The 57,671-nt window shown below is 66.8% G+C and carries 43 protein-coding genes (2 of these 43 cut by a window edge); 18 read left to right on the top strand and 25 right to left on the bottom strand.

The features are described from left to right. The 5 genes from ACFTSF_RS33145 to ACFTSF_RS33125 form a co-directional block, all read right to left on the bottom strand. Positions 1-161 carry the start of a DsbA family protein gene (locus ACFTSF_RS33145; protein ID WP_380158508.1) on the bottom strand. 490 nt of this gene lie to the left of the window's left edge, so 161 of the gene's 651 nt are visible here — the first part of the coding sequence; it begins with the start codon at positions 159-161; the stop codon falls past the left edge of the window. Positions 162-227: 66 nt separating this feature from the next. Continuing rightward, positions 228-569, bottom strand: a complete 342-nt coding sequence (locus tag ACFTSF_RS33140) for a hypothetical protein (RefSeq protein WP_380158507.1) — start codon at positions 567-569, stop codon at positions 228-230. Positions 570-580: 11 nt separating this feature from the next. Continuing rightward, the gene (locus tag ACFTSF_RS33135; protein WP_380158505.1) at positions 581-1,942 is read right to left on the bottom strand and encodes an amino acid permease; all 1,362 of its coding nucleotides are present in this window, start codon (positions 1,940-1,942) and stop codon (positions 581-583) included. A 59-nt stretch (positions 1,943-2,001) separates the two neighbouring features. Further along, complete coding sequence (locus ACFTSF_RS33130; protein ID WP_380158503.1) at positions 2,002-4,785, bottom strand: hypothetical protein; 2,784 nt, start codon at positions 4,783-4,785, stop codon at positions 2,002-2,004. Positions 4,786-4,849: 64 nt separating this feature from the next. Continuing rightward, positions 4,850-6,220 (bottom strand): FAD-dependent oxidoreductase, encoded by a 1,371-nt coding sequence (locus ACFTSF_RS33125; protein WP_380158501.1) that lies wholly within the window; start codon positions 6,218-6,220, stop codon positions 4,850-4,852. Positions 6,221-6,333: 113 nt separating this feature from the next. Between ACFTSF_RS33125 and ACFTSF_RS33120 the strand changes: the two genes are divergently transcribed. Further along, on the top strand, positions 6,334-7,446 hold the full coding sequence (locus tag ACFTSF_RS33120) for a hypothetical protein (RefSeq protein WP_380158500.1): 1,113 nt from the start codon (positions 6,334-6,336) through the stop codon (positions 7,444-7,446). Between the two features lie 42 nt (positions 7,447-7,488). Continuing rightward, the gene (locus ACFTSF_RS33115) at positions 7,489-8,007 is read left to right on the top strand and encodes a DUF6328 family protein (protein WP_380158498.1); all 519 of its coding nucleotides are present in this window, start codon (positions 7,489-7,491) and stop codon (positions 8,005-8,007) included. On the opposite strand, the gene ACFTSF_RS33110 is transcribed toward ACFTSF_RS33115, so the two are convergent. Beyond that, on the bottom strand, positions 7,969-9,630 hold the full coding sequence (locus tag ACFTSF_RS33110; protein ID WP_380158496.1) for an alpha-amylase family protein: 1,662 nt from the start codon (positions 9,628-9,630) through the stop codon (positions 7,969-7,971). The two genes, ACFTSF_RS33115 and ACFTSF_RS33110, sit on opposite strands and share 39 nt — an antisense overlap. On the opposite strand from ACFTSF_RS33110, the gene ACFTSF_RS33105 reads away from it, so the two are divergent. Next, positions 9,629-10,684 carry an SDR family oxidoreductase gene (locus ACFTSF_RS33105; protein ID WP_380158494.1) on the top strand — a complete coding sequence of 352 codons (1,056 nt, stop codon included), beginning with the start codon at positions 9,629-9,631 and terminating at the stop codon, positions 10,682-10,684. The genes ACFTSF_RS33110 and ACFTSF_RS33105 overlap by 2 nt on opposite strands. Before the next feature lie 3 nt (positions 10,685-10,687). Here the strand turns inward: ACFTSF_RS33105 and ACFTSF_RS33100 are convergent, their stop codons facing one another. The 6 genes from ACFTSF_RS33100 to ACFTSF_RS33075 all read right to left on the bottom strand — a co-directional run bounded on the left by ACFTSF_RS33100 (position 10,688) and on the right by ACFTSF_RS33075 (position 21,134). Continuing rightward, positions 10,688-14,020 carry a sugar-binding protein gene (locus tag ACFTSF_RS33100; protein WP_380158492.1) on the bottom strand — a complete coding sequence of 1,111 codons (3,333 nt, stop codon included), beginning with the start codon at positions 14,018-14,020 and terminating at the stop codon, positions 10,688-10,690. Positions 14,021-14,103: 83 nt separating this feature from the next. Next, the gene (locus ACFTSF_RS33095; protein WP_380158490.1) at positions 14,104-16,116 is read right to left on the bottom strand and encodes a glycoside hydrolase family 36 protein; all 2,013 of its coding nucleotides are present in this window, start codon (positions 16,114-16,116) and stop codon (positions 14,104-14,106) included. Beyond that, positions 16,116-17,546: an alpha-L-fucosidase gene (locus tag ACFTSF_RS33090; protein WP_380158488.1), complete on the bottom strand. Its 1,431-nt coding sequence runs from the start codon at positions 17,544-17,546 to the stop codon at positions 16,116-16,118. Before ACFTSF_RS33090 ends, ACFTSF_RS33095 begins: the two co-directional genes overlap by 1 nt. Positions 17,547-17,570: 24 nt before the next feature. After that, entirely contained in the window at positions 17,571-19,262 is a 1,692-nt protein-coding gene (locus tag ACFTSF_RS33085) for an ABC transporter substrate-binding protein (protein WP_380158487.1), read from the bottom strand. A 34-nt stretch (positions 19,263-19,296) separates the two neighbouring features. Then, positions 19,297-20,190: a carbohydrate ABC transporter permease gene (locus tag ACFTSF_RS33080; RefSeq protein WP_380158485.1), complete on the bottom strand. Its 894-nt coding sequence runs from the start codon at positions 20,188-20,190 to the stop codon at positions 19,297-19,299. Next, the gene (locus ACFTSF_RS33075) at positions 20,187-21,134 is read right to left on the bottom strand and encodes an ABC transporter permease (protein ID WP_380158483.1); all 948 of its coding nucleotides are present in this window, start codon (positions 21,132-21,134) and stop codon (positions 20,187-20,189) included. The genes ACFTSF_RS33080 and ACFTSF_RS33075 overlap by 4 nt, the downstream gene beginning before the upstream one ends. Positions 21,135-21,239: 105 nt before the next feature. On the opposite strand from ACFTSF_RS33075, the gene ACFTSF_RS33070 reads away from it, so the two are divergent. The 4 genes from ACFTSF_RS33070 (at position 21,240) to ACFTSF_RS33055 (ending at position 26,498) form a co-directional block, all read left to right on the top strand. Beyond that, positions 21,240-22,538, top strand: coding sequence for an L-fuconate dehydratase (locus ACFTSF_RS33070; RefSeq protein WP_380158481.1), 1,299 nt, complete (start codon positions 21,240-21,242; stop codon positions 22,536-22,538). Beyond that, positions 22,535-23,257: a FadR/GntR family transcriptional regulator gene (locus ACFTSF_RS33065; RefSeq protein WP_344165777.1), complete on the top strand. Its 723-nt coding sequence runs from the start codon at positions 22,535-22,537 to the stop codon at positions 23,255-23,257. Before ACFTSF_RS33070 ends, ACFTSF_RS33065 begins: the two co-directional genes overlap by 4 nt. Positions 23,258-23,278: 21 nt before the next feature. Next, a complete protein-coding gene (locus ACFTSF_RS33060; RefSeq protein ID WP_380158479.1) occupies positions 23,279-24,745 on the top strand; it encodes a hypothetical protein in 1,467 nt (488 codons plus the stop codon). 220 nt (positions 24,746-24,965) lie between these two features. Continuing rightward, a complete protein-coding gene (locus ACFTSF_RS33055; protein ID WP_380158477.1) occupies positions 24,966-26,498 on the top strand; it encodes a DUF222 domain-containing protein in 1,533 nt (510 codons plus the stop codon). Between the two features lie 1,334 nt (positions 26,499-27,832). On the opposite strand, the gene ACFTSF_RS33050 is transcribed toward ACFTSF_RS33055, so the two are convergent. The 4 genes from ACFTSF_RS33050 to hisD form a co-directional block, all read right to left on the bottom strand. Continuing rightward, entirely contained in the window at positions 27,833-30,127 is a 2,295-nt protein-coding gene (locus ACFTSF_RS33050) for an FG-GAP-like repeat-containing protein (protein WP_380158475.1), read from the bottom strand. Between the two features lie 14 nt (positions 30,128-30,141). Then, the gene (locus ACFTSF_RS33045; protein ID WP_380158473.1) at positions 30,142-32,589 is read right to left on the bottom strand and encodes a hypothetical protein; all 2,448 of its coding nucleotides are present in this window, start codon (positions 32,587-32,589) and stop codon (positions 30,142-30,144) included. A gap of 13 nt (positions 32,590-32,602) precedes the next feature. Continuing rightward, complete coding sequence (locus ACFTSF_RS33040; protein WP_380158471.1) at positions 32,603-34,387, bottom strand: glycoside hydrolase family 43 protein; 1,785 nt, start codon at positions 34,385-34,387, stop codon at positions 32,603-32,605. A gap of 84 nt (positions 34,388-34,471) precedes the next feature. Further along, a complete protein-coding gene (gene hisD / locus ACFTSF_RS33035; protein WP_380158469.1) occupies positions 34,472-35,731 on the bottom strand; it encodes a histidinol dehydrogenase in 1,260 nt (419 codons plus the stop codon). A gap of 93 nt (positions 35,732-35,824) precedes the next feature. Between hisD and ACFTSF_RS33030 the strand changes: the two genes are divergently transcribed. The 6 genes from ACFTSF_RS33030 (at position 35,825) to ACFTSF_RS33005 (ending at position 43,732) form a co-directional block, all read left to right on the top strand. Further along, positions 35,825-36,250, top strand: a complete 426-nt coding sequence (locus ACFTSF_RS33030) for a RidA family protein (protein ID WP_380158467.1) — start codon at positions 35,825-35,827, stop codon at positions 36,248-36,250. Between the two features lie 98 nt (positions 36,251-36,348). Then, on the top strand, positions 36,349-37,686 hold the full coding sequence (locus tag ACFTSF_RS33025; protein ID WP_380158465.1) for an ABC transporter substrate-binding protein: 1,338 nt from the start codon (positions 36,349-36,351) through the stop codon (positions 37,684-37,686). 1 nt (position 37,687) lies between these two features. Next, a complete protein-coding gene (locus ACFTSF_RS33020; RefSeq protein ID WP_380158463.1) occupies positions 37,688-38,566 on the top strand; it encodes a carbohydrate ABC transporter permease in 879 nt (292 codons plus the stop codon). Further along, positions 38,550-39,410 carry a carbohydrate ABC transporter permease gene (locus ACFTSF_RS33015; protein WP_380158461.1) on the top strand — a complete coding sequence of 287 codons (861 nt, stop codon included), beginning with the start codon at positions 38,550-38,552 and terminating at the stop codon, positions 39,408-39,410. Before ACFTSF_RS33020 ends, ACFTSF_RS33015 begins: the two co-directional genes overlap by 17 nt. Positions 39,411-39,446: 36 nt before the next feature. Beyond that, positions 39,447-41,900: a hypothetical protein gene (locus ACFTSF_RS33010; protein ID WP_380158459.1), complete on the top strand. Its 2,454-nt coding sequence runs from the start codon at positions 39,447-39,449 to the stop codon at positions 41,898-41,900. An 8-nt stretch (positions 41,901-41,908) separates the two neighbouring features. Next, a complete protein-coding gene (locus tag ACFTSF_RS33005) occupies positions 41,909-43,732 on the top strand; it encodes an FG-GAP repeat domain-containing protein (protein ID WP_380158457.1) in 1,824 nt (607 codons plus the stop codon). A 7-nt stretch (positions 43,733-43,739) separates the two neighbouring features. Here ACFTSF_RS33005 and ACFTSF_RS33000 read toward each other — a convergent pair whose 3' ends face one another. Further along, positions 43,740-44,624 (bottom strand): family 16 glycosylhydrolase, encoded by an 885-nt coding sequence (locus ACFTSF_RS33000; RefSeq protein WP_380158455.1) that lies wholly within the window; start codon positions 44,622-44,624, stop codon positions 43,740-43,742. A gap of 159 nt (positions 44,625-44,783) precedes the next feature. Here ACFTSF_RS33000 and ACFTSF_RS32995 point away from each other — a divergent pair, with 159 nt between their 5' ends. Together ACFTSF_RS32995 and ACFTSF_RS32990 are read left to right on the top strand one after the other, a co-directional pair. Beyond that, positions 44,784-45,470 (top strand): NAD-dependent epimerase/dehydratase family protein, encoded by a 687-nt coding sequence (locus ACFTSF_RS32995; protein WP_380158453.1) that lies wholly within the window; start codon positions 44,784-44,786, stop codon positions 45,468-45,470. Further along, entirely contained in the window at positions 45,470-45,988 is a 519-nt protein-coding gene (locus ACFTSF_RS32990) for a GNAT family N-acetyltransferase (RefSeq protein WP_380158451.1), read from the top strand. The genes ACFTSF_RS32995 and ACFTSF_RS32990 overlap by 1 nt, the downstream gene beginning before the upstream one ends. A 5-nt stretch (positions 45,989-45,993) precedes the next feature. On the opposite strand, the gene ACFTSF_RS32985 is transcribed toward ACFTSF_RS32990, so the two are convergent. From ACFTSF_RS32985 to ACFTSF_RS32960, 6 genes are all read right to left on the bottom strand, one after another. Then, positions 45,994-46,668: a PIG-L deacetylase family protein gene (locus ACFTSF_RS32985; RefSeq protein WP_380158449.1), complete on the bottom strand. Its 675-nt coding sequence runs from the start codon at positions 46,666-46,668 to the stop codon at positions 45,994-45,996. After that, on the bottom strand, positions 46,665-47,486 hold the full coding sequence (locus tag ACFTSF_RS32980) for a carbohydrate ABC transporter permease (RefSeq protein WP_344160166.1): 822 nt from the start codon (positions 47,484-47,486) through the stop codon (positions 46,665-46,667). Before ACFTSF_RS32980 ends, ACFTSF_RS32985 begins: the two co-directional genes overlap by 4 nt. Continuing rightward, positions 47,483-48,400 (bottom strand): carbohydrate ABC transporter permease, encoded by a 918-nt coding sequence (locus tag ACFTSF_RS32975; RefSeq protein ID WP_380158447.1) that lies wholly within the window; start codon positions 48,398-48,400, stop codon positions 47,483-47,485. Before ACFTSF_RS32975 ends, ACFTSF_RS32980 begins: the two co-directional genes overlap by 4 nt. Positions 48,401-48,531: 131 nt before the next feature. Continuing rightward, complete coding sequence (locus tag ACFTSF_RS32970) at positions 48,532-49,680, bottom strand: ABC transporter substrate-binding protein (protein ID WP_380158445.1); 1,149 nt, start codon at positions 49,678-49,680, stop codon at positions 48,532-48,534. Further along, positions 49,677-51,326: a hypothetical protein gene (locus ACFTSF_RS32965; RefSeq protein ID WP_380158443.1), complete on the bottom strand. Its 1,650-nt coding sequence runs from the start codon at positions 51,324-51,326 to the stop codon at positions 49,677-49,679. The genes ACFTSF_RS32970 and ACFTSF_RS32965 overlap by 4 nt, the downstream gene beginning before the upstream one ends. A gap of 90 nt (positions 51,327-51,416) precedes the next feature. Continuing rightward, positions 51,417-52,433 carry a LacI family DNA-binding transcriptional regulator gene (locus tag ACFTSF_RS32960; RefSeq protein ID WP_380158441.1) on the bottom strand — a complete coding sequence of 339 codons (1,017 nt, stop codon included), beginning with the start codon at positions 52,431-52,433 and terminating at the stop codon, positions 51,417-51,419. Positions 52,434-52,554: 121 nt separating this feature from the next. On the opposite strand from ACFTSF_RS32960, the gene ACFTSF_RS32955 reads away from it, so the two are divergent. Continuing rightward, on the top strand, positions 52,555-53,682 hold the full coding sequence (locus tag ACFTSF_RS32955; RefSeq protein ID WP_380158440.1) for a mandelate racemase/muconate lactonizing enzyme family protein: 1,128 nt from the start codon (positions 52,555-52,557) through the stop codon (positions 53,680-53,682). A 65-nt stretch (positions 53,683-53,747) separates the two neighbouring features. On the opposite strand, the gene ACFTSF_RS32950 is transcribed toward ACFTSF_RS32955, so the two are convergent. Then, positions 53,748-55,412: a collagen binding domain-containing protein gene (locus ACFTSF_RS32950; protein WP_380158438.1), complete on the bottom strand. Its 1,665-nt coding sequence runs from the start codon at positions 55,410-55,412 to the stop codon at positions 53,748-53,750. A gap of 152 nt (positions 55,413-55,564) precedes the next feature. Then, positions 55,565-55,723: a hypothetical protein gene (locus ACFTSF_RS32945; RefSeq protein ID WP_380158437.1), complete on the bottom strand. Its 159-nt coding sequence runs from the start codon at positions 55,721-55,723 to the stop codon at positions 55,565-55,567. Positions 55,724-55,755: 32 nt separating this feature from the next. Between ACFTSF_RS32945 and ACFTSF_RS32940 the strand changes: the two genes are divergently transcribed. After that, the gene (locus tag ACFTSF_RS32940) at positions 55,756-56,787 is read left to right on the top strand and encodes a LacI family DNA-binding transcriptional regulator (protein ID WP_380158436.1); all 1,032 of its coding nucleotides are present in this window, start codon (positions 55,756-55,758) and stop codon (positions 56,785-56,787) included. Between the two features lie 218 nt (positions 56,788-57,005). After that, positions 57,006-57,671, top strand: the 5' portion of a protein-coding gene (locus ACFTSF_RS32935) for an ABC transporter permease subunit (RefSeq protein WP_380158435.1). 291 nt of this gene lie beyond the right edge of the window; only the first 666 of its 957 coding nucleotides appear in the window; it begins with the start codon at positions 57,006-57,008; its stop codon lies beyond the right edge, outside the window.

The raw sequence follows: 57,671 nt of genomic DNA, 5'->3' as shown, positions 1-57,671 counted from the left end.
GTACCGAGTTTGTGGCTGTCGGCGCGCACGAGCCGGTCGTTCGTGACGTTGGGTGGTTGGGCTTCGGAACCGCCGGAGTTGGCTGCCAGCAGTACGCCGACCGCGACGGCGAAGGCCGCGACGATACCGACCGAGATTCGGGCAGGGGTGGATAGCTTCATCTACTGCAACCTCGCTTGAGCTGATCTGATCTGGGATGGGCTGAGCGCGCATTGCGTCAGCGCAGATCAGGTCCTCAGCACACAGAGCTGGGTCAGGCGAGGCGTGGTCCAGTGAGCGGGAATCGCGAGCGGCGTCACGCCGCCGCGGACAGCGGCACGCAGCAGGTCGCCGAACCGCTGCCGCCGACGCAGCACCAGCCACGCCGACAACAGCAGCACCGAACCCACCAAAAGAGCGCTGCACGGAGCCGGGTGATCGTGACCGACCGGGTCCGCGGTCTTCGGTGCCACGGTCATCGCAGCCGTCAGCGTCGACGGACTAGCCGCGGTCTCCGCCGTGAACGAGTGCAGTACGAACACGCCAAGCAGCGCCCCAAGAACCATGAGGAAGCGCAGCAGCCTGTTCATCACCCGACAGCCTAGCCAACGGGCACACGTGTGCGTCTGGTCGACAGTACGGCGACAATGAGGACGGCGACCGCGATCACAGCAGTGGCCGCGATGTTGAGTCGCTGCCCCGACTGAGTCGCCATGTAGAGGAGCATCGCGGGGATCACCACGATCACCGCCCACGTCAGGTACGGATAGAACCACATCCGCACGGGCATCGGCGTACCGGAGTCCTCGAGTTTGGCGCGCAGCCGCAACTGGGAGACCGCGATCACGAGATACACCAGCAGGGCAACGGCTCCCGAGGTGGCGAGCAGTACGCCGAAGACGTCGTCCGGGAACAGGTAGTTGCAGATGACCGCCAGGAACCCGACGGCGGTCGAAGCCAGTACGGCGATCCGCGGCACGCCTCGATGCGTGGTCTGCGTGACGATCGCCGGCGCCTGACCGCGCTTGCCGAGCGAGTAGATCATCCGCGATGCGGTGTAGAGCGCCGAGTTCAGGCAACTCGCCACCGCGACCAGCACGACCAGATCCACGATCACCTTGGCCCCCGGAACGCCAAGCGCCTCCAACGCGACCTGGTACGAACCATCGGTCGCCAGCCGCGGCTCGTTCCACGGCACGATCACCACCACCAGCAGGATCGAGGCCAGGTAGAAGATGCCGATCCGCCAGATCACCGACCGGGTCGCCTGCCCGATCTTCTCGTCCGGGTGATCCGACTCGGCCGCCGCGATCGTCACGATCTCGGTCCCCATGAAGCTGAACATCGTCACCAGTACCGCGGCCACCACCGCCCCGAACCCGTTCGGCAGGAATCCCCCGGTGTCCCACAAATGAGACACGCCGCTCCGGGTGTCCCCGAAGAACCCCAGCACCGCCAGCACCCCGACGATGATGAACCCGACGATCGCAATCACCTTCAGCAACGCGAACCAGAACTCGAACTCACCGTAGTTCGCCACACTGAACAGGTTCGTCACGGTCAGCACCAACGTCACCGCCAGCGCCCACACCCATTGCGGCGCCCCCGTCCAGCTCTCCAGAATCGTCGCCGCCGCCGTCGCCTCGACCGGAATCACCAGCACCCAGAACCACCAGTACAACCACCCCACCGTGAACCCGGCCCACGGCCCGATCGCCCGATCGGCGTACGTCGAGAACGACCCCGTATCAGGGTTGGCGGCCGCCATCTCCCCGAGCATCCGCATCACCAGTACGACGAGCGCCCCGGCGAACGCATAAGCGATCAACACCCCCGGCCCCGCCTGCGTGATCGCCGTCCCCGACCCGACGAACAGCCCAGCGCCGATCACCCCCGCGATGCTGACCATCGTCACATGACGGCTCTTCAGCCCCGCCGAAAGATCGTTGCCCGCGCCCGCCATTCGACCTCCTCCGAGAAAAGGGCACCGTACTAGACCGCACAGTGCCCCTCCCGAAACGTCTAGCCACGCAGTACGGCGACCCCGTCGATCACGACCGGGCTGGCGCTGACCGCGACCAGCTTGATCTCACCAGCCCGGTACGGCGTCACCGGCAACGTGGTGATCGTCTGCTTGGCGGTCGTGGCGGCGAGCGAGACCCGGCCGACCTTCACGCCTGCGTGGTAGACGTCCACACTCCCCTGGCCAGGCCCGTTGAAGGTCACCAGAGCGACCCGCACGCCTGCTTCACCCGCCTTCGTCAGGCTCGCACCAGTCGACTTCAGTGTCGTCACGGTTCCCTTGTAGGCGGTCGAGTTCGCGGTCCGGGTGAAGGTGCCGGCTGCGGTCAGCGCGCGGTCGTCCTGTGGCGCCATCGCACAGTTCGGCACCGACCACGCGGATTCGTTGCCTGCGGCATCGCGGGCGCGCACCATGTAGCACCGCTCCACGCCAGGGACCGGAGTCCACGTCACCGAGGTCGACGTCATCCCCTGCCAACCGGCCGGGTACTGCCACGGCCCCGCCGCCCGGCCGACCGGCGCGTCTCGCAGAGCCACGTCGTACGACGAGACCGCGCCGCTGCTGTCGGTGAACCCGTACTCGAACTTCCCGCTAGCCGCCAGCAGCACCGGCCCGCCGGCCGACGCGCTCGCGAGCTTGGGCGCCGTCCCGTCGTACTCGGAACAGAACGACTGACTCCACGCGCTCTCGTTGCCCGCGTGGTCCCGCGCCCGCACCTGGAAGCACGTGTCAGAACCACGCGGCCCACTGTGCAGCACCGCGCTCATCTGCCTGTTCAGGTTCGGCCAGGCAACCACCCAGTCCCCGTACGGCGCGGTCGGCGTCGGCCGTTCCTGGTACCGAACGTCGAACTGGGCAACCCCACTGGCCGGGGCCGCGTCCGCGAACGCCCAGCGGAAGGTGACGCCTTGGTCGGTCCGGACTCGCGGACCGGCGTCACCCGTGGTCAGCGCGGGCGCAGTCTGGTCGGCGTCGAAGTTGGGCTGCGCCGGCACCCAGTCGAGGGTCGCGATCCGCGGCTGCAGGTTGATGTCCTTGTAGATGAACCGCTGCGTGTCGGCGTCGTCGGGCGCAAACGCCGTCCGTGGCCAGAAGAACCCGGCGACCGGGCCGTAGCGGCGCTCCGGCAGGGTCAGCGTGTTGAGATCGGTCACCTTCAGCTCGGTGGCACTCGGAGCGCGCTGAACGAGGAAGTTGAAGCCCAGCTTCCAGTTCTGCTCCAGGGTCAGCGTCCGGACCGGAATCACGCCCTGCGCGTCGACGATCCGGTCCGGTCCCGAGCAATCGACGACGACCCACCGTCCGGCCGCCTCGATGCGCCGGGTCGTGCCACAGCCGGTCCCGGCCGGCACCTGGTGGGCGAAGCCGCCGGAGATCGCTTCCAGGTTCCCGTTCGCGTCGGGTCCGCGCCAGATCGTCGTACCGGACAAGCCGACCGAGTCGTCGAAGGTGCCGATCCGCTGCCGCGTCTGGACGTCGTACACGTTGACTGCCGAGCTGCCGGGGCTGGCAGCCGCCGCCAGCTTGCCGCCGCGGCCGAGGCGCCCCTCCCAGTTTCCGATCTCGAACTCACCCTGGCTGTCGACGACGACGGCCTTGATGGTGCTGTCCGCGGTACGGCGGTAGGTCAGCATCGCGTCGGCCGACAACCGGCCGAAGTAGTGGGTGTCGCTCTTGACCGGCAGTCTGGTCCAGGTGCTGCCTAGGTCGGTGGTCTGGTCCAGCGGCCGATCGGAGGCGTCGTCAACACCGTCCTGGGGCGGCCTGGCCATGGCGGTGACCACCCGGTCGCCGGCCAGCATCACGTCGTCCGACTGGCCGCGGAACGGCGGAGTCTCGGTGACAGTCCGCAGTACGCCGTCCGCGCCGACGCTCGCAACCTGGGACTGTGCGGTGACGAGCACCCGGCCGTTGCCCTGGTCCTCGACGTCGTGGACGCCGGTGACGAGATTCCTGGTCACGGTCCCGGTCTCGACGTCGACCTTGGCCAGCTCCTTCGTGTCGGCGACCCGCACCGCCACGTCGTCACCGAGCGGGACCAACGGCTGCTTGAACGGTACGACGACTGTGCCGTCGCCCGAACCGCTGCGGTTCTTCCAGGCCAGCGTGGTCGACGAGTCCGTCGACGCGGTCTGCCAGATCACCCGGCCGGGCATGAGCTGGGCCCACGTCGGCTGCTCAGTGACCGTTGCCACCTGGCTCGCCGTACCGGTTGCCACGTCGAGCACGAACAGGCCGGTCGCGGTGCCGAGCAGCAACGCGGCGTCGGTCCGGTCGAGAACCTGGGCATCGCTCTGCACACCGGTGACGGGTGTCTCCTCGCCTGCATAGGTGCGCAGCGCGAAGTCGCTTCCTCGCGCCAGCAGCGCGCCACCCGGGTAGACGTTGCGGATCTCGGTGCCGGTCGGTGCGTCGATCAACTGCACCTCTTCGGTACCAAGCTTCCGGGGCGCAACCCGGGTCGCGTCCCACTCCAGCGCGTAGTCGCCGACGATCTCCGGCGAGCGCTCGATCTGGATGTTCAGCCGCCGGTACTCGCCCTGCGCGCTGCCGTCCGCCGTACTGCGGATGGTCCACGGTGCGGGTGTGCGATCAGTGGGGAAGCCGTAGTCGGTCAAGTAGTACTTGCCGGTGGCCGCGAGGATCTGCAGTGGCGGATCGGCCTCGAGTCGCGGGCCGAGCAGAGTCCCCTCGGCAACCGGCGGATCGGCAGCCATCGCAGGGCTCGTGGTGAGCACGGTGAACAAGCAGGCGGCAGCGACCGCCCCAGCGCGAAACTTCATGGGACCCCTCCCGGTTTTCCGGCCTACGCCGGATGTGCGGGGTCATCGTAGGGCACCGAGAGGGCTATCCGGCTGCGGCGACAGCTCGTTCCAGCAAGGCCGGGTCGGCGAGGGTTGCGGGGTGGGCGTCCATGGCGGTGACTGCGGCGAAGACTTCGGTGACGCCGGGGTCGGTGAGGGTGGCCTGGATGATCTGGTTCAGGGCCCAGCGTTGGCGTTCGACCTCGGCGGGGGCCTGGGTACCGGTGATGGCGTCGTGGCGGGCGGCGTCGGCGCCGGCGGAGAGGGTCCAGGCGGCGTCGGTGATGACTTTCTGGTGGGCGAAGAAGTCGGTCGCCGGGGTGGTGAGGTCGGGGTCGGTGGTCAGGTATTCGGACAGGCAGGAGGCGTGGAGTGCGGCCGAGCTGATGCCTTGGCCGTAGATCGGGTTGAAGGACGCGACGGCGTCGCCGACGGCGACCAGGCCGGCCGGGAAGTGGGTGAGGCCGGTGAAGTCGCGGTGCCGGCTGTCGGCCTGATGGTAGGTCTCGAGGCCGCGGGTCAGCTCGCCGGTCGTCGCCTTCTGGAAGATCGGGGGCAGGTCGCGGCAGGCCGAACGGAAGGCTTCGACGGAACGCGCGGCGGGATTGTCCTCGTACGTCATCATCATCACCTGCCACTGGTCGTCCTCGATGACGCAAGCGCTGGCGACGGTGAGATCGGCCGGCATCGTGCGGGGCGCGAACAGGCCGAGGACGCAAGCCTGCTCGATGCTGTCGGCGCTCTCGGTCCGCTCGAAATGTGCTGTCACGTAATGGATACCGGTCGGCATCCGCACCAGGACCGGGCGCTGATAACCGGCCTCCTCGACCCAGGTCGACAGCCTGGATGCTCGCCCCATCGCGTCCACGACGAAGTCCGCGGACACCTGGGCGCTACCGAGCTGCACCCCGTCGACGCGACCGTCGTCGGTGTAGCTCAGGCCCGTCGCCAGACCGGGGAGTACGGATACGTTGGGGAGCGCGAGCACCCGGTCGCGGATCCGCGCCTCGAGGAACGGGCGGCTGCCCAGCAACAACTTGGCGTCGCCGCCCTGTGCCCGCGGCCGACCGTCGTAGTACACGGTCTGCTGTTCGATCGGGGCTAGATGACCGCCCAGCGCCTGAGCCTCGTCGACCACTCCGGGCAGCCAGCGTTCGAGCTGCTTCAACCCGCCCGGTAGCAAGGCGTGCCCGTGCCGATCCTGCGGTACGCCGGCCCGCGACTGCCCGGACGGTTCGAGCTCATCGCGTTCGATGATCACCACGGAACGCGCGTGATCGGCGAGCACCCGGGCGGCCAGGAGACCGGCGATGCTTCCGCCGAGAACGCAGGCGGTGTCGAACAATCGCGGCGTACGGGCAGGTAGCTCGGTCCGGATCAGCCGGTTGAAGGTCTCCACGGACGGGTCGATCACCAGAACCCCCTAGTCGGTGTGCTCACCGCAATTCTTCGTGGCGCTGCGCCGGAAGTCGTGCCCTTTGAACCCAATCTCCGGGCAGTCTCGAACGGGCGGTTAGGGTGGTGCCCGTGTCAGTCAGGAGCGCGATAGCCGGGAACGGCCGGCTGGCTGTCGGGCTGGCTGCCATCGCCGTACTGGCGGTTGCCGGTGGTGCTTTCGTGGCCAATCGTGGGCCCGCTGTGTCGTCGGCCACCGCTCCCCAGCCGCTCGTCGAGACACCTACGGCGACGGGTCCGACGCGGAAAATCGACCTCGCCGATCTGCCGGCCGGGCGGACTCCGCAGGTGGCCTATGTCAGCGGGCGGGTGATCAAGGGCGGCCTCGGTTCGGACATCACCGTCCCGGGCCGGCAGGACATCATTCGCGCGGCCCGGTTCGAGGGGGATGCGCTGGTGATCCTCGACGTCGGTACCGGGGCCACCGAGCTCGTGCGGGTCAGCGGCAGTGAAGGAATCGTGCCAGGGAGCAAGGTCCCGGGGGTTGCGAGCCTGGTGGTGTCGGTCGGCGAGGACACGGTCGCGTACGGAACTGCTCGCACGAACGCCGATCACACTCGCCGGCAGGGCAACACGCTCTATTGGCGGAACGAGTCCGGCGAGCAGCAGCAACTAGAACGTCCCGACGACTGGTTCTCCGACGTCCTGGCCGTGGCCGGCCCGGTCGTCTACTTCGCCGCCGGCACCGATCGCGACGATCCGGCCGCGACGCTGAACGCCTGGCAGACCGAGTCCGGCCAGGTCGAGGAACTGGGCTCCTTCACGTCTCCGTCCGGGGTGGATTTCCAGGGCACGAGTGGGGTGGACCAGATCTCGGGGGCCGCCCAGACCTTCTGCTCCGCGGTCCGGAACCTTGCCGACGGCAAGCAGATCTGGCGGACCTGTGAGTACTCGCTGAACGGATTCACCCCGGACGGCGAGACAATCTTCGCGACCCCGGACTTCCGCGCCGAGGGCAGCGATCCCTCTACGACCGCGCTCGACAGCCGGACCGGCGCCGTACGGCGGCAGTGGACCGGACCGCGGTTCGTCGGTACCACAGCCGAGGACGACAATCACCTGCTGATGGTCGTGAAGACGGGCGAGAACACCCCGAACGCGATCATCCGCTGCAGCATCGATTCCGGCGCGTGCGAGGTGGCGACGCCGATGACCGCCGAACCACTCCTGCTGCCCACCTCGTAACAGCAGGCTTCACGCGGGCGGCGGACGGGTACCGGAACCGCTATGAGCCGCCATTCCGCCAGCTACAAGCGTGACGACGAAGACTCCGGTGAGCGCCTCGACCGGCAATGGAACGAGTTGCTCCAGGAGTTGCGTCTCGCGCAGACCGGAACGCAGATCCTGTTCGCGTTCCTGCTGAGCATCGGATTCCAGAGCCAGTTCCAGGCGGCCGACCAGTTCACCCACCACGTGTACGCCGCCACGCTGATCGCCTCTGCTTTGGCGGTCGCATTGTTCCTTGCCCCGGTGTCGTTCCACCGGATCGTGCACCGCCAGGGGCTCCGCGATCAGCTGGTCACGATCACCGATCGGCTCACGCAGTTCGGGCTCGCATTCCTGGTCGTCGCGATGGCGGGTGGCGTGCTGCTCGCCCTCGACGTCGTCCTGTCCCGACCGGTTGCCCTCGGCATCGTGGGCGGGATCCTGGTTTGGTTCGTGGTCTTCTGGTGGCTGATCCCGCTTCTTGTGCGCAGCAACTCAGATTCAGAGGAGGTAGCGGTCTCCCGGTCGGACGATTCGTAGCCAGCGGGCGGCGTACGGTTCGAGTTCCAGCTCCAGAGTTCCGTCGCCGTTGACCTTGGTGCTCCCGTCTCGGAGCAGGTCGACGGCGGTACCTGCGTCGACCTGGAGCTTGACCTGGACGGCTTCCGCGCCGAAGTTGTGGGCGGTGATGAGGACACCGTTCTCGTGCTCGGAGCGATGCGCGAACACGGTCGGCGACTCGTGCTCGAGGATCGTGCACTCGCCCCACGACAGCTCCGGGCACTCGCGATAACGCCGTACCAGCAGCTTGATCCAGTTCAGCAACGAATCCGGGTCACGGCGTTGCGCGGCGACATTGACGTGCTTCGGGCCGAACTCCCCCTCGGTGAGCGGAGCCGCGAGATGTTCTGGGTCAGCCGTGGAGAATCCGCCGTTCGGACCGTCTGTCCACTGCATCGGGGAGCGGACCGCGGCGCGGCCCTCGATGGACAGGTTCTCGCCCATACCGATCTCTTCGCCATAGAAGAGCACCGGTGTGCCGGGCAGTGAGAACAGCAGGCTGTAGACCATCTTCAAGCGGGCCTGGTCGTTGCCCAGCATCGGCGGCAGCCGTCGGCGCAGACCGCGGCCGTACAGCTGCATGTCCTGGTCCGGCCCGAACGCGTCGAACACCTCCTGCCGTTCGGCGTCGGTCAACTTGTCCAGCGTCAGCTCGTCGTGGTTGCGCACGAACGTGCCCCACTGCCCCTGTTCTGCAGCCGGCGGACGTTCCCGTAGCGCTTCCACCAGCGAGGCCGGGTCGTTGCGGGCCAGCGACAGATACAGCCGCTGCATCCCGATGAAGTCGAAACACATCGTGAGTTCGTCGCCGTCCTCGTCACCGAAGAAGCGCCGTACGTCGGGATACTTCAGATTGACCTCGCCGAGCAGCATCGACTGCGGATGCCGCCGGTCCAGGAACGCGCGCAGATCCCGCAGGTAGTCATGCGGATCGGGCAGACTGCCCGCGTCGACGGCACCGGTCGTGTCCAGCAGGAACGGTACGGCGTCCACCCGGAAACCGGAGATCCCGAGCTCCGACCAGAAGCCGATCACGCGTTGGATCTCCGCCCGCACATCGGCATTCGCGATGTCGAGATCCGGCTGATGCTTGTAGAACTGATGCAGGTAGTACTGACCGGCCTCATCGTCGTACTCCCACAGGCTCGTCTCCTGATCAGGGAACACGATGCCCTCATGCTGGTTCGCCGGCGGCTCGTCGCGCCAGACATACCAACCCCGGTACGGCGATTCCCGCGACGCGCGCGCACTCTGGAACCACGGGTGTTGGTCCGAGGTGTGGTTGACGACCAGGTCGACGATCACCCGGATCCCGCGGTCGCGGGCCAGCGTGATGAGCTCGACCAGATCGCCGTGCGTGCCCAGCCGGGGATCGACGCCGTAGAAGTCGGTGATGTCGTACCCGTCGTCGCGATCCGGCGTCGGATAGAACGGCATCAGCCACAGACACGTCACACCCAGATCGGCCAGGTGATCGATCCGTTGACCGACACCGCCCAGATCACCCGATCCGTCACCGTCAGTGTCGAAGTACGTCTCGACATCCAGGCAATAGATCACCGCGTTCTTCCACCACACATCAGCCGTCTCCGTCAGTCGCATGGAGTCCGGGTGCCCTGGCCGCTCCCGGCGTACACCTGGGTACCGGTCCGCCATGACCCAGGTTGTAGTAGTGACAGGAGCCAGCGCAGGTATCGGCCGAGCGAGTGCGATCGCGTTCGCGCGACGCGGTGCGAAGGTGGCGCTGCTCGCGCGCGGCGAGGAAGGTTTGCGAGCAGCAGCACGTGACGTCGAAGCCGCCGGCGGTACGGCGTTGCCGATCGCGGTCGATGTCGCCGAGTACGACGAAGTCGAGGCGGCCGCGGCTCGGATCGAGAACGAATTGGGGCCGATCGACGTCTGGGTCAATGTCGCGTTCACGACCGTGTTCGCGCCGTTCACCGAGATCGAACCGCGCGAGTTCAAACGTGCGACTGAAGTTTCGTACCTCGGCTATGTCTACGGAACCCGGGCCGCGCTCGACCGGATGAAACCACGCGACCGCGGCACGATCGTCCAGGTCGGCTCGGCGCTGGCCTACCGCGGCATTCCGCTGCAATCGGCGTACTGCGGAGCCAAGCACGCGATCCAAGGGTTCCACGACTCACTGCGCTCGGAACTCCTGCACGACAAGGCGAATGTGCACGTCACGATGGTACAGATGCCGGCCGTGAACACTCCCCAGTTCTCCTGGGTCCTGTCCCGCCTGCCCCACCACCCGCAGCCCGTTCCCCCGATCTTCCAGCCCGAGGTCGCCGCGGACGCCGTACTGTTCGCCGCCGATCATCCCCGCCGCCGCGAGTACTGGATCGGTGGTCCGACCATGGCCACGCTGATCGCCAACAAGTTCGCGCCCGGCATCCTCGATCACTATCTGGGTCGCACCGGCTACAAGTCGCAGCAGACCGACCAACTGACCAAGCCCGACGCCGAAAACCTCTGGCACCCCGCAGACACCGACCGCGACTTCGGCTCCCACGGCGCCTTCGACGACCGGGCCACCACCCGCAGTTACGAGTTCTGGAGCTCCCGCCACCGCAACACCCTCGCAGCCGCGGCCGCCACCGCAGTGACGGCCGCCGGCGTACTGCTCATCCGCGCGACCCGCAGGTCGTAGTGCTCAGTTCGTCAACGTGATGGTTACTGTCTGAGTACCGCGGGGCAGTTTGATGGTTCCGGCTGGTTGATTGATGACCGCGCCTCGGACCGAGACGTTGGCAATGTTGTTGCGCAGCGTCGGGAGTTCGAGGCTGTACGTCGTGGGTGGGCCGGTGAAGCGGATGGTCACGCGCTTGCCGACTGTCGTGAGTTGGTAGCCGACGCGGGTGCCGTTGCGGGCGGGGTAGCGGTCGAGGGCGATCTTCTGGTGGTCGCGGATCCACTCGGTGGGGACACCGCGGCCGATGATGATCGTGCCGTCGGACTTCTCGGCGATCAGTGAATCGAAGAGGACCTTTGTGGCGGTGGATTGACCCCACATGTGCTGGTTCGAGCCGCCGCCACCGCGGGCGTGGTCGATGTCCCACGGCGAGTCCGCGCTCGGGTAGTCGACACCTTCCCACCAGCCGAACGGACCGCTCATCGCCTTGTCGATCATGAACTGGTAGGCCTTGATCCCGAGGTCGCGGTACTGCTCGCCGCGCAGAGCCGCGCTCCCGTAGCCGGCGTTGTAGGCGCTGGAGAAGTAGCCGTGCGGGTAGCCGCCGAAGTTGTAGATCGTGTCCGAGACGTCCTTGCGGCGCTCGAAACCGCGCGTGTAAGTGGCATCGATCTTGTCGAACATCGTGCCGGTCTGCTCCGCGCCGAACAGGTAGCCGTCCCAGGCCCAGCGTCCGAACAGGAACATGGAGGCCCAGTTCGCGTCGCGGGGATCACTTCGCGGCCCGGTTTCGTTCGGTTCGACCATCGAGATCGGCAGATAGTCCAGGTTGTGCTCGCGCATCGTCTGCTCGATTCTGGCCGTTGCCACGCGCAACAGATCGTCGTACTCCGCCTTCGCCCACGCGGCCTCCGCGGACTCGCCGAGTGCGGTGGCGAGATACCGGTACGTCGTGAGTCCGGTCAGCGCGGACCAGTTGTCGATCGTCCAGTAGCCGAGCGAGTCGATCGCGAAGGTCTGCTTGATGATGCCCTTGCCGCCGTCGATCCGGTCGGTCTCGATCGTGTGGGTGTTCTTCTTGATGGTCTCGAACCGGCTCCGGATGAACTCCTTGTCACCGGTCCGCTGCAGGTACACGGCGTACGGCCAGCTGTACTTCCACTTCGCGTCGTCGTACTGCAGCTGAGCCGGCAGCGTCGACAGGTAGTCCCGCGCATAGGTGAAGTCGCCGATCGTCAGCAGCGTCGCCACGATGCCGATCGTGTCGTGGTCGAACATCTCGTCGTACCCGTTCTCGCCGACGTGCAGTTCCTTCGCGCCGTTGATGTCGTCCCGGATGATCAACGTGTAGATGTAACCGGCCTTGTACGCGTTGATCAGCCGCTTGTCCGGCAGATCCGTGATGTCGGCGATCGCGGCCAGGCGAGTGTTCCAGTACTGCCGCATATGCGCGTAGTGCTTGTTGAACCCACCCAACCCCTGCAACTGCGCCGAAGTCGGCCACTCATACGTACCGCCGAACCGATCAGCAGCGATGGCATAGTCCCGTACGACGGTCTGCCCGGCCCCGACCGTGGTCGCGGCCGTGGTCAACGGGGTGAGCGCGGTTGACACCCGCGGCAGCCGCGCTTCGGTGCTGGTGTTGTTCGTCACCGTCATCCGCGAGTAGGCGACCTCGAACCGGTTGCCGCCGACAACGACCAGGTCGGCGAAGTTCTCGATCTTGATCGCGAGACCGTCCTTCGCGTACTCGCTGATGAAGGCCGGCAGGTACCCCTCGGCGTTGGTCCACTTGATCTTGCCCGGGATGTCCGGAACGCCGAAGGTGACCATCAGGTTGCCGCGGCTGCGCAACCGGTAGCTGCCGTCGATGAACGCGATCGGTGCGTTGAGGTCGCCTTCCCAGCCGAACGAAGAGGTCAGCCCCGGGTTCGTCACACTCGTGTACTCCGCGCTCGCCGCAGACGACACCGCCTCGTCGAACGCAGCCTTCAGCGACAGGTACGCGATCCTGAGGTCACCACCGCCGGCCAGCGCGTCCCGAGCCGACGCGATCTCGCGATCGAGTTGCTGCGTCGCAGGGTCGCTCGCCGCGGTCACGTCGGTCGCCGCGATCTGCGTGAGCAGATTCTCCGCGAGCCGCCGGTAGCCATCGGCCGACGTATCAGCCACGGTCACCCCGGCCAGCGTCACGTTGCCGGAGTCGTGGGACTTTCGCAGGATCTGCGCGCTGACCCGGGCCGAGTCGCCGGCCGCAAGCGGGAGCTCGAACAGCCTGGTGACCGGCGCGTCAGTGCTGACCAAATCGGTACTCACGGCGGCCGGCGTACTGCTGCCGTTGAGGAAGACCGAGATCTTCGCCGTCGCGCGCCAAGCCCCGGAGACGAAGCGCACGGTCCGCGCGCTCGCGGCCGCCGGGATCGTCAGGTCGTAGCCGTAGGGACCGGTCAGGTCGGCGTTCACCGGAGCACCGTCGGCGAAGAAGATGCCGCCCTGCCGCGTCCCCGGCTGAGTCTTCGTCGGCACGCCGTCCGTCCACGAGTACGTCACCGGATTGTCGTTCTGCGCGCCGATGGCGGCACCGGCCTGCTTGTTCGCGGCTGTCAGACTCCCGACGGTACGCCGATTGGTCGTCGAACCGTCGAGGTGCATCCAGTCGGTGGTGCCCTCGGCGGTCAGGTTCATCGTGGGCGGCGGCGCGGTCGCGGCGAAGGAACCCTCACGCGACAGAGCAGCCGCGGATAGCGACAGGTTGCCGCTCGGATTGAGCTTCTCCGTGAGGTTGCCCGTGACAACGATCCCCTCCCCCGGGCGGATCGTCACGCTGTAACGCTTCACGGCCGCAGTCCCGTCCGCAGCGACCTTGATCGGATACGCGCCACGACCATCAGTCGCTGCGACAGTGACCGTTCCGCGCGCCTGCCAAGCCCCGGCGACGAACACCAGCCGCCGCAGCGAATCCGACGCCGGCACCGTGATGCGATAACCGCCCTGCTGGAAGACACCGCCGGTCGTGACGCCCGGCGTCGACGCCGTACTGGTTCCGTCGGACCACGAGAAGCTGAGCGGGCTGTCGGCGAGCGTGTCCGTTCCGCTGCCAAGACTCTCGACCGAGATCGCGGGCGAGACGCCGGCCTTGCGCTCGGTACCGCCGCCAGTCACGTGCACCCAGTCGAGATCGCCGTACGACGTCAGGTCCATCAGACCCGCCGTACCGCTACCCGCGGTCAGGCTCGACACGTTCACGACGAACGGACCCGCCGCCGGAGCCGGAGCGGCCGGCGACGACGTCACGGTGGACGTCACGAGCACACCGGCAACGAGCGCCGCCAACAGCCTCACGTGGCTCTTCATCGACGCCCTCCAGCAAATATGAACGTTAAAATTGGGTGCCGTGAACGCTACTGAGCGAACGTCCCGGCCGTCAAGAGCCCGATTCAGCTGAGCCGCAGCACCCGTGCGGAGGGTTCGGATGCGTTGGCGGTGATGGTCAGCGAGTCCTCGTCCCAGCGGTAGGTCCAGTCGCCGAGCTCAGCGGGAAAGTGCGGCTCGACGGCTGAACGGGCGAGCGGCAGCGTGACGGTCGCCGGGCCGGCTCCGCGATGCCAGACCGTGAGGTACGAGACCGTCGGACCGGTCAGACACAGGGCGACCCACTCGTCGTCCCACTTGGGCAAACCAAGCGGCCAGGACGGCACCAGCGTTTCCAGATCCTCGAGTACGACGCGATGCGCGGCGAGCGCGGATCGCACCAAGTCGAGTTCGTCCGGGGTCATCCGGTTGAGGTGACCGGCGAGGTAGAGCCGCCCGGGGATGCCGTTGACGAGCGCGAAGGTGAACTCCTCCCGAGTAGTTCCGGTGATCGGATAGGCCCAGTGGCCGGCCTGTTCCGGCAGTACGGCGGCCGGAGCGGCTGCGGTGATCGATGCGTAGAGCAACGGATGTTCCTGGTCCGACGTGGACTGTAGGTGCAGTCGAGACAGGATCGCGTAGTCCATCCGCATCGCTCCGGATGCGCAGTTCTCGATCAGCAGATCGGGGTGCCGGGCCTGCAGATCGTCAAGCCAGCTGAGCAGAGCCCGATTGTGCTCGAGCAGTCCGTGACCCAGCGACGTACCGTCCTTGTCCGTCCCCGGACCGGTCACCGTGTTGTTGTCGAACTTGAAGAATCCCAGGCCGAACTCGCTGATCAAGCGATCGACGGTGAAATCCAGATGCTTGCGAGCAGCCGCGCTGCGCAGGTCGAGCAGGTAGCGGCCGGACTCGGCGACCCGCACACCGCGGCGAGTGAGGAAGGCTTCGTCAGGTAGCTCCTCAGCGATCGGCGAGCGGACGCCGATCACCTCGGGCTCGAGCCAAAGCCCGGGGACCATGCCACGTGCGTGAATCCGGTCGATCACCTCGCCGAGCCCGTTCGGGAAGCGATTGGTCGACGGTTGCCAGGCGCCAACGGTGTTCCACCAGTCGCCGTCGGCATACCAGCCGGCGTCGATGCAGAAGTAATCCGCTCCGACATCCGCCGCCGCGTCGATCAGCGGCAACAGCTTGTCGGTCGTCGGGTCACCCACGAGGGTGTTCATGAAGTCGTTGAAGACAACGGGCATCCGCGCGTCGATGGGCCGCCGTTGGCGCACGGCTCGACGCTGGCGAGTGAGGGCGGCGAAGGCGCTGTCACGATCCGCCCCGGCCACGAGTGAGACCGGCACGGTGCTGAACGGCTGGTCGGCGGTGAGTTCGGCACTCCACTGGTGTTCCTGATCGGTCGGCCCGCTCAGCACGAGATAGCCGCCGTACCGGCACTCCCCCAGTTCGTAATGCCACCCGCCGTTGTGCTCGATCTGCCAGCCGAGAGCAGACGGCGTACCCGACTGAACGAGCACACCCACCGGCAGTCGCTCGCCGGACGACCACGAACCGGTGCTGGTGACAGCGTGCCGACTCCTGGCGACATGGCGATGCTCGTCCCGGACGATATCCGCCAGGGACTCGGAACGCAGCGATCGCGCCGACCACCGGCTCTCCGCCATCCAACTGTTCGCGGCCGAGTACAGCTCGGCATCGATCGACGCCAGACCGACAACCAGCGAAGACAGAAAGGTCAACTCCAACCTGCGGTCTCCGACCATTGAGGCCTCGGTCCAGGCCCGTACGCCGGCTCCCGCTTCGAACACGCTGGTGACCCGCAGACCCGACTCGGGGTCCTCCTGAACGATGCGCAACACCCGACCGCTGTCCTCGTGACTGACGTAGCGCAATTGACGCCCGAGGATCGTGTCGATGTGCCGGCTGCTGCTCGACGAATGCCCATGGCCGACAGCCGTCACCTCGACCAACGACGGACCAGCAGGCAGGTCGTCGGCCGACGATCCCGCTGGTACGGCGGTCGCTCGGACCGGACCGTCGTCGAGAACGAACCGCAGCGTCAGGTCGGGCGTATTCCAGCTCAGCATCAGTTGATCCGCAGCGCAAGGCAGTTGGCAACGGCAACCGGCGGGGCTTCGGGCAGCCGGACCACGAGGATTCCGTGGCTCTGCTCGAACGGGACCGGGCCGTGACCAAGGAGCCGGACCTCGGTGACCGTTTCGTGGTCCGCGAGCGAACGGATCACGCTGCGCCCGTCCTCGGGCCAAGCCAACTGGAAGGCGTAGACGGTGTTGTCGCGCCGAGTGAATCGGTAGTCGGCGGCCTTCCAGTCGACGCGGTCCTCGGTGAACCCGGAGATCGTCACGCTCGACGGTCCCTCGCCGAACACCCGGAACGGCCTCGTGCCATGGATGCCTTCACCGCACACCCGCATCCAGGCGCCGAGTTCTTCGAGCAACTGTGAGCACTCGAGATCAAGCGTGCCGTCCGGCAACTGCGGGATGTTGAGCAGCAGGTTGCCGTTCTTCGACACGATGTCCACCAGCAGTTCGACCACGTGCTCAGGGGTCTTGTAGACATCGCGAACGTTGTAGAACCAGTCGCCGACCGAAGTGTCGGTCTGCCACGGCTCCGCCTGGATGCCGGGCGTCTGGGTGCGCTCGATGTCCATCACCCCGACCACGCTCACCTCGGGCCGGCGATCCTTCTGCTGGTAGACAGCACGGTTCACCCCGTGCTTTTGCGCACTCGTGTTGTAGAGATGCGAGACCGCGCGCAGGCCGGGCGTGTAGTCGGATTCACCGAACGGCAGCGGACCGTCGGAGTACAGGAGATCGGGCTCGTAGCGGTCGACCATCTCGGTCACGGCCACGAGCCAGCGGCGGTGCCACTCGGGATCGTCGCTGTACCACGGCTCGTGGACCACAATGTCCTGGGCGGGGATGTACTTCTCGTTGTCCAGATAGAAGTCCTGGTACGCCGGATCGGTGCCGTCGTACGGCACACCCGCGAACGGACCGCTCTTGTCGCTGGCCTTGTTGACCGCCCACCAGCCGAGCGTGGCACCGAGGTGCTCGGTGATGCCGAACGGCAGACCGCGCTGGTCTGCGGCCTCCTTCCAGAGCCCGACGATGTCCTTGCCCGGACCGACCTGCACCGAGTTCCAGGCATGGATCGCCGAGTCATAGTTGAAGAAGTTGTCGTGGTGGACCGCCTGCGCCACGAAGTACCTGGCGCCGGCCGCGACGAACTGATCCATCAGCGCGTGCGGATCGAACCGCTCGGCCTTCCACTGCTTGACGATGTCCTTGTAGCCGACCTGTGACGGGTGGCCGTAGGTCCGGAGGTGATGGCGATACTGGTCGCTGCCCTCGCGATACATGTTCCGGGCGTACCAGTCGCCGTACCGGGGCACGGATTGTGGCCCCCAGTGCGACCAGATGCCGAGCTTCGCATCCCGGAACCAATCCGGACACTCGAACGTGGCCAGGGACTCGAAGGTTGCGTCGTACGGCACTGGTCGCTCCTCAGGGGGTGGTGGTTACTTGTTGGGGGTCTTGTCGTACGCGGCCTGCTGGATCTCGAGATAGCGCTTCAGGCCGAGCCCCTCGAGTCCCTTGACGTAGCTGTCCCAGTCGCTGTCGAGCTTCTTCGAGCCGGTGACGAACTGGAGTGCGTTCTGCTGGATGTAGTTCTCGAGGTTCGTCTGCAGCGTCGCGACCTCGTTGGCGAGCGACGGGTCGATCCAGACCCGCCAGAACGGATAGATCTGCGCCTTGTCCTCGTGGCCGGCGTACAGCTTGGTGGCGTCGAAGAGCTTGCGCTCGTACCCCGCCTGCGTGTGGATGTCGGTGTCGATCACCTCGGAGTTCCGGAACGTCGCGGTGTTGTTGTACTGCGCGAGCGCGCCCCACCCGGAGTTCCGCGGCTTCGAGCCGGGCTTCTGCGGGATCTGCTTGAACGTCGGCTTCATCGACTTGTCGAGCGCCACGTCACCGGGCCCGGGCTTGGTCCAGGCCTTGCCCTCCGAGCCGAACTGACCGTTGATCTGGCCCTGGTCGGTGAAGATGTAGTCGAGCATCTTGATCGCCTGGATCTGCTCCTCCGGGGTGGCCTTCGACGTCAGCACGAACGTGGCACCGGGGATGCTCGGGAAGACGTAGCTGGCGTAGCTCGCGCCACTCGGGCCAGTCAGCGGCGGCACCGCCTCGTACTGCTTGTCCCGCCCGTCCGCCGAACCGTTGTTGACGAAGATGCCCGGGTGCATGACGGTGCCCGCGCCGAGGATCACCGAGCCGGCGTGGTTGCCCTGCTGCGAGAGCGCGTCCGGATTCTGGGTGAAGGCGCCCTTGTCGATCAGGCCTTCGGTGTAGAGCGAGTTGATGTACCGCAGGCCCTCGCGCCAGCCGTCCTTGTTCGCCTGGATGTCGACCTTGCCGTTGTTGAGAACCAGCGTGGTGTTGTTGCCGCCGCTGTTGTTCTGCCCTTGCGGGTCGTAGATGAAGGCGTTCATGAAGTAGGGGATGAGGTTGTCGCGGAGGTTCGCGCTGACCGCGATCTCGTCCGCCTTGCCGTTGCCGTTCGGGTCCTGGGTCTTGAACGCCTGGAGCACCTTGCGCAGGTCCTCGGTGGTCTTCGGCTGCTCGAGGCCCAGCTTCTTCAACCAGGCCGAGTTCATCCACAGCTTGTCCGGGTACGAACAGTGGAAGCAGTCGACCCACTGCGGAATCCCGTAGATCTTGCCGTCCGGTGCGGTGGCCATCGCCTTCCACTCCGGCGTGGCGTCCAGCGCCTTCTTGATGTTCGGCGCGTACTGGTCGATCAGCTGGTTCAGCGGTGTGACGACACCCTGATTGGACAGCTTCAGCAGGTCCGCCGTGCTGAACTGGTCGACCCACGGGATCAGCAGGTACAGATCCGGGTAGTCGCCGCTGGCCAGCGAGATCTGCCGCTTCTCCTTGGCCGGCCCACCGTCGAACGTGGTGGTCTGCCATTTGATGGTGAGGTTGAACTTCTGCTTCACCAGCTGGGTGAAGTCGTTGGTGGCCAGGTTCGCGTCGGCCGACTGTGGTGCGAACACGTCGAGGGTGACCGCCGGGTTGCCGGTGATCGTGGGCAGCGGCTTGCCTTGGTCGGTGGTCTGGCCGCTTCCGGAACAGGCCGCGAGTGCGAATCCCAGGAGACCGATGCCGGCGATCGCGGCACGCCTCCGCCTGGTGAACTGTACAGACATAGATCCCTCACAGGGGTTGGGGTGATGCGGAGGATCAGCCCTTGACGGCGCCGATCATGATTCCCTTGGTGAAGTACCGCGCGACGAACGGGTAGATGAGCAGCACCGGCACACTCGCGACGACGATCAGCGAGTACTTGAGCAGGTCGGCCAGTTGCTGGCGCTGGATCACGACGGACGCGTCGATGGCGCCACCGCCGGTGGTGTTCAGGATCAAGATGTTGCGCAGGACCAGCTGGAGCGGGAACAGGTCCGGATTCTTCAGATAGATCAGCGCGTCGAAGTACGAGTTCCACTGCATGATCGCGTACATCAGCGCCACCACGGCGATCATCGGTTTGGCCAGCGGGATCACCACCGACCACAGGAACCGCAGGTCACCGCAGCCATCCAGTTGCGCGGCCTCGACCAGTTCCTCGGGAATCGCGGTCCGGAAGTAGGTCCGCGCGATGATGACCTGCCAGACCCCGATCGCCTGCGGGATGATCAACGCCCACCGAGTGTCCAGCAGCCCGGCCGACTGCACCACCAGGTACGTCGGGATCAGGCCGCCGGTGAACAGCATCGTGAACAAGATCGCCGTCATCACGACATTGCGGCCGACCAGGGTGCGGCGCGACATCGGATACGCGATCGCGATCGTCATGACAACACTGACGATCGTGCCGACCACTGTGTAGAACAACGAGTTGACGTAGCCCTGCACGATCTGCGGGTTCTGGAACACCGCTTCGTAGCCGCGCAGCGAGAAGTCGACCGGCCAGAACAGCACCCGGCCCGACGACACCGCTTCCGGGCTACTGAAGGAGCTGGCCAGGATGTAGAGCAGCGGAAGCAGGACAACTAGGAGGAAGACGGTCAGCAGGAGATAGACACAGATCAGGAAGATGCGGTCTGTCCGGGGCTCCCGGATCCGGCGGGCCCTCATGACCACAGTCCGTTCCCGGTCACGCGCTTGGCGATCGTGTTCACGCCGAGCAGCAGCACCAGGTTGATGACCGAGTTGAACAGTCCGACCGCGGTCGCCGTACTGAAGTCAGCGTTCAGCAGACCGGTCTTGTAGACGTAGGTGGCGATGATCTCGGACTCGCTCAGGTTGAGGGGATTCTGGAACAGGAACGCCTTCTCGAAGCCGATCGCCATGATGTTGCCGACGGCAAGGACGAGGATGATGACGGCGGTCGGCATGATGCCGGGCAGGTCGACGTGCCGGATCCGTTGCAGCCGGCTCGCTCCGTCGATCCGGGCCGACTCGTGCAGCGCCGGGTCGATCCCGGACAGTGCCGCCAGGTAGATCACCGCGGAGTACCCGGTGGTCTGCCAGACGTCCGACCAAACGTAGATGTGGCGGAAGTAGTCCGGGTTGCCGAGGAAGTCGACCGCCGGGACGCCGAAGAACCCGAGGCCTTCGTTGACGATGCCGAGGCGCGGGGACAGCACCAGGATCGTCATCGACACGACCACCACGGTGGAGATGAAGTACGGCGCGTAGGTCACCATCTGGACCGTGCGCTTGAACAGGCCGTTGCGGATCTCGTTCAGCCCCAGGGCGAGGGCGATCGCCAGCGGGAAGCTGGCCGCGACGGTGTAGACCGACAGCAGGAACGTGTTCTTCACCAGGTTCCAGAACACGGGATTGGCGAAGAACTGATCGAAGTTCTGCCAGCCGACCCAGGGACTCCCCCAGATCCCCTTGATGACGTTGAAGCTCTTGAACGCCAGGACCGCGTTCGACATCGGGATGTATTTGAAGACGGCGAACCAGATCAGCGGTACGACCATCAGCAGGTACAGGGTCCAGTGCCGTTGAAAACTGCGCCGTAACAGGGTTGCCATCGCGCCCTCCCGGTCCGAGCCTGCGACCAAATTCATACTATGAATTGTCGGGATCGTAGCGAGGAGGTCGCCGTTGGTCCATACTGAACGGCATCTGAATCCAGGAAAGATCATATCTATCACCGATCAGGGGGCCCCGCCATGCCACGTATCACCTCGGTGGAGGTCATCGACGTCCGCTTCCCGACGTCGCTGACCCGAGACGGGTCCGACGCGATGAACAAGGACGGTGACTACTCCGCGGCGTACGTCGTTTTGCACACCGACGAGCCCGCACTGGCCGGGTACGGGTTCACGTTCACCATCGGGCGCGGCAACGACCTGTGTGTCGCCGCGGCCACTCAGCGTGCCGCCCCGCTCATCGGCCGCGACGTCGACGAACTGTGCGAGAACCTCGGCGCGATCTACCGCGAGCTCCAGTCGGACAGTCAGCTGAGATGGCTCGGCCCCGACAAGGGCGTCATCCACCTGGCCCTGGCGGCGGTGATGAACGCGGTCTGGGACCTGGCCGCCCGACGGGCCGGCGTACCGCTGTGGCGACTCCTGACCGACATGTCACCGCAGCAACTCGTCGAAGCCGCCGACCTGCGATACCTGAGCGACGTACTGACTCCTGACCAAGCTGTCGAGCTGCTGGAACAGAAGGAGTCGGGCCGCAAGCAACGGATCGAAGAGCTGGAGCTATCCGGCTACCCCTGCTACACCACCTCCGCCGGGTGGCTCGGCTACTCCGACGACAAGCTGCGGATGCTGTGCGAGGAAGCCGTTGCCGCAGGCTACAATCACGTCAAACTCAAGGTCGGCGCCGACCTGGCCGACGACGTACGACGCTGTGGCATCGCCCGCGAGGTGCTCGGGCCGGACGGCCACCTGATGATCGACGCGAACCAGGTCTGGGAAGTACCGCAGGCGATCGAGTGGGTCAAGGCGCTGGCCGAGTTCGACCCGCTGTGGATCGAGGAACCGACCAGCCCCGACGACATCCTCGGCCATGCCGCGATCCGCAAGGCGGTCGCCCCGATCGGCGTCGCCACCGGCGAGCACGGGATGAACCGGGTGCTGTTCAAGCAGATGTTCCAGGCCGGCGCCATCGACTTCTGCCAGCTCGACGCCGCTCGCCTGGGCAGCGTCAACGAGGTGCTCGCGGTCTACCTGCTCGCCGCCCAGTTCGACGTACCGGTGTGTCCGCATGCGGGTGGTGTCGGGTTGTGCGAACTCGTTCAGCACCTGGCGATCTTCGACTACGTGGCTGTCTCGGGGAGCCTCGAGAGCCGGGTCACCGAGTACGTCGATCACCTGCACGAACACTTCGTTGACCCCTGCGTGGTCCGGAACGGTGCCTACGTCGTACCGGACGAGCCCGGATACAGTGCCGAGATGCACAAGGAGTCGGTTCAGACCTACCAGTTCCCGAACGGGTCCTACTGGGCGCAGCCATGACCGAGCCCACGGTCTCCCAGACTGATGTGGTCGTCGAGAGCATCCGGAAGATGATCATCGACGGCCAGCTCCGCCCCGGCGGCCGGCTCCCCGTCGAGAACGACCTGGCCGCGGCACTCGGCGTCTCTCGCACGCCGCTCCGCGAGGGCGTCCGCGCGCTGTCCATGATGGGCATCCTCGAGACCCGGCGCGGCGACGGCACCTACGTCACCAAACTCGACCCGGCGATGCTGCTCGCGCCCCTCGGATTCGTTGTTGACCTACAAGACGGCAGCGCGACCCACCATCTCCACGCAGTCCGCCGGATGCTCGAAACAGAAGCCGCCGCCGCTGCCGCCCTCCACATCAGCTCGTCGGCACTCGACGCAGCGGCGGAACTCCTACGCCACAACGAGTCTGAACTCGTCCTCGACGAACCCAACCACGAAACAGTCATCGAGAACGACATCGCCTTCCACCGCATCATCGCCGAAGCAGGCGGCAACCCCGTCCTCGCCGCACTCGTCGCCGCACTCGGTGGCCGAACCATGCGCGACCGGCTGCGCCGATCCATCTCCCAACCCGGCGCCGACGAAACAGCCCACCGCGAACACCTCTCCATCCTCGCCGCCCTCACCGCCCAGGACCCCGACCGGGCCCGCACCCGAATGGCCGCCCACCTCTTCACCGTCGAGGACTACCTCGTCGAAACCGGAGTCGCAGACCCGCCGACGACCTGAGCCCGGTGAGATCATGGAGCGATGAGACTTCGCCGGCGGAGCAAGCAGCAGTGGTTGGCTGCTGCTGTTTACGATCACGACCGCCGGGCGCGCGAGCGGATCGATCGCTGGTGGGCAGCCGGCGGAACCCACCGCGACGAAGTGTGGCGCGGCGCGTGGTTCCTGCTGACCTCGGCAAGCTTCAGGTTCGGAAATCACGAGCGGCCGGCGCGCGTCGTACCGGTGCTGGAGTTTCTGCTCGAAGCGGACCCGACGTCGCCGTACCAACCGCAGAACCGGCTGACCGCTTGTCTCCCCTTGACCGCCGTCGAACCGGCGAACGGCCTGTACCTGGGCGATCCCTCGTTCCGGCAGTTGGTCGACGCCGCGCTGGGGTTCCCCGATCTCGCACTGCGGCAACGCATGGCCGACCTGCTATCGGTCACCGACCAGCCCGGCCTGCTGGACGCCATGGAAGCCGAGTTCCGGCAGCATGCGCGACTCGGCCCGACCTACGTTGGCAGTGAGCCCGGCCATGACACCCGGTGCCGACTGTGGCTTGGGGGCGAGCCGCACCCACTGCTGCAGATCGTCGCCACCAACCCGCACCTGCCGCGGCCGCCAGCCCAGCCCGACGACCTCGACCTGGCTCTGCTCGCACTGCTGAAGGATCGCCTCGACCTGCTACCGGCCTTCGACCAGGCTGCCCTGGCCGTACGCCTGCTGGAGTACCTCGGCACCTGGCTGCCGGAAGAGATCCACGCCCGCTGCCGCCACGCCTTGCGCGAGCTACCGGCCGAGGGCGCCGCGGCCTTGTGCGAGCAGGCCCTCCGCGGCAACGACGAGGCAATCGCCGCCGTACGCCACACCGGCTACCTACCCACCGACCCCGCCTGGATCCCCCTGCACCTGCTCCTCACCCAGCAGTTCGCGGCCTACCGCAAGGCCGACCCGAACGCTTTGGTCCTGCAACTGCTGACCTCGCCCTACGGCCAGACAGTCCCGGCCGACGTCGTCATCGACCGGATCCTGGCGCTCCTGAAAACAAACCTCCCCCGCGACGTAGCCGCCGCCGTACGGCGATCCCTCCGCGACCTCGCTCCCGCCGGCAACCTGCTCGACGACTTCGGCCGCCGCGGTCTGCGCAAGGCCATCCTCGACCAAGCAATCGACCTCCACCCCGAAGCAGTCGCCGCCGTGGTCGACGCGGGCTATCTACCGGAACGCGACGAGGACCTCCTCCCACTCCTCTTCCTCACCGAACAGTTCGAACGCTACGACCACGAAGACCCCGAGGGCACCAAACTCCGCGCCGCCCTCTCTGAGAAGCGTTACGCCTACCAGCACAAGCATTTCTTGGCCGTCGCGAGGCGGGCAGGCCGCCGAGACCCCTGGCCGCCCCCAGAACCGTCATCCCCAAGCGACCGCACCTCCACCCAGCACGTCACCACCTACCCCAGCAGCTACGGCGGCGACTCCGGCGGCCACAGCTACGGCGGCCACTTCTGAACCAGATGGCAGGTTGTTGGACCCAGTCTGTCGCGATAAAGGCTGGCCGCGTCGTCGACTTCAGGAACTCCGGCTCCCGCGTCCTGACCGACCCTGGCGAGACTCTGATCGTGTGGGCAGGTTGAGCACGCAACCAGCCCCCAAACAGCCCACACATCCCTTGTAAATAAGGGGGTTCCGGGCTCGAAAACTGTCGGTGCCCGTGTCTAAGCTGTTGGGTATGGAGATGTTGGCGTTGCCCCCGGTGTGGTCGCTGAGCGGCAGTGAACTGCTGTCCACTCTCGACCGCCTCCAGGCCGCCGCCACCCTCCTGAAAACCTACGAACTCCAGGTGATCGGCCGCCTGAACGAAATGGGCACCGCCCAAGAGTTGGGCGCCCGCGACACCGTCGAACTGGTCTCGGAACGGCACCTTCGCGACCCGGTCGAGGTCCGCAAAGACCTCACCTTCACCACCGCCCTGCACAAATACCCCGCCGTCACCGCCGCACTGCCCGACCCGACAGACCCGACGCGCCCGTCGATGCTGTCTGTCGAACAGGCCAAGGTCATCGTCACCACCTTGGAGAAAGCACCCGCGGCCACTCCCGTCGAACACTTGACCGTGGCCGAAGAACAAATGGTCGAAGCCGCCCGCCTCAACAACCCCCGCGAGCTCACCAGGTTCAGGCACAAGGTCCTCGCCACCTTGGACACCAACGGCCCCGAACCAGCCGAAGACCAGGCCCGCGCGAAGGAGTACGTGCGGTTGCGGCGTACCGAGGGTGGGGTGAGGTTCTCCGGCTTCGTAGCCGGCGCCGCCGGCGAACAGCTCGAGACCCAGATCCACACCCTGTCCAAGCCACACAAGACCATCGACGGCGAACGCGACCCACGCACGCGCGACCAGCGACAGGCCGACGCCTTCAAAACCGTCATGGACGCCGCCGCCGGCAACCCCGACCACCCCGGCGTCCCCCACCTCACCGTCACCATCGACTTCAACGACCTCAAAGCCGCCACCCTCGCCGCCACCCCACCCGCCCTCGGCGGCACCACCGGCGCAGACGCGGGCGGGGCCGATGCAAGCGGACCAGACGCAAGCGGCGCCGATGCGGCCTCGGCCGGAGCGACGGGTGCGGCGGGTCTCGGTGCAGCCTGTCGGGGTGGTGGAGGAGGTGAGTTGGTATTCGGCGGCAACCTATCCGCCGGCGCCGTCCGCCTCCTAGCCTGCGACGCCGCCGTCCTGCCGATCGTCCTCGGCGGAGACTCCCAACCGTTGGACGTGGGCCGCGAACAACGCTTCGTCAACCGCTACATCCGCCGCGCCCTGAACAAACGCGACAAAGGCTGCGTCATCTGCCAAGCACCACCCTCGATGTGCCACGCCCACCACCTCATCCACTGGGCCGCAGGAGGCCCCACCAACCTCCAAAACCTCGCATTGCTATGCGCCGTCCACCACCGCGCAGTCCACGACGGCCAATGGACACTGTCCATCACCACCGAAGGCGTCCAAGTCACCCGCCCCACCTGGGCTGAACCACCCCGCACCGACCCCGCCGCACTCGCCGACGTCATCGGCTGGATCACCCCTGCCCACCCCCACAGCGACCCAACCCACGAACAACCAGAACGGCTCCCCGCCTCCAGCAGCCTCCCCAACCCGACACTAGCCGCCGCCCGCGAAGCCTTCCGCACCTGCCTCAACTCCATCGCACCCAGCTACCCCGACCCGTGGGGCACCAACGCCACCCCAACAGCCGGACCGTAACCCCACCCCTCGGCACACCAACCCCACCAATCCACCACCCCCACCGCGGCAGCCGGTCCCCAGACCGGCCCGCGGACCTACCCACGCCCACCACACACCCGCCACAACCGCCACAGCCGCGGCCACCGCCCACATCACCGGATCAGCAGCCAACCCCGTGACTTCCAAGCAGCACCTACGCCGATAGGTCAGCCGCAGGCCACCTGATCCCCTGACCCCGGGGGCAGCAACCACAACGGTGGGTCAGCTGCAGGCCGCCTAATCCCGTGGCAGCAACCACAGCCCGTCAGCCCCAGACGACGGAGACACTGGTCGCCGGCAGCAACCATCCGGCTCAGCCACCGGACCGCCCCGCCACCCTGCTTTTAGTCGGCCGCAGCGGCGAACAACCACCACGCACGTCACCGGCCGAGCCCACACCCGGCTGCGCCACCCAACCAGACCAGCCGTAAGCCACCTCGTCCCGAGGCAGCAACCACAACGGTGGGTCAGGTGCAGGCCACCTGATCCCCGGAGCAGCAACCACAGCCCGTCAGCCACAGACGACGCAGGCACTGGTCGCTGGCAGCAACCATCCGCCTCAGCCACCGGACCGCCCCGCCATCCTGCTTTTAGTCGGCCGCAGCGGCGAACAACCACCGCACACGTCATCGGCCGAGCCCACACAGACAGCACCCCGCTCGATGGGCCAGCCACAAACCACTTGTTCCAGGGCAGCAGCAACCACGACGGTGGGTCAACTGCAGGCCACCTGATCCCCGGCAGCAACCACAGCCCGTCAGCCCCAGACGACGCAGGCACTGGGCGCCGGCAGCAACCATCCGGCTCAGCCATCGGACCGCCCCGCCATCCTGCTTTTGGTCGGCCGCAGCGGCGATCAACCACCGCGCACGTCGTCGGCCGAGTCGACGCTCGGCTGCGCCACCCAACCGGACCAGCCGTAAGCCACCTGGACCCGGGCAGCAACCATGGCGCTGGGTCAACTGCAGGCTGCCTAGTCCTCGTGGCAGCAAGCACAGCCCGTCAGCCTCAGACGACGCAGGCACTGGGCGCCGGCAGCAACCATCCGGCTCAGCCGTCGGATTGCTCAGCCACCCCTGCTTTTAGTCGGCCGCAGCAGCGGACAACCACCGCGCGCGTCATCGGCCGAGCCCACGCGGACAGCACCACGCTCGATGGGTCAGGCACAAGCCACCTGAGCCCAGGGCTGCAGCAATCACAGCTCGTCAGCCGTAGACGGCGCGGCACCCGTCGTCTGCGGTTTTGCCCGGCAGCATCTGTGCTCAGTGGAGCACCGGGTGCCGCGGCAGTTCGGAATTCATGGCAGACATCACTTACGTGGTGGAACTGAAGGCGGTTAGGCCGTCGTTCCAGTTGCCGGGGACTGTTGTCGCGGCAGTCCAGGGGTTGCGGGGGTTGCCGTTGTGTAGGTGGACTTTGAGCTCGCCTGTTGTGGTGGTGGCGAGGAGGTCTGCGCGGCCGTCTCCGTTGACGTCTTGTAGGTCGAGTGCCGTGCTGGCGGCCCAGGTGGTGCCGAGGCGGTAGGGCTTGGTTGGGTCGGCCGGGGCGGGGTCGGCGGTTGCGGGGTTCCATCGCCAGAGGGGTGCGCTGGCTGGTCCGACGACGCCACCGGGGTTCGGGAGCACCCAGACCGAACCGTCGCGTTCGCGGATGACGAGGTCGCGGCGGTTGTCTCCGGTGACCTCGCCGAACCGTACGACGGTCGTGTTCTCCAGGCCGGTCGCGATGTCGGACCATTGGCCCGCGGACAGCCAGGGGCTCGAGGCGGTCTTGCCGTCGTGCAGCCAGAACCGGAGGTTGCCGGCTGGCATCCGGGACAGGAGGTCCGGGCGTCCGTCGCTGTTGACGTCCTCGAGGATCACCGCCGCGGCGTTGTTCCAGCCGCTCATGCCGAACACCTTGCGGGTCAAGCTCCAGGGTCGCTGCGGATCGGCGGCGGAGTGCGGGTGGAACCACACGCTGCCGTCGCCTGCGGGATCGCGGACGAACAGATCCGGCGTACCGTCGAGCGTCACATCACCGAGCACCAGCCGATCGGGTCCGGCCCAGTCGATCCCAGCCATTTGCCGGGTGATCCGGCTCCACGGCCGGGCGGGGTCGCCTGTGTACGGGTAGTGCCACAGCCGCCCGTCCCGATCGAGTCCAACCGCGTCCCCCAACCGCACCGGCACCGGCGAGGAGCCGCCGCCGGCACCCACCTTGAGTCCGGCTGCACCGACGGCTGCTCCGGTGAAGCCGGCCAGTACGGCGGTGTTGCCGTCCGCATGCGCCGTGGCGCGGCCTGAACTGTCGATCGTCGCGACCGTTGATGATGCGGTGGACCACGTGACCTCGCTCGTCACATCACGACTCCCGCTCGGCGACACGAGGGTCGCGCGGAAGCTGGTCGTCGTACCAGCCTTTGCAGAAGCCGTCCGCGGCTCGATCCGAACCACCGACTGCACGCTGGCGACGGGACGGACTGCAACCAAGTCGTAGGCGGACCAGTCCCCCGCCGACACCGTCGCCGGCCAAGGGTTCTCGCCCGCGGGCGCACCGGTGTGCAACGCGATCCGCAGCCGACCATCGCGATCGGTGGCAAGCAGATCGGCCAGGCCGTCCCCGTTCACGTCCTGGAAATCGAGCCGGGCATCCTCGGCCCACCCGGTCCCCACGCTGTACGGCGCCGCCGGATCCGCGCTGACACCGCCCGCAAGCTCGTTCGTGCTGACGCCGGCCGCGATCCGATCGGTGCTCACGCCGGGGGCGAGCGCTCCGGTGCCGACCGTGCGAGGAGTGACGGCGAGGCTCACTGCGCGTTGCTTGCTCCATTGCCAGCGGGGCGTTCGCTTCTGCTTGCCTGGGGCAACCTTCGCGGCTAAGCCACCAGGGTGGGGTAGGACCCAGACGGTGCCGTCGTCTTCGCGGATCACGAGGTCGCGCAGTCCGTCGCCGGTGACTTCGCCGAAGGCGACCAGGTCGGCGCGTTCCAGACCTTCGGCTACGTCGTAGGCGGGTTTGGTGAGCCACGGGCTGGCGGTGGTGTTGCCGTCGTGGGGCCAGACTCTTAGGTTGCCACCGCTTTGCCGGGCGAGTAGATCGGGGCGACCGTCGCCGTCGACGTCTTCTGCCAGGACCGCCTGCGCACTGTTCCAGCCTGCCATTCCCAGCACGCGTACTGCGGGGTCCCAGCCGGGCGCGGGGTGGTAGCCGACTGTGCCGTCGTTCGCCGGGTCGCGCGTGAAGAGGTCGGGTTGGCCGTCCAGCGAAACGTCGGCCAGCGAAAGGACGTTGGGGCCGGACCAACCTGACCCGACAAGCGTTCGTACGGCGGGGTCCCACGGGCGCCTGGCATCGCCGGTACCGGGATGAACCCACAGCCGGCCGTCACGATCGCGCCCCACGAGGTCGCCGGGCTCGGGGCTGCCCACGGCAGCAGCGCCGGTGCCGCCAGCCATGCGTGCATCGGCGATTCCGGCCGCAGGGCGTGCAGCGGCCTCTCCGGCTGTGCGTGCATCGGCGGTTCCCACTGCGCTGCGAGCATCGGCGGGCGAGGCAGGGAGGGTAAGCGCCGTCAGCATGGCGACGAAGCCGGCAGTCGTCCGCCGGCGGAGCGGGTGTGCACTCATGGGATCTCCGGGGGTCAGATGCTGATCGGGCGACCGGGTGACGCCGGGCGTTCGCGGCCGTTCACGCGGATCGTGCGGAGGCCGGGAAGCGGCGGAGTGTGTAGCAGGACGCGGGGCGGGTGCGGCCAGCGCCAGGTGGGCTTGAAGGTGACGTCCAGCCGCTTGCCGTGGTTGGCCAGCCGGAACCGCAGATCGACCGTTCCGTGCTCGGTCGGGAGGCGGTTGAAGACGGTCTCCTCGTCCGAGCTCAGCCAGGGCAGCGGGCAGAGCCGGAGCAGATGAAGTTCCTGGGAGGCGATCGCGTCGTCGACGACGGCTTTGAGCAGATGCCAGGTGACGAGGCCGGACGACGACAGCTGTCCCTGCATGCTGTGCCGGTGCTCGTTGGAGATGAACGTCTGCGGTGACATCCCGGCCGCGAACAGGCTGTAGACGCCCTCCAAGAACTTGGCTCGATCACCGGCCTGCCAGCTGTGCGTCAGGTTCCAGCTGTAGCACGGCTCGCAGCTCGACACCTCGTGCAGTAGCGTCGCGCGGTGGATCGCGTTCGAGCGGACGTCCCACAGCTCGGAGTTCGGGCCGACCCGGAAGTAGTCGAGATGCGATGTCATCAGCGGGTCACTCGCCGCGAAGACCCCGGCCCACACGAAGAACAGCGGACCGGTGTCGAGCAGGAACGCGTCCTGGAAGATGTGGAAGGGCCGATCGGTGTAGTCGGCCTTGGGCACCGGCTGCCGCGATCCGTTCGGGTGCGGCCACGTCGGCGCCTTGCTCATCAGGTCGCGGTAGGCACTGACCAGCTTGTCCTGGAAGGCCTGCCTGGCCTGGTCGAACTCCGCCGCGCGCGGGTGCCCCAGCTTGGTGAGCAGACGGACGGCGGTGGACAAACCCTTGTAGCACCAGGCTTCCGACCAGACCGCTTGGGTCTCGAGCAATTCGTCGGTGGCAACGGCCTTGGGCATCAGGCCGTGGATGCCGTCGTGGTTGGTGTTCTCGCACGAGTCCTTGACGAAGTCGCAGGCCTTGACGACCACCTCCGTCCAGTCGCGGACGAACTCGACGTCGCCGCTCAGGAGAGCGTGGTACGCGATCGTGTGCAGGAGCGCACCGTGATCCGACAACCAGTCGAAGGCCTGCAGATGACGCGGTGAGCCGAGGTATCCCGGATGCTCGGCGTAAGCCTGCCCCGGCGGTTTCCGGGTCCCCTGCGTCGCCTTGAACAACTTCAGATGCTTAAGGGCGATATCGTGCCGCCCAAGCGGGTCGAGCAACATATGGAAGGCCATCGACGTCGGCGTCGCCCACAGCACGTCGTACCCGAAAGAGCCCGTCAGCAACGTGTGGTCACCCGTCTCCGGGCTCTTCTCACCGACGATCTCCGCCAGCTCGACGAACCGCCGGAAAGCCTCGTTCACAAAGGGTTCTGGAGTGTGGATCTCCGCACCGGGCTTGGCCGTCGCCGTCCAGTACGCGTTCGCCTCAGCCAGCGCCCCGTCCCAGCCGAGAGCGAGTTCACGGTCGAACTCCTCCCGCGGCTGCGGCCGCATCGCGACGAGGAAGTCCACGTGAGCGCCGGCCGTGACATCGAGAATGACCTTCAGGTCGTAGACCCGCTCGGTCGCGAGTTCGGTGAACGACGCCTGGTCCTGCCGCAACGCCGACGTACCGATCCGGACGGTGTTGTCGAGATGCTGGATGCGGCGCTCGTACGGGCGGTTGCCGGGGTTGAACACCGGGGCGACCCGCATCCGCCCCGGCATCGGCGCTTGCGCAGGGTCGTACTCCAGCGTGACCCCGTTCTCGTCGGCGTACCGGTCGCGAAAGAACAGGTGCCGACGCGCGACCCGAACCACGAACGGCAACGTCTCCGGCGCCCGAACCGGATCGACCTGCTCGACCTCGAGGCGCACCCAGGCATACAGCGGATCCGTCTCCCCCTCGTACGCACCGCCGCCCTTCAGATGACCGAGCACAGACTGCCGTACGACGACTCCCTGCGGCAGGCGCCATCTGGTCCACAGCACCGGCGCGACCGTGTCCGGCCGCCAGCCCTGCTCGCCGATGCCGAGGTCGTCCTGCCACATGTACCGGGCGTGATTCGGCGGCGCGGGGAACCCACCGTGGAAGTCGGGCGGCAGGAACTGCAACTGCATGCCCTGCCCCTGATACTTCATCACGTTCTCTTTGGTGTTCCACCCCGGACCCGGCTCGCACATCAGCATCCCGTTGTAGAACACGTTGAAGCGGAACAGGTGACCCTTCCAGCCGATCGGCGTCCACTCCTGTCGTTGCGGCGGCCACCACGACCGCGCGGTGGCGAGATCTGCCTCCCCCGACCGGTACGGCGAGCTGTCCGCGACGACCTGATTGCCGTGGGCACCTTCGGCCGCCGACGGTACGAGCGATCCGGCGACGGCACCGCCGGTGAGTGCGAGGAAACCCCTACGGGGAAGGTTCGGCATGTCATGTCCTTGCTCAGATGAAGAAGGTGCGGGCCGGCTCGTCCCAGCCGTCGCCGATGATGACGGAGTCGCCGTACGGGCGGATGCGGAAGCCCTCGTCGTTGTGCCAGGCCTGGATGTCGCCGGTGTCCTGTACGGCGGCGATCTCGTCGCGTCCGTCGGCGTCCAGGTCCATGAAGCGCACCCGCTCCGGCTCGTCGAACCCGTCCGCGATCGTCACCATGTCGCCGTACGGGCGGTCGACGAAGCCCCGATCGTTGTGCCAGGCATCGACCGGGTGACCGGGCTGGTCCTGTACGGCGATGATCTCGTCGCGCCCGTCGCCGTCGATGTCGGCGAAGAAGGTGCGGGCGGCAACATAGAACCCGTCCGCGATCAGCTTCTGAGCGCCGTACGGCATCGCGGCGAAGGCGAGGTCGTTGTGCCAGGCCTTGACGTCACCGGTGCCGTTCTCGGTGGCCTCGATGAGTTCCGCCCGGCCGTCGTCGTCCAGGTCGGCGAACTTGACCCGGCCGGGCACGAAGAAGCCGGTGGCGATGACGATCTCGGTGGTGAATGCGTTCGCCCGGAATCCGCCCGAGTTCAGCCAGGCATGGATCTCACCGTTGGCCTGGATCTCGATCATTTCCTTGCGGCCGTCGTCGTTCAGATCGGCGAACCGGACCCGGCTCGGATCGTGGCGCTTGTCGGCGATCTGCAGCGACGCGCTGTAGGGCATCGTGGCGAAGCCCTTGTAGTTCTGGGCGGCATGGACCGTCCCGTCGGCCAGGATCTCGGCGACCTCGGCTCGGCCGTTCCCGTCGAGCGACGCGGCCCGGTGACCGCCCTGGACCGGGAATCCGTTCACCCAGCTCAGATCGATCGAGAACATGTGCCGGGCCCCGCCGACCCAGCCGTGCAGGACGACCTTGTCACCACCGGTCAGTCCATCGGCCTCGGTGACGACATCAGCTCCCCCGGGCCCGCACAGACCGGTGTTGCCCGTGGTCATCAGCGGCTGGGCCGCGCGGGTCCACGGTCCACCGAGGTTGGTCGAGGTCGCGTACGACGTGAGGTAGCCGCATCCGCCGTAGTCGCCGCCGGAGTAGAACAGCACGTACCGGCCGTCGCGCTCGATGATGTCGGGCGCCTCGATCACCTGGCCGGCCGGCGCCGAGAGCATCGAGTACCGCGTTCCGATCAGGCGAGCCCCGTTGTCGACCGCCTGCTGCACCCACAGCGTGCTCGACTGGCCGATCGCGTTGCCGTCGTTCTTCCACATCAGCCAGCGAGTGCCGTTGGACGCCAGGAACGTGTTGGCGTCGATCGCTCCGCCGATTGACGTCGTACAGATCAGCGGCTGGCCGCCGTACGGCACGAACGGGCCGAGGGGTGAGTTGGCGAGCGCGACGCCGATGCACTGCTTGCCGGATGCCGTATGCCTGGCGGTGTAGGTCAGCGTGAACGATCCGTCGGCATTGGCCGCGACGTCCGGCGCCCAGGTGTACCCGTACTCCGACCAGCCGTCGTGCCAGCCTTGCGGCATCGCGTCCCCGCGCATCGACCACGGCCCGTCGATCGTCGGCGCACTGGCGACCGGCACATGCAGCGAGTTGTTCGTCGAGTACGCGTACCACGTGTCACCGACGCGCAGGATGTCCGGATCCGGGAAGTCTTGTCCGATCAGGACTTTCGGCACCTCCGGTACGGCGGCCGCGGCGGCCATCGCCGTCGGAGGCGGAAGGAGGATGGCCAGCAGCGCCGTCACCAGCGCGAGGGCGGTTGGACGTCGTCGGTACCAGGCGGGCGGTCGTGGCATCGCGGACTCCTAAATTCGAGATATCGAAGATAATTTCCGGATATCAGGTGAGCGTAAAGTGCCACGCGCCGACCTGACAAGAGTTCAGGACTCGCGGAGGCGGGCGGTGAGGGCGTGACCGTACATCAGCTCGGCGTCGGCGATGGCTGCCGTCGATGGCGCGATCGAGGCCGCGCCCGCTGCGGTGAGCCGCTGGTAGGTGACCGTCTTGAGGAACTTGCCGACCCACAGACCACCGGTGTAGCGACCGGCCCGGCCGGTCGGCAGGACGTGATTGGTGCCGATGGATTTGTCCGAGAACGCAACCGTAGCTTCGGGCCCGATGAACAACGATCCGTAGTTGCGGAGGTTCGCCGCATACCAATCGTCGTCCGCGGTTTGGATTTCCAGATGCTCCGGCGCATAGGCGTCGGACACCTTGACGACTTCCTCGCGCGAGTCGCACACCACGACCGTGCCGTGCTCACGCCAAGCACCGCCCGCAACCTCGACGGTCGGCCAGTCGGTGGACAACCACCGCTCGATCTCGGCAAGGACCGCCGTACCGAAGGCTCGGTCGGTCGTCACCAAGAGCGCGGGACTGTTGAAGCCGTGCTCGGCCTGGCCGAGCAGATCCGCGGCGACCAGTCGCGGGTCGGCGCTCTCGTCGGCGATGACGGCAACCTCCGTCGGGCCGGCGAGCAGGTCGATCCCGACCGTTCCGAACAGCTGCCGTTTCGCCTCCGCGACATACGCGTTGCCCGCACCGACCACCAGGTCGACTGGCGGCACATCCTCGAAACCGAAGGCCAAGGCGGCGAACGCCTGGACGCCACCCAGGCAGGCGATCACGTCGGCACCGGCAAGGTCCATCGTGTAGAGCTGCGGTCCGTAGATCCCCTTCGCCGCCCGCGGCGGCGCCATCGCGACCACCGTGTCCACACCGGCCACCTTCGGCACGGTCACGGTCATGATCGAGGAGGCGATCAAGGGGTACCGCCCACCGGGTGAGTACGAGCCGACGCGACTGATCGGCAGGTGTTTGTGCCCGAGTACGACGCCGGGCCGGGTCTCCGCTTCGAGGTCCGTCAGCGTCGCTCGCTGCAACCGGGCGAACCCCTCGACCTGCTCGCGCGCGAACTCCAGATGGGCCGCCAGCTCCTCGTCGACCGAGGCGGCCGCGGCCTTGATCTGGTCGGCGGAGACGACGAACGACTCCGGATTCCAGTCGTCCAGCTGTTCGGAGTACCGGCGGATCGCCGGCAGCCCCTCCCGCTCGACGTCGGACAGGATCCGGCTCACCGTGCCGATCACCTCCGGCGACCGTTCGACCCGCTCCGGCCAGCCCGCTTTGAGGATCTCCACGCTGCCCACTTCCTATCTTTCGATATACGAGATATAAATTCAGCTTCTCGTATGATCATAGGCGCGACCCTCCAGAACAGGACAGTGCTCACCATGTCATCCCCCAGGCACACCGCACCGGCCGTCGCCACGACGGCCGCGCCGCGACCCCGCGGCCACTACGCCCAGGCCCGGATCGCCGGCGACCTGATCTTCACGGCCGGTTTCGGGCCTGTCGATCCGCAAACCGGTCTACTCGTCGGCGACGGCGATGTCGCCGAACAGACCCGGCAGACGCTGCGCAACCTGCAGGCAGTGCTGGCCGAAGCGGGCGCGACGCTTCAGGACGTCGTCAAGCTCACCGCGTTCCTGGAGGATCCGGATCGCGACTGGGACGCCTACGACGCCGTGTTCCCGGAGTTCTTCGAGGCGCCCTACCCGGCTCGGCTGACGGCCGGCGCCCACCTCGGCACGATCCTCGTGGAGATCGAAGCCGTCGCATTGCGACCGCGCCAGGACCTTGCATCAAGCCCCCAATAACTCATATTATCCGCATATCGGAAGCTTTATCTCTTATTTCGAAAAGTGCAGCAGACGCCGCCCCGCGCCGATCTCCGGCCCACCAAGGGAGCATTTCGATGACAATGAGGCGCGCGGCCCTGACAGCCGCCTTCGCACTGGCGCTGGTCTCGGGCTGCGGCAGCAGCAACCCCGGGACCGCCGCAGGCCCCGACGCGACGTCATGGCGTGACCAGATCAAGCCGGGCCCGCTGGAGGTCGGCGTACTGCCGGCCAAAGGCACTCCCGGCCTGAAGTTCCTGGAGAACCTCAGTACCGGGCTGGAGAGCGAGTACCCCGGTTCCAAGGTGACCTTGACCTTCGCCAACACCGAGGCGCGCCCGGGCCTCGAACAGCGGTGGCGTGCCGGGACCCCGCCGGATGTGGACTACGGCATGTTCGACGGCACCGTCCCGGACCTGCGCGCCTGGGCGGACGACGACGCGCTGCTGGACCTGACGCCGTACCTGCAGCAAAAGGACCCGGCCAGCGGCAAGCCCTGGCTGGATCGCTACAGCCCGACCGTGCGCAAGTTCATGGAGCACCCGGAGACCAAGAAGATCTACGCGGTGCCCTCGGAGCTGTCCTTGCACGTGTTGTTCTACAACGCGAAGCTGTTCAAGGACCTCGGGATCAAACCGCCGACGACCTGGAACGAACTGCTGTCGGCCGCGGACGCGCTGACGGCGAAGAACGTCGACCCGATCGCACTCACTGGGTTGTTCGAACCGTACATGGGGATGTGGAGCGACCATCTCTGGCTGCGAACCGTCGGCTACGCCAAGGCCCGCGGGGTGCTGACCGAAGGCAAGGGTCACATCACCGAGGACCCGGGCTTCCTGAAAGGACTGCAGATGCTGCAGGACTTGCGGGACAAGAAGGCCTTCCTGAAGGGGTTCAAGGGCACCGACTTCACCGCCGCACAGGCGCAGTTCTTCCAGGGCAAGGCCGGCATGATCCTGATGGGCTCGTGGCTGGTCAGCGAGATGAAGGACGTGATCCCGAAGGGCTTCGAGCTCGGGGTCGTCGCGTTCCCGAAGGTGGACGGCGCAGCCGGTGACCAGGGCACGGTGATGGCCGCCCTGCAGAACGTGTCGATCTCGGCCAAGAGCCCGGACATCCCGCTGGCACTGTCCTGGATCGACAAACTGACCAGCGTCGAAACCCAGACCAAGCGCGCCACCGAGATCGGCGAGGTCTCGGCTGTCGTCGGCGTACCGAGTCCGCCTGGTGTACCGGGGATCGACACCGTGCTGTCCCAGGCAGACGCACTGCAGCCACGCGACTTCGGACTCTCCCAGAGCAAAGCCGGAAAGCCTGTGTACGCCGAGATCGCGCGACTGCTCTTCGGCGAGCAGGACGCGGACGAGACGTTGCAGCGGTTGGACGCCGCCCTCCGACGAGTCCACAAGAACTGACATGCTCCGCAACGCCCAGCGGCGTATCGTCATCCCGTTCCTGCTGCCTGCCGTCGTACTGCTGGCGCTGTTCTTCCTGTATCCGCTGGTGCGGACGTTCGGCATCTCGTTGTCGGACTGGACCCGCACCGGCGCGTCGAGATACGTCGGCGGCGCGAACTACACCGCGCTGCTGTCCGACCCGGAGTACCGGACCGCGCTGAAGAACACCTTCGCCTTCACCTTCATCGGCGGCTGCATGCTGTTTCCGCCGGCGGTCGCGATCGCCTGGGCGCTGAACCAGCCGATCCGCAGTGAACGGTTCTTCCGGTTCGTGGTCTTCGCGCCGGTGGTGCTGTCGGCGGCGGTGGTCGCGCTGATGTGGAAGTTCATCTACCACCCGACGCTCGGTTTGATCAGTCCGGCGATGGCGGAGCTCGGTCTCGGCGGACTGGCGCGGGAGTGGCTGGGCGATCCGTTGACCGCCTTGCCTGCGGTGGCGTTCACCACCGTCTGGCAGGGCATCGGGATCTGGGTGGTGCTGCTGTCGGCGGGATTCGAGCGGCTGCCCCGCGACGTACTGGAGGCCGGGCGGGTCGACGGCGCCGGCGAGTGGCGCCTGTTCTGGTCGGTGATGATGCCGATGCTGCACGATCTGCTCCGCATCCTGCTGGTGCTGTGGATCGTGCAGAGCATGCAGGCGTTCGCGTTCGTCTACATCATGACCGGCGGTGGCCCGTTCGGCTCGACCGAAGTGGTCGGCACGCTGATGTACCGGATCGCCATCGACCAGACCGAGTTCGGCTACGCGGCGGCGATGGGCGTGGTCCTCGTCGCGGTACTGCTGATCGTCACGACAATCCTCAACAAGGTGCTGAAGCGCGATGACCTCGAGTACTGACATCCGCCCCAGGTCGTACCGGCCGCATCACCTGATCATCTACCTGGTGCTCGGCACCATCGCCTTCTCGGCCGCGGCCGCGTTCGCCTGGGTGGTGAACGTGTCCCTGAAGACGAATCAGGAGTTTCTCGGGACACGGCCGTGGACCATCGCCGAGAAGTTCCACTTCGAGAACTACGCGAACGCGTGGACCAACGCGGATGTCGGTGCGTTCTTCGGCAACAGCGTGATAGTCAGCATCAGCGCCACCATCCTCGGTGTCGTGGTCTCGGCGTTCGCCGCCTATCCGATCGCCCGGATTCCGTTCCGGCTCAACGGCGTCGTACTGGCGGTGTTCCTGACCGGCCTGATGGTTCCGTGGATGGTGACCTTCATCCCGCTGTACCTCACCCTGCAGGACCTGGCGCTGCTCGACACCCGCTTGGGGCTGGTCCTCGTCTACGCGACCTACAACCTGCCGTTCAACATCTTCGTTCTGGTCGGCTTCCTGCGCACCCTCCCCCGCGAGCTCGAGGAAGCCGCCGCGGTGGACGGCGCCGGCCCGACCACGACCTTCATCCGGGTCATCCTGCCGCTGCTCGGACCAGGCCTGGCCTCCGTCACCATCATCAGCTTCCTGAGCAATTGGAACGAGTTCTTCTACGCCCTCGTGCTGATCCACAGTCCGTCGAAGATGACCCTTCCCCTCGGCTTGTTCCAGCTGGGCCAGGCCGCGGACTACGGCACCAACTGGGTCACGCTCTTCGCCGGGATGATGATCACCGCCCTCCCGGTCCTCGTGGTCTTCGCACTGCTGCAGAAGCAGGTGACGAAAGGCCTCACCGCCGGCGCGCTCAAAGGCTGACCTCGAGCCGCGCGCATCCACCCCTGGAGTCGCATCATGGCATCGTCCTTCTCCCGCAGAGCCGCTCTGCAGATCGGCAGTGGCACCTTGGCAGGTCTCGCAGCCCCGGCCGCCGCCGGCGCTGCCGGTCAGACCAACACCGACACGATCGTCATCCCGGGCAGCGAGCCCGATGTGCAGACGGCGAAGACTTGGTGGCCGCCCCAACGACAGGTGTGGACCCCCGTCGGCTGGAAGGGCCATCTGTTCCGGTTCGACGTGTTCTACAACGGGGCCACGATCTGCCAACCGGCGATCGCCCTGCCACCGTCCGGCGCCGCGACACTGAAGCCCTATCTGAACGAGTACAAGGGAAAGGACTTCCAGCTCACCCCCGTGATGCCGTCCAGCGGAGGATTTCCGAAGGAACCGACGTACCTCCATCGCACCGACTTCGGGGTCGGCGTTCAGGGGTGGCGCGACGACACTGCCACCCCGGTCCTGACCACCGACTACCGCCGCCAGGAAGGACTGGTGCTGCGTCAGTCGGTCTTCGCACATGTGAAAGGCGGCAAGCCCGTCGAGACCGCCAGCGAACCGATCTATGCGTGGCACCGATTCTCCGTCGAGCACGTCGACCCGTTGGTCGCGCCAACGACGTTCGAGTTCGTCCTGCGGCTCAGCAAGGCGTACTTCAAACACTATGTGGGCCCGCCGGAACAGCAGGAAGCATTCGTCACCATCCAGGCCGTGCCATCCACGGCACCACTCGACTCGGCGCTGCGCATCGACCGGATCTGGAACCCGGACGGCCGTCCCCTGACAGTTCCCGTGTACGACGAAAGTGGCGCCGTACGGGTGATTGTCGGAACCCCGCAGGGCGGCACCATCGGTCTGTCGCCGACCGATGGCCAGGAGCGCATCTACGACCTCAAGCTCGGTCTACCAGTGGCCAAAGGCAACCATATCGACGTCCTGCTGCCGATGCTCCCGCAACCGGCCGCGGAAGCGAATGCCGAGTGGGCACTCGGTCATGATGGTGCGCTGGCCCAGTGCGAGGCGTTCTGGAGCAACGAACCGGCCGCCGCCGTGATCCAGACTCCGGAACCGCATGTCGACGCCTACTTCCGGCGCAGTGTCCAGCTGGCCGAGATCATCGCCGAGAAGAGCCCGGACTCAGGCAAGTTCACCTTCCTCACCGGGTCGTACGGGTACGACCTGTTGTGGAGTACGCCGACCTCGATGATCAGCCATATGTTCCTGGACCTGCTCGGGCGGCACGAGGTCGTTGCCCGACACATCGAGGTGTACCTCGACGTCCAAGGCAAGCGGCAACCACCGGGAGCGGCGTACCAGTCGATCGGCAGTCAGGGCTTCTTCGCGACCCCGCTCAGTCTGCAGTCCTTCGACTGGCTCGGCGATCACGGCGCGATTCTCGAGGCCGCTGCTCGGCATGCGTTGTACAGCCGCGATCAAGCGTTCATCGCGCGGTGGCTGGACCCGATTATCGCCGCCTGCGACTTCATCAAGCGCGCTTGTGAGTCCACTGGCCATCCCGGCGTACAGGGTCTGATGCCGGCCGCGGCGTCGAACGACACCGGCGTCGAGCAGCAGTCGATCTGGATTCAGGTCTGGAACTACAAGGGGCTGGTGAGCTCCGCCCGGCTGCTCAAGCGGCTCGCTCATCCACGGGCGGCCGAGTTCGCGACGTTCGCCGAGAGTTTCCGCAGTACATTCGTCGCCGCGCTGCGTGCCGCTTCCAAGACTGCGCCGACGTGGACCGATCCGAGCGGTGCCACGCATCCGGTGTTGCCGACGAAGTTCTACGGCCCGGACAGCCCGTGGCCGTACCTCGAAGCGTTCGATTCGGGTGCGCTGGCGGCGGTCTGGGCCGGACTGATGCCGGCCGACGACCCGCTGATGCGCTCGTACGTCGAGTTCTTCCGGGTCGGTCCCAATACGAAGCTGTTCGACCCGTGGCACCACACCGCGCTGGACCGCGTGGTGCTCGACCACGAGCAGAGCAGCGGCGAGCCCTGCTACAGCTGGAACCTCTTTCATAGCTGGCAACGCGGCCAGCGATCGCTGTTCCTAGAAGGTCTGTACGGCCTGATGGTCGGAGGCTGCTCCGAGCAGACCTTCATCTCCGGCGAACATCGCAACGCCATGTACGGCAACCTGTTCGTCCAGCCCCTGGTCACCTGGGCAGTCCGCCAGGCGGTCATCGACGACAGCCTGGTCGACGGCGAACTGCACCTGCTCCGCCTGTGCCCACTCGCCTGGCTGTCGGACTCGCGTCAAACCGTGTTCGACCGCATGCCGACGCTGTACGGCGCTGTCCGTCTCGCCTTCCGGCTCTCGTCCGACCAGAAGACCCTGACCGTCACCTGGACCGGACCGAAGGCCGAACGCCCACGCCGGGTGGTGCTGCACACTCCCCCGCTCCCCGGCCTGCACCGCATCGTCGTCAACGGCCGAAGCCACCCCGCCGGCCGGCCCATCACCCTGTAGGAGCTCCGATGCGAACCCGCTCGCTCCATCTACCGCTCGTCGCCCTCGTCCTCACCACCACGACGCTGACAAGTCCCGCCGCCACGGCCCGCGCAACACCTCCTGGTACGGCGGCCACCGCCACCGCCTCGTCGACGAGCGCAGCCCGCCCAGCACCCGGCTCTGCCGCCACCGCTCGATCGTGGCGCCCGGACTCCGTTCCGCTGTCAGCGCGGCGGTCGGCGGCCAAGTCTGCAGTCGCTGCCGCTGCCGGGGACGACATCACCGGCGACGGGCGCCCGGACCTCGTCGTACGGGATCCCGGCCCGGACGCAGGCAGCCTCAGGCTGTTCACCCACGACGGGTCGACGACCACCAACCCGTGGACCTCACAACTCGGCCTCGGCGGCAGCTGGGACTTCGCCGACATCCTGTTGCTCGCCGACGTCATCGGCGACGGCCGGCCCGACCTGGTAGCCCGCGACCCAGCCACCGGAAACGGAACGTTGTGGATCGATCCCCACACCGGCACCACCGGCAACCCCTGGACGACCCGGGTCTCCGCCGGCGGCGGCTGGAACATGTACAACACGATCCTGCTCAGCGACGTCACCGGCGACGGCAAACCAGAACTCCTCGGCCGCGACCCAGCCGCCGCGAGCGGCACCCTGTGGGTGCACCCCAACACCAGCGGCCAAGCGAACCCCTGGACTACCCCACGCCAATGGGCCGGCACCGGGTGGAACCTCGCCGACACGATGATGCAGGCGGACGCGACCGGCGACGGGCGTCCCGACATGGTCGTGCGCGACGGCTCCGGCGCACTCTGGGTGTACCCGCACAACGGATCCACAACCGGCAACCCCTACACGATCGGCCGGTACGGCGCCGGCACCGGCTGGGATCTCGCGAAAGTCATGCTCGTCGCAGACGCCACCGGTGATGGCCGTCCGGACGCGCTCGTGGTCGACGCGGACGGCACGTTGTGGGTGTACCCGCACAACGGATCCACGACAGCGAACCCGTACACCGTGGCGCGCTACCCCGCCGGCACCGGCTGGAACTTCGCCAACGCGCTGATGACCGGCGACCTGACCGGCGACGGCCGACCGGATCTGCTCGGCCGGGTCCGCGCCGGTGACCTCTGGATCTACCCGCACACCGGCACCAGCCAGCCCTGGCAGACCCGGTTCTCCGGCGGCACCAGATGGGGCTTCGAGAACCAGGTGCTGCTCGGCGATGTCACCTGCGACCACCGGCCCGACGTACTGGCTCGCGATCCGCTAGCCGGGAACGGTGATCTGTGGGTCTATCCCAACACCGGCGCCACCACGAGCGATCCGTGGACCGCTCCACGAACCTGGGGCGGCAGCGGCTGGAACACCGCCACCGCCTTGCTGCTCGGCGACCTCACCGGCGACGGCTGGGCCGACCTGATCTCTCGCGACCGAGCCGGCGAACTCTGGATCTACCCACACAACAAGCTTGCCACCGGCAACCACTGGACCGTCGGTCGGAAATGGGCCGGCACCGGCTGGAACACCGCCAGGCTGCTTACATTGGCCGACGTCACCGCCGACGGGATCGCGGATCTGGTCGACCTCGAGCAGGACGGTTCGCTCTGGATCTATCCCACCGGCACCGGTTCACCGATTCGCGTCGTCGGCAACTGGTCAGGCGTGGTCGCACTGACCACCGGCGACGCGACCGGCGATGGCAGGCCGGACCTGGTCACCCGCAACACCGCCGGCCAGCTGACTCTCTACCCACACAACGCTTCCACCGGGAACCCCTGGCCGACCGGACAACCTCTCGGCACCGGCTGGGCCTTCGCGTCCGCCCTCATGCTGTGACTGACGCTCAGCGCTGCCAGGCCCGCACGTAGTCGACGGCCTTCTTGCCTGATGCCGTCGCCGGGTTGGGTTCGTAGCCCGAGCGCGAATAGACGTAGAGGTCCTCGATGATGTTCGTGTTCTCCGACGGGGCGCCGGCGACGCTGCAGACCAGCTTCCCGTCGATGTAGAACTTGGTGCCCTGCGCCGAGATGTCAGCGCCGTACACGTGGAAGTCAGCCCCCGGATCGAAGGCGAGGTTCACCTGGCACCCACCACCGGCGTTGGCGTGCGAGGTCAGGTAGAGACGGCGAGGATTGTCGCTGTACTGCTCGTAGACATCCGTCTCCTGCCAGGAGTTCACGCCGGCGGCCTGCCAGGTCCAGAACGCCGGCCAGAAGCCTCGTTTGTCCGAGACCGGGCTCCCCTGGGCGTTCAGGACGTCGTACGTGAGCTTGGCGCGAGACTCCATGAAGCCGTACTTGAACGTGAAGCCTCGGCTGCCCGTCGAGCTCAGCAGACAGGACGTCCAGTCGTACGTCGTCCCGGACGGCGCCTGGTAACGCTCGCGCTTGGCGGTCATCGTCATCACGCCGTTGGACTCGCTGCAGTTGCGATCCAGGTTGTACTCGAGCTGCTGGTTGCCCTTGTTACCCCGGCCCGCGTCGGCCAGCGCGCTGGAGTGCCCGTTCCATTTCGTGCCCCAGTCGACCGCTGTTCCGTTGAACTCGTCCCACCACTTGATGCCCCACCCGGTGCCGCCGCCGACTGGCTGGACACCGGCCGGCGGGTCGTCCGCGAGCACCCGCGAAGTGGTTGCCTCGTCGGCCGCTGTCGCGTGCGTGGCGACCAGCGCACCGGACAGCGCGAGCAGGCCGGCTACCACCGGCACGGTGATTCTTCGTTGGAACATCAGCGATCTCCTTGTGACTGCGCCGGGCAGGCCGGCGAGGGGGCGGGCACACGGGCTACTGCATTGTTTCTGGCAACTCATGGAAACGATGCAGCAACAGCTTGCCACGGATTCCACAGATGTGCCAGCATCTGATGGGCCTTGTGGAGGTGAGACGCGGTGCGGATTCTCGTGACCGGTGCGGCAGGACATGTTGCACAGCAGGTACTTCCGGCACTCGAGCAGCGCTACGAGGTCCGGCCGGTCGACCTGGCGGACGGCGACCTGAGCGACGCCGCGGTCGCCCGGCGCGCGGTGACCGGAGTCGATGCGATCGTCCACCTGGCCGGCAATCCACATCCCGACTCCGGCTGGGACAGCCTGCTCGGTCCGAATGTCGTTGCCGTCGCCAACATCTTGACCGCCGCCGCCACGACCAGAGTGGTGCTCGCCGGCTCGATCCATGCCGTCGGCCAATACCGGCACGGACCCGTCGTCACTCAGTTGCCGACAGCACCCTGCTGCGCCTATGGCGCCACCAAGGCGTTCGCCGAGGCCGCGGCGCGCACCCACTCGTACAGCTCCGGCGGATCAGTGATCTGCCTACGACTAGGTGCCTGTACGCCGACGCCACCTGCCCAACAGGCGTTGGATCACTGGCTTGCGCCGGAAGATCTTCAGCAGCTGGTCATCCGAGCTCTGGAGGCACCAGTGCGATTCGCCATCGTGCATGGCGTCTCGGCGAACACCGGGAGCCGCTGGTCGACCGCCAACACCATCGGCTACCGTCCGAGCCGGGACTCCTCGCCGTACCGGCTTCAGGTGAGCGATGATCCCCAATGGGCACCTTGTCAGGGAGCAGACTGATGACGATCGCAATGATTCCCGAGACCGAGCTCACCGAGGACCAGGACAAACCGCTCCGTGAGCTGTTGGCCAAGGCCTTCCCGGGACGAGCAGACCACTTCCGTCAGCAGTCGTGGTGGCTCGCGCGGCCGCAGTGGCGGTTGATCCTGAGTGACGGTGGCGTGCCGGTCGCGCACCTCGGCATCGAGCGCAGACGGATCGGCGTCGGAGATGAGGACCTGTACGTCGCCGGCGTGGGCCACGTCTGCACCGACCCGGCGTACCGGGGTCGCGGTCTCGGTGTCGAACTGATGGCGCACCTCCGTGAGGTCCTCCCGGCTCCGTTCGGATTCCTGACCTGCTCGCGCGCTGTCCAGGGCTTCTACGAAGCCGCAGGGTGGGTCGAGGTCGCACCCGGTGTGACGATGACGAACGTCTACACCGGCGAGAAGATCACGGCCTACACCCACCCGGCGATGGTGCTGGGCGACGGCTTCCCGGCAGGTCGGCCGATCGACCTGCGCGGCCTTCCCTGGTGACCTGATCAGCGTCGGACGATCGTGAAGGACTCGGCCAGGCGATCTGGCTGCAGCTGTCCCCTGTCCGCTATCGCAGCACAACGCTTCCGCACCGAGTCGGCCTCCGTGCCTGGCTGACTGATGTGCTGGGCCAGGGCGGCCAGCTTGAGGCCGAACGTGTCGGTGATGTCCACGTAGTGCTGGGGTTCAGGCGGCTCGCTGAACCAGACCTCCGGCACCGGCCAGGTCCCGAGGCCGGCGAGTTCCGGGTGTACGTACGGGTTCAGGGCGTCGGGATAGACCGCGCAAGCCGTCGCTTCACCGACGGCCGCGTGGTCGGGATGATCCGCATCCAGCAGGCGCCAGGTCCGGTCCGGCGAGCTGGTCAGCACGCGCTGCGGCCGTTTGAGCCGGATCGCGCGCGTGATGTCTCGTCGCAGTTCGAGGGTGACTGTGAGTCTGCCGTCCGAGTAGCCGTTCAGGAACTCGACATCGTGGACTCCGACGGCCGCCGCGGCGGCACGCTGCTCGGCCTCCCGCACTTGCTGGATCGTCTCCCTGGGCTCCCCCTGTCCGGCTTCGCCACGGGTGACGACGAGGTACGACACCTCGATTCCCTCCCGGATCCACTGCGCGATCGTGCCCGCGGCATTGAAGTCGACGTCGTCGGGATGGGCGAAGACGGCGAGTGCTCTTGTCATTTCAGCGCTCCAGCGGTCAGGCCGTCGACGATCCGGCGCTGGAAGAGCAGCGCGCCGATCACCAACGGGACGGTGACGGCCACACCGGCCGCCATCTGGGTTCCGAACGGTTGGTCGAACTTGTACTGGCCGGTGAACAGCGCGGTGATCACCGGCGCGGTCCGCATCTTCTGATCGTTCGTCAACGACAACGCGATGATGAACTCGTTCCAGGCCGCGATGAAGGTGATGATTCCGCTCGTGAAAACCCCCGGCATCGCCAGTGGCAGGATGACCGCGCGGAACGCCTGCCACTGACTGCATCCATCCACCTGGGCAGCGTCCTCGAGCTCCGACGGCAACTGCTTGAAGAACGCCGTCAGATTGAACACCGTGAGCGGGAGCCCGAAACTGAGACTCGGCAGCACTAGCGCCTGGTAGGTGTTGATCCAGTCCAGCCCGACGAACAGCTTCAGCAGCGGGATCAGCAACGTGACACCGGGGAACATCGAGGTGGCGACGATGATCGCCAGTACGACGTTCTTGAACCGGAACTCGACCCGGGCGATGACGTAGGCCGTGGTGATACCGATCGCCAGCGTGAGCAGAGTCGTCGTACCGGCGACGATCAGGCTGTTGAGCAGCGCCCGCCCGAAGCCGTTGCGCTCCGCGAACGCAGCCGCGAGGTTCTGGAACGACACCGGCAACGGGAACGGCGTCGTCGCGAACTGGTCGGCCGGGTGCCGCAGCGCGCTGACGATCATCCAGTAGAAGGGGACCAGGCAGAACAGCACGATCAACGCGGACCCGATGTCGGCAAGCTGGAGACGTTTGGTCATCGGCGCTCCTTCAGCCCGCGCCCGATCAGGTCGGCGCCGAGCAGTTTGACGAACACGAACGCGATCAGCGCGATGTAGAGGAAGAGAACAGTCGAGTACGCCGCCGCCGGCCCGTACCGAACGTTCGACATCTCGTACTGCGCGAGCGTCGACAGCGTCTCCACCGAGTGTTTGTGCGCACCGACCAGGACGAATGGCAGGTCGAACATCTTCAGTGCGTCGAGGATGCGGAAGAGGACCGCGACGACCAGCGTCGGTTTCACCAGCGGCAGCGTGATGCGCCAGAAGGTCGCCCAGCTCCCGGCGCGGTCCATCTTCGCGGCCTCGTAGACCTCCTTCGGGACAACCTGCAGGCCGGCCAGTACTAGCAAGCCGATGAACGGGGCGGTCTTCCAGATGTCGGCGATCAGTACCGCGGTGAACGGCGCCGACAGGAACCCGAGCATCGTCGAATCGTCCGCGGTCCAGACCACGTCAGTCCGCAGTACGGCGTTGGCGATGCCGTCACTCTCGAAGACCCATCGCCACAGCAGTCCGGAGATCGCCGTCGGGATCGCCCACGGAACCAGGACGCTGACCCGGACCAGCGCCTGGGTCCGGATCGCACGATTCATGACCAGTGCCATCGCGACGCCGAGTGCCATCTCGGCGACCACCCCGACGACGGTGAACAGCGTCGTGTTCCAGAAGGCGTTGCGAAACGCCTCACTGGACTCACCGGTGAAGATGCCCGCGAAGTTGCCGAGCCCGATCGACTCCGTTCGTTCGAGCATCCCGGTCTGCGGGTTGACGCGATCGGCGACTTCGACGAAGGCCAGCCGGATCGCCGCCACCACCGGGTATCCGACCACCAGGGCAAGGGTGAGCAGGGTCGGTGACAGCATCAGCGCGGTCGACCAGCCAGGACGTTTCACCGGTTGACGATCTCGGTCAGGCGCTGCTGCAGGTCGGCCAGCGCCTGCTCGGACGACTTCTTGCCGGTCAGCGCGCTGCTCATCTCCTCCTGGATCGCCGCCGTACCGTCGCCGTACCGGACGATCGACGGTCACGGAGCGGCGTTGACGAGACCCGCCTTGAGCATCGGCAGGAAGGCGAACTGCTTGACGAGCTCAGGGTCGTCGTACAGGGCCGTGTACGACGGCGATTGCGACGACTGCACCATCAACTGCTTGGCGGTCGGCTGGCCGGTCATCCACTGGATGAACGCCAGGGCCGTCGCCTTGTTCTTCGTGTACTTGCTGATCGCCAGGTTGTTGGCGCCGATCGTGCCCTTGCCCGGTCCGTCCAGGCCCGGAATCGGGGCGACTCCGAACTTGCCCGCGACCTTGCTGGAGCCGTCGGTCCGGTTGGCGAGCGTGTAGACGTACGACCAGTTGCGGTGGAAGAGCAGCTTGCCTTCCTGGAACGCCCGGCGGCCGCCCTCCTCATCCCACGTGATCGCGGCCTTCGGGATGTGCCCGGACGCGAACCCCTGGACGAGGAAGTCCAGGCCCCGCTTGGCCTCACTGGTGGCAAGGTTCGGCTTGCCGTCCGGCCCGACCACCGAACCGCCGGCGGAGTTGATCGCCTCCGAGGCGTTGACCGTCAGTCCTTCGTACTTGTTGAACTGACCGCCGTAGCAGTCCACACCCTTTGCCTCCGGCAACTTCAGGACCTTGTCGCAGGCAACCGTCAGCTCGGCCCAGGTCTTAGGCGGTTGTACGCCGGCCTTGGCCAGCAGGTCGGTGCGGAAGTAGAGCAGTCCCGTGCCACCACCCCACGGAGCTGCGTACATCTTGTCGAAGTACTTCACTCCCGCGACCAGCGACGGAATCATCTGCGAGAGCTGGAACTCACTCTGCGGCAGCTCGTCGACCCAGCCGTTCGCCGCGAACTCCGCGGTCCACACGACGTCGAGCGCAACTACGCCGTACGAGGCCGACTTCGTCTGGGCGTTCTGGATCAGCTGTTGACGCTGACCGTCGGCCTGGGCAGGAAGCTCGACGAGCGTGACCTTCTCGTCCGCGTGCTCCGCGTTCCACTTGTCCAGCAGGCCCTGCAGCACGCCGCTGGAGTCCTTGCCGGTGACGAACGTGATCGGGCCCTTGCCTTCCAGGGCGCTGGTTGTGGAGTGGACGACGGGCTTGGCGTCCGCGGTGCATCCGGTCACGGCAAGGGCTGCGGCGACCAGCAGCGCACAGCTGCGGTACTTCATGGCAGAACCTCCAGGGTCGCTCCGCCGGCCAGTTGGTGGCCGCGGATGTCGATAACTGAGAGTTGGTAGGTGCCAGGACGATCCAGCGCGACGAGCGCGTCGAAGCGCTCGAGTCGCCCATGTCCGACGCCCAGAGTCGTCGTCGAGACGATCGCGCCGCTGGCATTGGTGATCCGGAGCCGTACAGGTCCAGCGGCTGCGACGCCTGTGCCGACATCCACGCTTCGTTTCGCCTTCACCTGTGGATGCGAGACCTGCGTGACCTGCTGCCCGGTGGCGAGCCAGCGGGGAGCCGTCTCGATGGTTCGGCCGTCGTCGGTGTACAGGACCAACTGAGCCAATGCCGTGCGGCCGGCAGTCGGCGGCGGATAGCTGAGCGGCAACTGATTGCCACTAGCAACTTGTATGCCGTCGAGATAGAGCTCGGCTCGCCGTACAGCTTTTGGCAGCTTGTCGACTGTTGCCGCGCCGGCTGCGAGCCGGAGGGCAGGTCGACGTTCCGAGGTCGCTGCGCCGGTCAGCTGCGCGAGTTCGCCGTACGTGCGGGTCGGCTTGTCCGGATACTCCAGCAATGTCCACCCGTGCCACTCGTCGTCCGGCTTCGTCTCGGACCACACGAACCAGGCCAGGCCGGAGATGTACGAACGCTGTGCAGCTAGCTCATAGGTACGGCGAAGGTAGTACGCGCGGCGGTCGTCCGGGACCAGCCCCATCCAGGTCTGGATCGCCGAGTACGAGAACTCCCCCAGATAGATCTTCTTGTGGGCATCGCCCTGGCGGACCATCTCGGAGCGGAGCCGATCGATGCCGAGGAAGTTGTCGTCGAACTCACCACCGGCCGCGTTCTCACGCACCTTCGCCGGATCGTGATTGTCGGGATGCCGGTCGTCGGTGTACGGATGCGCACCCATCACATCGAAGAAATCATCGTTGCCCGCGGCATCGGGGTACGTGCGAAGTGCGGCGTACACGTTTCGGACGAAGCCGGGGTCGGTTCGCGTGGTGCCGCCGAAGATCACGTCAGTGGCCGGGTCCTGCGCTTTCACAGCGAGATAGCCCGTGCGCAGCAGCTTCGCGTAGTCCGCGGGATCTTCGACCGGCTGGTAGAAGTCGCGCCAGTTCTCCTCGTTCCAGATCTCGTAGCTCTCCACCTGGCCTCGGTAGCGAGCGGCGAGGGTCTGGACGAAGTTTTGGAACTCCTGGAGTTCGGCGGCAGTCCGGGTCGGTGGGTACCAGATCCGCCGGCCGTAGTCCGGCACTGTCTCGACCAGATCCGGGTGCACCCAGTCGGGCGTCGAGTTGATGTGTACGGCGGTGCTGATGCCGCGCTGATCCGCTTTCGCGAAATAGGCATCTAGTACCGAGTAGTCGCAGGAATCACGACGCGGGCAGAGACCGGTCCAGGACGCGACGACCTGCGCACGCCGTACGCCGGCTTCGGCCATCTTGTCCAATGACGCGTCGAGGTTGGCGGCCGCCGGATAAACGAAGGCCACCGCGATGTCGCGAACCCGCTCGGACGACACCGGCTGGTCGCGCCGGGGCTGGGGCAGAACGAGGTTTGCTGCTTCCGTCGGCTGCGCGGCCGTCACCGGGCCGATGGCCAGGGACAACGCGAGCATGACGAACTGAACCTGATGAGGCATGAGGGCATCACTTTCCGCGCACCCCGTTTGCGCATGAGGGCAGGCCGATCTGCCACGCGCCGAGGGCGCGTGGTGATCGGAGTGGTGTGATCAGTCCTGGGTTGGCAGCGGCCGAGCCGGCCAGTGGACCTTGGCGGTCGCAGGTCCGGTGGAACCCCGGACAATGAGCTGGGTGTCGACCTCGATCGGCCCGGTGTCCGCCTTGTCCCTGGACTGCAGGATGCTCAGCAGCAGGTCGACCGCGAGCGAGCCGATCTCTTCGACGGGGATGCGCACGGTGGTGAGCTGCGGACGAGTCAGGGTGGCGACGAACGTGTCGTCGACGCCCACGACGCTGATGTCGTCGGGGATGGACAGCCCGCGGTTGACCAACTGGAGCATCAGCCCGATGGCGGTCAGGTCGTTGTTGGCGATCGCCGCGGTGACGCCATGTGCGGCGACGATGTCGGCCGCCTGCACACCGCCTTCGACAGACTGGGCGAACGGACCGACCTCGACGAGTTCCATACCGAGCGACTTACAGGTACGCCGTACTGCGGCTCGCCGGTGCTGGTTGGACCACACGCTGCGCGGTGCGTTGACGTAGGCGCAGCGCGTGTGGCCTAGCGCATACAGGTGTTCGACGGCTTGCCGCATCCCGTCCTCACTCGAAGCGACGACAGTCGGTAGACCACCGGCGCTGCGGTTGACGAGCACTGTCGGCACCCTGCTCGCGACCTCGACCAGCGTCTCGCTCGGAAGCCGGGACGACCAGAAGATCAGCCCGTCGACCTGCCTGGACATCTCGGCAACTGCCTCGGCCTCTTCACCGGCATGCGCGTCGCTGTCGGCCAGCGAGACTCCGTAGTTGCGGGACCGCGCACGTCGCTGCACGGCCTTGATCATCGGTGGGAAGAACGGGTTGACGATGTCCGGCACGATCAGCCCGATCGAACCGGTGCGCGTCGACCGCGGGATCGGATCCGGGATGTAGCCCAGGCGCTCCGCGACCTCCAGCACATGCGTGCGCGTCGCGGCATTCACCCGATCGGGCATGCCGAACGTCCGCGACACCGTTGCCTTGGACACCCCAGCCTCGACTGCGACATCCGCGATGGTCACCGCCATACCGACCTCCTCTTGCCCCAGAGCCTGCACCGGCGCTGGCAGCGAGTCAAGAGCATTCCGGAAACTCTTGGCAAAGTTGCTGCAACACGACAGACTAGTTGCACCGCTCGAGGAGGCTGAGTTGCAGATCGCAGACGCATGGCTGACCGCGATCCCCGGTCGGGGGCAGGACATGCTGCTCGTCGTCGTGGAGACGGACGACGGCCTGAAGGGTCTGGGCGAGGTCGGCGTTCGTACGTCGTCGGCCGTCTCCCGAGCCACCTTGGGGCACTTGTACGAGGTGCTCATCGGTACCGACGCGAGCCGGATCGAACACCTGTGGCAGGTGCTGAGCCGTGGCGACTTCTTCCCCGCCGACCGCTCCGCCGCGGCAGTGATCTCGGCGATCGACATCGCCTTGTGGGACCTCCGCGCCAAGGCGTTCGGCGTACCGCTACACGAACTCATCGGCGGCCGGGTTCGCGACCACGTCACCTGCTACACCCACGTTCATCCCGAGGGACACGACACGGACGCGGTCGTGGCCGGCGCCCGCCGGCTCGTCGAGGAGGGCTGGCGTCACCTCCGGCTCGTGGTCCCGACAGCCGGCGACGTACTGGAGCCGCGGCAGGCAATGCGAGTCGCGATCGACCAGTTCCACGCCGTCCGCGATGCCGTCGGCAACGACATCGAACTGATCATCGACGCCCACACCCGACTCGATCCGCCCGAGGCCGTCACGCTGTGCCGTGAGATCGAGTCGGCCCGCCCATACTTCGTCGAAGACGCCGTTCGCTCCGAGGACCTCGAGGCCTACCGCATGCTGCGCTGGCGCACCGGCGTACCCCTCGCGGCCGGCGAACAGCTCACCTCCAAATGGCAGTTCCGCCCCCTGATCGAAGCCGACCTGATCGACTACGCCCGCATCGACCTAGGCATCGCCGGCGGTCTCACCGAAGCCCGCAAAATCGCCGCCATGGCCGAGGCCCACCACATCAAGATCGCCACCCACAACCCCCTGGGCCCGGTCTCCACCGCCGCCGCCATGCACTTCAACCTCGCCTGCACAAACTTCGGCATCCAAGAAATGCCACCAACCCCAGCCCACAAGGCCATCAACCACCCACACTCCCTGACCCAAGGCACCCTGACCGCCCCCCGCCTCCCCGGCCTCGGCGTAGAACTCACCCCCACCAAAACCGAAACACCCGGCACACCAGCCCGAACCCCCCAACTAAGACGCCTCGACGGCTCCTTCACCAACTGGTAGCCGGGGGTGCTCGGCAGGAACCCGCCGGTCGGGGGTCTGGCCGGCGGGTTCGGGGTGCCCGGGGTTTACGGGTCGATGTCGATTGTGCAGGTGTAGATGCCGGGCTTCAGGTCGGAGGCGGTGGCGGAGCCGTCTCCAGTGCTACCGGTGGAGCCGGTGGCCACCTGGCCGTTCGGGCCGGTGCAGACGATCGTGGACGCCGTACCGCCGTCGATCTGGGAGTCGACGGAGACCGACAGGTTGGTGAGCGGGGTGTTGCCGAAGGCGACCGTTTCGCCGACGTACGGCGTTGCTCCGCAGGCGGCCTTGTTGTTGACGGCAACGGTCTTGGCTGTTGCGCCGTCGGCGGTGTAGCCGGCGGGTACTGTCTCGGTCACCGAGTAGTTCCCGAAGAGCAGGTTGCCGAAGCAGACCTGTCCGTTCGCGTCGGTGACTCCCGTTGTGCCTCCGGTGAGGGTGAAGGTGACGCCGGACTGCGGGTGGTTGCCGGAGCCGGACGCCGCGTGTTTGCGGGTCTTGGTGACCAGGATCGCGCCGCGCTGCCGCGGGTCGACGAAGGTCAGCGTGACCGGGGTTGTCACGCCGCCGACTACCGTGGCGTGCTGGTCGGCTGCGGTGTCGTGGCCGGGCGGAGTGACTGTCTCGACGACCCAGTACTCACCGGCGAGCACGCTGCCGATCGTGCAGGTTCCGTCGGCGATGGTGGTGCACTTCTGGGTTGTGATGGTGTCCTCGGCGCCGCGGGTGCCGCCGATCGGTGCGTTGTCCTTGTAGAGCGTGAACTCGGCACCAGCCAGCGGGGCGTTCAGGTCGTCGGTCTTGACGATCCGCACGGAACCGCAGTTGGTGATGTTCACCGGGGTCGGCGGCACGAAGTCCTTCAGCGCCGAGGAGAAGGTGTCGGCCGAGCGGCTCTTCAGGTAGGCGGAACCGAAGGCGAAGCAACTGCCGGGCGGGAACAGTGCGGAGAGTCGCAACTGGGCCTCGCCGAAGGTGCGCGGGTCCAGACTGCCGAGACCGTCGGCGTCCGCGGCTGCGATCAGGCTGGAGTTGATCGATCCGGCCGCGTCGCTGCCGCCGATCAGCGTCTTCTTGCCCCAGCACGGCAGCGTATTCGACGCCTCACAGTCCGCCTTGGTCCCGGACGTCACCCACCTGGAGATGGAGATCGTCGGGTTGACACCACCGTTGGACAGGTCGTACTGGATCAGCAGGTCGTTGGCCGACCGGACGGGCGTCACCCCGTTGCCGGACGCGGTCTGGCTCTGGTTGAACTCGAAGTCCATGTTCGTCGTACCGGACGGGTCCTGGACCCGCGACCAGAACAGGTTCAGGAAGCCGGCCGAGCCGGTGCCTTCCTGGTGGACCCCGAAGAACTTCAGGTCGCTCTTGTTCGGCGGAACGCCACCGTCGACGACCGACGGTACGGCGGTGTCCTCCTTGCTGCCGTTGCCGAACGACTCGTCGTTCTGGCCACTGGGTGAGTCCTGCTTGCGGATCTCGCTGACGCTCGCCCAGTCGATCGACGGGCTCGGGTCGTCCTGTTTGAGGTTGGCGTTGGTGTCGATCTCGAAGTTACTGCCTGCCAGGCTGACCTCCGGGTGCGATGCCACGGCCGGAACGGCCGCGAGCAACCCGCTGAACACCAGCACCGCACCGGCGCCGAGCGCAACCGCGCGTCGCGTCGGGCCCTGTCCGGCACGCACGCCGGACCCATGCGATTGGAACATCTCTCCCCCTCAGGAGATCGGGTCGCCGGTCCAGACCGGACCGGCCCACGTCTCCGAGGCGCCGGGAACCGGCGCGCTCAACCCCAGTGCGTACAGCGCGACCCCCACGCCCCCAGCTATGGATCCGCGACACCTGGATCCGCGCTAAGACGCTACGCCCGCCAGCCCTGGATCTCATCACCCGGCAGCCGATAACTTTCCGCCGCACCCTCGACACGTCCAGCAATCTCGAAGAAGGCGAAGTCGGCGGGCAGGTGTCCGACGCGGTGGAATCCCGGCAGGATCGGGTTCCGTAGAGTTGCGTTGGTCATTTCGTCCTTGCTGTCGATCAGAGGTGGAACACGTGGCCGAGGGGGTCCGCTCCGGGCCGACGATGGCGGTCGTCGCGCGGATGGCCGGCGTCTCGGTACCGACGGTGAGCAAGGTCATCAACGGGCGCGGCGGAGTCGCCACAGCGACCCGGGAGCGTGTCACGACAGCGCTCCGGGAGGTCGGCTACCTCCGGGAACCCAGTACGCCGGCCGCTCAGCGCGGCGCCGCACGACTCGTGGACGTCGTCATGCACGGCCTGCGCAGCACCTACGCGGCCCATGTGCTCAGCGGGATCGAGGCCGCGGCCCGCGAGACCGGTCTCGACGTTGTCGTCACCGCCTCGGAGGCCGAACTGCACCGGCGCGAGACGCCCGGTGGTGGCTGGCTCGACCACTTGATCGACCGCGGTACCGGCGGTGTCCTGCTCGTCCTCGTGGAGACGACCTCCGCACAGCACGAGTGGCTCACCCACTTCGGCATCCCGTGCGTCATCGTCGACCCGATCACCAGCCCGCCCGACGGCGTACCGACAGTTGCTTCGAGCAACGAACGAGGCGGGTACGACGCCACCCGCCACCTGCTCGAACTGGGCCACCGACGGATAGCCCACATCGGCGGAAGCGAACCGAAACTGTGTTCCCGCGCACGGCTCAGCGGCTACCGATCCGCGCTGGCGGAGGCCAACATCGTCGTACCGCCGGACTATGTGCTCGATGGCAACTTCCAGGAAGCTGACGCGTTCGCCGCGATGGATCGGTTGCTGGCGCTGGCCGATCCGCCCACCGCCGTCTTCGCCGCGTCCGATCTGATGGCGATCGGTGCCGGCCGCGCGATCCGCGCCCGCGGTCTCGAGGTCGGCCGGGACATCAGCCTTGTCGGCTTCGACGACGTCGACGAGGCCCGGGTGACGGTTCCGGCGTTGACCACAGTCCGGCAACCGCTGGTCGAGATGGGCCGAACCGGACTGGACCTCCTCGCTCGCCTGATGCGCGGCGAGTTGGTCGGCGACCGCGTCGAGCTGCCGACCGAGCTCGTCATTCGCGACTCGACGAGCTCTCACTAACCCTCCTCGGGGTCCGGAATCCAGCCATACTTGACGGGATAACGTTTGCCTGTCCAGGACGCTAAATCGCACCATCGCCCCGGTCAAGACACTGAGACCGATGGAAACTTTCGCTCCGGGCAGCCGGCAACGGTTCGATCGCGAGGACTTGTCAACGCCGTTTCGCACTTGTACGTTGCGGGAAAGCGTTTGCCTATCAACCCCTTGAAGGAGGTCTCGTGCTCCACCGAGCGTCCGAGCAGAAGACCCGGAGGTCTCGCGACCAGGCCGGCAACCGGCAGCGGATCGCGTTGTTGATCCTCGCGGTTCCGGCGGTCGTGTTCTTCGTCGTGTTCTGCTATGCCCCGATGGCCGGCCTGGTGGTGGCCTTCAAGGACTTCGACGTCAACCTCGGCATCTTCGGCAGCCCCTGGTCCGGACTGGACAACTTCCGGTACTTCTTCAGCTCCGGAGACGCACCGCGGATCCTGGCGAACACGCTGTTCCTGAACATCCTGTTCCTGGCCGCGACCCTGCTGGCCGGCATCACCTTGGCCGTGATGCTCAACGAGGTCCGGCACAAGCTTTTCAAGCGATCCGTCCAGTCGGTGATCTTCTTCCCGTACTTCGTCTCGCCGATCGTGATCAGCATCATCCTGCAGGTCCTGCTCGCCGGGGTCGGTGGCTCCGGCGGCGCGGCCAACGACCTGCTCAAGGTGTTCGATCTGCCGTCGGTGAGCTGGTACACCGAGCCCGGTCCGTGGCCTTGGATCCTCACCCTGGTGAAGATCTGGCAGCTGGGCGGTTACCTCAGCATCATCTTCCTGGCGGCGATCACCGCGATCCCCGAGGAGGTGTACGAGGCCGGGATGATGGACGGCGCCTCCCGCGCCCAGATGGCGTTG

This window comes from Kribbella sp. NPDC056951, assembly GCF_042674205.1.
GTDB classification, from domain to species: Bacteria; Actinomycetota; Actinomycetes; order Propionibacteriales; family Kribbellaceae; genus Kribbella; species Kribbella yunnanensis.
The sequence above is the reverse complement of the archived record's forward strand: the minus strand, read 5'-3'. Positions and strand labels throughout refer to the sequence as shown.

What these genes read in the sequence shown, in the direction of transcription:
- ACFTSF_RS33140 (WP_380158507.1), bottom strand. Translation starts at nt 569, where the DNA reads ATGAACAGGCTGCTGCGCTTCCTCATGGTTCTTGGGGCGCTGCTTGGC.
- ACFTSF_RS33135 (WP_380158505.1), bottom strand. Translation starts at nt 1,942, where the DNA reads ATGGCGGGCGCGGGCAACGATCTTTCGGCGGGGCTGAAGAGCCGTCAT.
- ACFTSF_RS33130 (WP_380158503.1), bottom strand. Translation starts at nt 4,785, where the DNA reads ATGAAGTTTCGCGCTGGGGCGGTCGCTGCCGCCTGCTTGTTCACCGTG.
- ACFTSF_RS33115 (WP_380158498.1), top strand. Translation starts at nt 7,489, where the DNA reads ATGAGCCGCCATTCCGCCAGCTACAAGCGTGACGACGAAGACTCCGGT.
- ACFTSF_RS33105 (WP_380158494.1), top strand. Translation starts at nt 9,629, where the DNA reads ATGGAGTCCGGGTGCCCTGGCCGCTCCCGGCGTACACCTGGGTACCGG.
- ACFTSF_RS33110 (WP_380158496.1), bottom strand. Translation starts at nt 9,630, where the DNA reads ATGCGACTGACGGAGACGGCTGATGTGTGGTGGAAGAACGCGGTGATC.
- ACFTSF_RS33100 (WP_380158492.1), bottom strand. Translation starts at nt 14,020, where the DNA reads ATGAAGAGCCACGTGAGGCTGTTGGCGGCGCTCGTTGCCGGTGTGCTC.
- ACFTSF_RS33095 (WP_380158490.1), bottom strand. Translation starts at nt 16,116, where the DNA reads ATGCTGAGCTGGAATACGCCCGACCTGACGCTGCGGTTCGTTCTCGAC.
- ACFTSF_RS33085 (WP_380158487.1), bottom strand. Translation starts at nt 19,262, where the DNA reads ATGTCTGTACAGTTCACCAGGCGGAGGCGTGCCGCGATCGCCGGCATC.
- ACFTSF_RS33080 (WP_380158485.1), bottom strand. Translation starts at nt 20,190, where the DNA reads ATGAGGGCCCGCCGGATCCGGGAGCCCCGGACAGACCGCATCTTCCTG.
- ACFTSF_RS33075 (WP_380158483.1), bottom strand. Translation starts at nt 21,134, where the DNA reads ATGAATTTGGTCGCAGGCTCGGACCGGGAGGGCGCGATGGCAACCCTG.
- ACFTSF_RS33070 (WP_380158481.1), top strand. Translation starts at nt 21,240, where the DNA reads ATGCCACGTATCACCTCGGTGGAGGTCATCGACGTCCGCTTCCCGACG.
- ACFTSF_RS33065 (WP_344165777.1), top strand. Translation starts at nt 22,535, where the DNA reads ATGACCGAGCCCACGGTCTCCCAGACTGATGTGGTCGTCGAGAGCATC.
- ACFTSF_RS33060 (WP_380158479.1), top strand. Translation starts at nt 23,279, where the DNA reads ATGAGACTTCGCCGGCGGAGCAAGCAGCAGTGGTTGGCTGCTGCTGTT.
- ACFTSF_RS33055 (WP_380158477.1), top strand. Translation starts at nt 24,966, where the DNA reads ATGGAGATGTTGGCGTTGCCCCCGGTGTGGTCGCTGAGCGGCAGTGAA.
- ACFTSF_RS33050 (WP_380158475.1), bottom strand. Translation starts at nt 30,127, where the DNA reads ATGAGTGCACACCCGCTCCGCCGGCGGACGACTGCCGGCTTCGTCGCC.
- ACFTSF_RS33045 (WP_380158473.1), bottom strand. Translation starts at nt 32,589, where the DNA reads ATGCCGAACCTTCCCCGTAGGGGTTTCCTCGCACTCACCGGCGGTGCC.
- ACFTSF_RS33040 (WP_380158471.1), bottom strand. Translation starts at nt 34,387, where the DNA reads ATGCCACGACCGCCCGCCTGGTACCGACGACGTCCAACCGCCCTCGCG.
- ACFTSF_RS33030 (WP_380158467.1), top strand. Translation starts at nt 35,825, where the DNA reads ATGTCATCCCCCAGGCACACCGCACCGGCCGTCGCCACGACGGCCGCG.
- ACFTSF_RS33025 (WP_380158465.1), top strand. Translation starts at nt 36,349, where the DNA reads ATGACAATGAGGCGCGCGGCCCTGACAGCCGCCTTCGCACTGGCGCTG.
- ACFTSF_RS33020 (WP_380158463.1), top strand. Translation starts at nt 37,688, where the DNA reads ATGCTCCGCAACGCCCAGCGGCGTATCGTCATCCCGTTCCTGCTGCCT.
- ACFTSF_RS33015 (WP_380158461.1), top strand. Translation starts at nt 38,550, where the DNA reads ATGACCTCGAGTACTGACATCCGCCCCAGGTCGTACCGGCCGCATCAC.
- ACFTSF_RS33010 (WP_380158459.1), top strand. Translation starts at nt 39,447, where the DNA reads ATGGCATCGTCCTTCTCCCGCAGAGCCGCTCTGCAGATCGGCAGTGGC.
- ACFTSF_RS33005 (WP_380158457.1), top strand. Translation starts at nt 41,909, where the DNA reads ATGCGAACCCGCTCGCTCCATCTACCGCTCGTCGCCCTCGTCCTCACC.
- ACFTSF_RS33000 (WP_380158455.1), bottom strand. Translation starts at nt 44,624, where the DNA reads ATGTTCCAACGAAGAATCACCGTGCCGGTGGTAGCCGGCCTGCTCGCG.
- ACFTSF_RS32990 (WP_380158451.1), top strand. Translation starts at nt 45,470, where the DNA reads ATGACGATCGCAATGATTCCCGAGACCGAGCTCACCGAGGACCAGGAC.
- ACFTSF_RS32985 (WP_380158449.1), bottom strand. Translation starts at nt 46,668, where the DNA reads ATGACAAGAGCACTCGCCGTCTTCGCCCATCCCGACGACGTCGACTTC.
- ACFTSF_RS32980 (WP_344160166.1), bottom strand. Translation starts at nt 47,486, where the DNA reads ATGACCAAACGTCTCCAGCTTGCCGACATCGGGTCCGCGTTGATCGTG.
- ACFTSF_RS32970 (WP_380158445.1), bottom strand. Translation starts at nt 49,680, where the DNA reads ATGAAGTACCGCAGCTGTGCGCTGCTGGTCGCCGCAGCCCTTGCCGTG.
- ACFTSF_RS32965 (WP_380158443.1), bottom strand. Translation starts at nt 51,326, where the DNA reads ATGCCTCATCAGGTTCAGTTCGTCATGCTCGCGTTGTCCCTGGCCATC.
- ACFTSF_RS32960 (WP_380158441.1), bottom strand. Translation starts at nt 52,433, where the DNA reads ATGGCGGTGACCATCGCGGATGTCGCAGTCGAGGCTGGGGTGTCCAAG.
- ACFTSF_RS32950 (WP_380158438.1), bottom strand. Translation starts at nt 55,412, where the DNA reads ATGTTCCAATCGCATGGGTCCGGCGTGCGTGCCGGACAGGGCCCGACG.
- ACFTSF_RS32945 (WP_380158437.1), bottom strand. Translation starts at nt 55,723, where the DNA reads ATGACCAACGCAACTCTACGGAACCCGATCCTGCCGGGATTCCACCGC.